Annotated in this window: 52 protein-coding genes, 1 tRNA gene and 1 riboswitch; of the genes, 25 read left to right on the top strand and 28 right to left on the bottom strand. The window is 36.4% G+C overall.

The features are described 5' to 3' along the window. Positions 1 to 186: 186 nt before the first annotated feature. The 3 genes from ACKGJN_RS13905 to ACKGJN_RS13895 form a co-directional block, all read right to left on the bottom strand. Positions 187 to 420, bottom strand: a complete 234-nt coding sequence (locus ACKGJN_RS13905) for a hypothetical protein (RefSeq protein ID WP_409540153.1) — start codon at positions 418 to 420, stop codon at positions 187 to 189. An 81-nt stretch (positions 421 to 501) separates the two neighbouring features. Further along, entirely contained in the window at positions 502 to 1,071 is a 570-nt protein-coding gene (locus ACKGJN_RS13900; RefSeq protein WP_409540152.1) for a lamin tail domain-containing protein, read from the bottom strand. A gap of 123 nt (positions 1,072 to 1,194) precedes the next feature. Continuing rightward, complete coding sequence (locus ACKGJN_RS13895) at positions 1,195 to 2,412, bottom strand: RsmB/NOP family class I SAM-dependent RNA methyltransferase (protein ID WP_409540151.1); 1,218 nt, start codon at positions 2,410 to 2,412, stop codon at positions 1,195 to 1,197. Between the two features lie 161 nt (positions 2,413 to 2,573). On the opposite strand from ACKGJN_RS13895, the gene ACKGJN_RS13890 reads away from it, so the two are divergent. Further along, entirely contained in the window at positions 2,574 to 3,617 is a 1,044-nt protein-coding gene (locus ACKGJN_RS13890) for a WD40/YVTN/BNR-like repeat-containing protein (protein ID WP_409540150.1), read from the top strand. A 97-nt stretch (positions 3,618 to 3,714) separates the two neighbouring features. Here ACKGJN_RS13890 and ACKGJN_RS13885 read toward each other — a convergent pair whose 3' ends face one another. The 3 genes from ACKGJN_RS13885 to ACKGJN_RS13875 all read right to left on the bottom strand — a co-directional run bounded on the left by ACKGJN_RS13885 (position 3,715) and on the right by ACKGJN_RS13875 (position 5,421). Continuing rightward, positions 3,715 to 4,167 carry a hypothetical protein gene (locus ACKGJN_RS13885; RefSeq protein WP_409540149.1) on the bottom strand — a complete coding sequence of 151 codons (453 nt, stop codon included), beginning with the start codon at positions 4,165 to 4,167 and terminating at the stop codon, positions 3,715 to 3,717. Between the two features lie 148 nt (positions 4,168 to 4,315). Continuing rightward, on the bottom strand, positions 4,316 to 4,843 hold the full coding sequence (locus ACKGJN_RS13880; protein ID WP_409540148.1) for a hypothetical protein: 528 nt from the start codon (positions 4,841 to 4,843) through the stop codon (positions 4,316 to 4,318). Between the two features lie 32 nt (positions 4,844 to 4,875). Continuing rightward, positions 4,876 to 5,421, bottom strand: a complete 546-nt coding sequence (locus tag ACKGJN_RS13875; RefSeq protein WP_409540147.1) for an RNA polymerase sigma factor — start codon at positions 5,419 to 5,421, stop codon at positions 4,876 to 4,878. A gap of 526 nt (positions 5,422 to 5,947) precedes the next feature. On the opposite strand from ACKGJN_RS13875, the gene ACKGJN_RS13870 reads away from it, so the two are divergent. Continuing rightward, positions 5,948 to 6,898 (top strand): DUF4382 domain-containing protein, encoded by a 951-nt coding sequence (locus tag ACKGJN_RS13870; protein WP_409540146.1) that lies wholly within the window; start codon positions 5,948 to 5,950, stop codon positions 6,896 to 6,898. A gap of 116 nt (positions 6,899 to 7,014) precedes the next feature. Here the strand turns inward: ACKGJN_RS13870 and ACKGJN_RS13865 are convergent, their stop codons facing one another. The 4 genes from ACKGJN_RS13865 to ACKGJN_RS13850 are packed head-to-tail and all read right to left on the bottom strand — an operon-like array spanning position 7,015 to position 12,122. Next, on the bottom strand, positions 7,015 to 8,838 hold the full coding sequence (locus tag ACKGJN_RS13865) for an ABC transporter ATP-binding protein (RefSeq protein ID WP_409540145.1): 1,824 nt from the start codon (positions 8,836 to 8,838) through the stop codon (positions 7,015 to 7,017). Positions 8,839 to 8,848: 10 nt separating this feature from the next. Further along, entirely contained in the window at positions 8,849 to 10,579 is a 1,731-nt protein-coding gene (locus ACKGJN_RS13860) for a phospho-sugar mutase (RefSeq protein ID WP_409540144.1), read from the bottom strand. Positions 10,580 to 10,625: 46 nt separating this feature from the next. After that, positions 10,626 to 11,585: a glycosyltransferase family 2 protein gene (locus tag ACKGJN_RS13855; protein ID WP_409540143.1), complete on the bottom strand. Its 960-nt coding sequence runs from the start codon at positions 11,583 to 11,585 to the stop codon at positions 10,626 to 10,628. A 3-nt stretch (positions 11,586 to 11,588) separates the two neighbouring features. Further along, the gene (locus ACKGJN_RS13850) at positions 11,589 to 12,122 is read right to left on the bottom strand and encodes a DUF4199 domain-containing protein (protein ID WP_409540142.1); all 534 of its coding nucleotides are present in this window, start codon (positions 12,120 to 12,122) and stop codon (positions 11,589 to 11,591) included. A gap of 177 nt (positions 12,123 to 12,299) precedes the next feature. On the opposite strand from ACKGJN_RS13850, the gene ACKGJN_RS13845 reads away from it, so the two are divergent. The 3 genes from ACKGJN_RS13845 to mtaB all read left to right on the top strand — a co-directional run bounded on the left by ACKGJN_RS13845 (position 12,300) and on the right by mtaB (position 15,371). Beyond that, on the top strand, positions 12,300 to 12,551 hold the full coding sequence (locus ACKGJN_RS13845) for a type B 50S ribosomal protein L31 (RefSeq protein ID WP_040506746.1): 252 nt from the start codon (positions 12,300 to 12,302) through the stop codon (positions 12,549 to 12,551). A 142-nt stretch (positions 12,552 to 12,693) separates the two neighbouring features. After that, entirely contained in the window at positions 12,694 to 13,866 is a 1,173-nt protein-coding gene (locus ACKGJN_RS13840) for a GlmU family protein (protein ID WP_409540141.1), read from the top strand. Between the two features lie 170 nt (positions 13,867 to 14,036). Beyond that, complete coding sequence (gene mtaB / locus ACKGJN_RS13835) at positions 14,037 to 15,371, top strand: tRNA (N(6)-L-threonylcarbamoyladenosine(37)-C(2))-methylthiotransferase MtaB (protein ID WP_409540140.1); 1,335 nt, start codon at positions 14,037 to 14,039, stop codon at positions 15,369 to 15,371. On the opposite strand, the gene ACKGJN_RS13830 is transcribed toward mtaB, so the two are convergent. Next, positions 15,368 to 15,670 carry a GNAT family N-acetyltransferase gene (locus ACKGJN_RS13830; RefSeq protein ID WP_409540139.1) on the bottom strand — a complete coding sequence of 101 codons (303 nt, stop codon included), beginning with the start codon at positions 15,668 to 15,670 and terminating at the stop codon, positions 15,368 to 15,370. The two genes, mtaB and ACKGJN_RS13830, sit on opposite strands and share 4 nt — an antisense overlap. A 630-nt stretch (positions 15,671 to 16,300) precedes the next feature. On the opposite strand from ACKGJN_RS13830, the gene ACKGJN_RS13825 reads away from it, so the two are divergent. Next, positions 16,301 to 16,981 (top strand): alpha/beta fold hydrolase, encoded by a 681-nt coding sequence (locus tag ACKGJN_RS13825; RefSeq protein WP_409540138.1) that lies wholly within the window; start codon positions 16,301 to 16,303, stop codon positions 16,979 to 16,981. A gap of 20 nt (positions 16,982 to 17,001) precedes the next feature. Next, a complete protein-coding gene (locus tag ACKGJN_RS13820; protein ID WP_409540137.1) occupies positions 17,002 to 17,946 on the top strand; it encodes a lytic transglycosylase domain-containing protein in 945 nt (314 codons plus the stop codon). Between the two features lie 123 nt (positions 17,947 to 18,069). Here the strand turns inward: ACKGJN_RS13820 and ACKGJN_RS13815 are convergent, their stop codons facing one another. Together ACKGJN_RS13815 and ACKGJN_RS13810 are read right to left on the bottom strand one after the other, a co-directional pair. Then, entirely contained in the window at positions 18,070 to 18,780 is a 711-nt protein-coding gene (locus ACKGJN_RS13815; protein ID WP_409540136.1) for a TlpA family protein disulfide reductase, read from the bottom strand. Between the two features lie 136 nt (positions 18,781 to 18,916). Next, positions 18,917 to 19,432, bottom strand: coding sequence for a tetratricopeptide repeat protein (locus ACKGJN_RS13810; RefSeq protein WP_409540135.1), 516 nt, complete (start codon positions 19,430 to 19,432; stop codon positions 18,917 to 18,919). 165 nt (positions 19,433 to 19,597) lie between these two features. On the opposite strand from ACKGJN_RS13810, the gene rpmH reads away from it, so the two are divergent. Then, on the top strand, positions 19,598 to 19,756 hold the full coding sequence (gene rpmH, locus ACKGJN_RS13805) for a 50S ribosomal protein L34 (RefSeq protein WP_006990417.1): 159 nt from the start codon (positions 19,598 to 19,600) through the stop codon (positions 19,754 to 19,756). A 104-nt stretch (positions 19,757 to 19,860) separates the two neighbouring features. Further along, entirely contained in the window at positions 19,861 to 22,713 is a 2,853-nt protein-coding gene (gene carB / locus ACKGJN_RS13800) for a carbamoyl-phosphate synthase large subunit (RefSeq protein WP_409540134.1), read from the top strand. Between the two features lie 75 nt (positions 22,714 to 22,788). Here the strand turns inward: carB and ACKGJN_RS13795 are convergent, their stop codons facing one another. Continuing rightward, positions 22,789 to 23,184, bottom strand: coding sequence for a hypothetical protein (locus tag ACKGJN_RS13795; protein ID WP_409540133.1), 396 nt, complete (start codon positions 23,182 to 23,184; stop codon positions 22,789 to 22,791). 183 nt (positions 23,185 to 23,367) lie between these two features. On the opposite strand from ACKGJN_RS13795, the gene ACKGJN_RS13790 reads away from it, so the two are divergent. Beyond that, on the top strand, positions 23,368 to 23,760 hold the full coding sequence (locus ACKGJN_RS13790; protein WP_409540132.1) for a DUF423 domain-containing protein: 393 nt from the start codon (positions 23,368 to 23,370) through the stop codon (positions 23,758 to 23,760). 4 nt (positions 23,761 to 23,764) lie between these two features. Here the strand turns inward: ACKGJN_RS13790 and ACKGJN_RS13785 are convergent, their stop codons facing one another. From ACKGJN_RS13785 to ACKGJN_RS13750, 8 genes are all read right to left on the bottom strand, one after another. Further along, on the bottom strand, positions 23,765 to 24,730 hold the full coding sequence (locus ACKGJN_RS13785) for a bile acid:sodium symporter (RefSeq protein ID WP_409540131.1): 966 nt from the start codon (positions 24,728 to 24,730) through the stop codon (positions 23,765 to 23,767). Then, positions 24,727 to 25,278 carry an acyl-CoA thioesterase gene (locus tag ACKGJN_RS13780; RefSeq protein ID WP_409540130.1) on the bottom strand — a complete coding sequence of 184 codons (552 nt, stop codon included), beginning with the start codon at positions 25,276 to 25,278 and terminating at the stop codon, positions 24,727 to 24,729. Before ACKGJN_RS13780 ends, ACKGJN_RS13785 begins: the two co-directional genes overlap by 4 nt. Then, positions 25,275 to 25,643, bottom strand: coding sequence for a 6-phosphogluconate dehydrogenase (locus ACKGJN_RS13775; RefSeq protein WP_409540129.1), 369 nt, complete (start codon positions 25,641 to 25,643; stop codon positions 25,275 to 25,277). Before ACKGJN_RS13775 ends, ACKGJN_RS13780 begins: the two co-directional genes overlap by 4 nt. Then, a complete protein-coding gene (locus ACKGJN_RS13770; protein ID WP_409540128.1) occupies positions 25,643 to 26,791 on the bottom strand; it encodes a serine hydrolase domain-containing protein in 1,149 nt (382 codons plus the stop codon). The genes ACKGJN_RS13775 and ACKGJN_RS13770 overlap by 1 nt, the downstream gene beginning before the upstream one ends. Position 26,792: 1 nt before the next feature. Further along, positions 26,793 to 28,202 carry a DNA recombination protein RmuC gene (gene rmuC, locus ACKGJN_RS13765; protein WP_409540127.1) on the bottom strand — a complete coding sequence of 470 codons (1,410 nt, stop codon included), beginning with the start codon at positions 28,200 to 28,202 and terminating at the stop codon, positions 26,793 to 26,795. A 173-nt stretch (positions 28,203 to 28,375) separates the two neighbouring features. After that, positions 28,376 to 29,170, bottom strand: a complete 795-nt coding sequence (locus ACKGJN_RS13760) for an ABC transporter ATP-binding protein (protein ID WP_409540192.1) — start codon at positions 29,168 to 29,170, stop codon at positions 28,376 to 28,378. 2 nt (positions 29,171 to 29,172) lie between these two features. Next, positions 29,173 to 30,204, bottom strand: a complete 1,032-nt coding sequence (locus ACKGJN_RS13755) for an iron chelate uptake ABC transporter family permease subunit (RefSeq protein ID WP_409540126.1) — start codon at positions 30,202 to 30,204, stop codon at positions 29,173 to 29,175. Then, the gene (locus ACKGJN_RS13750) at positions 30,205 to 31,338 is read right to left on the bottom strand and encodes an ABC transporter substrate-binding protein (protein WP_409540125.1); all 1,134 of its coding nucleotides are present in this window, start codon (positions 31,336 to 31,338) and stop codon (positions 30,205 to 30,207) included. A gap of 80 nt (positions 31,339 to 31,418) precedes the next feature. Further along, a riboswitch (cobalamin riboswitch) is annotated at positions 31,419 to 31,649 on the top strand. 64 nt (positions 31,650 to 31,713) lie between these two features. Here ACKGJN_RS13750 and ACKGJN_RS13745 point away from each other — a divergent pair. After that, complete coding sequence (locus tag ACKGJN_RS13745; protein ID WP_409540124.1) at positions 31,714 to 33,651, top strand: TonB-dependent receptor plug domain-containing protein; 1,938 nt, start codon at positions 31,714 to 31,716, stop codon at positions 33,649 to 33,651. Positions 33,652 to 33,752: 101 nt separating this feature from the next. Here the strand turns inward: ACKGJN_RS13745 and ACKGJN_RS13740 are convergent, their stop codons facing one another. After that, the gene (locus tag ACKGJN_RS13740) at positions 33,753 to 35,222 is read right to left on the bottom strand and encodes a S41 family peptidase (RefSeq protein WP_409540123.1); all 1,470 of its coding nucleotides are present in this window, start codon (positions 35,220 to 35,222) and stop codon (positions 33,753 to 33,755) included. A 119-nt stretch (positions 35,223 to 35,341) separates the two neighbouring features. Here ACKGJN_RS13740 and ACKGJN_RS13735 point away from each other — a divergent pair, with 119 nt between their 5' ends. From ACKGJN_RS13735 to ACKGJN_RS13720, 4 genes are read left to right on the top strand one after another with little or no spacing between them, the layout of a single operon-like run. Next, positions 35,342 to 35,851: an RNA polymerase sigma factor gene (locus ACKGJN_RS13735; protein WP_409540122.1), complete on the top strand. Its 510-nt coding sequence runs from the start codon at positions 35,342 to 35,344 to the stop codon at positions 35,849 to 35,851. Next, positions 35,838 to 36,284 carry a hypothetical protein gene (locus tag ACKGJN_RS13730; RefSeq protein WP_409540121.1) on the top strand — a complete coding sequence of 149 codons (447 nt, stop codon included), beginning with the start codon at positions 35,838 to 35,840 and terminating at the stop codon, positions 36,282 to 36,284. The genes ACKGJN_RS13735 and ACKGJN_RS13730 overlap by 14 nt, the downstream gene beginning before the upstream one ends. Position 36,285: 1 nt before the next feature. Next, positions 36,286 to 36,819, top strand: coding sequence for a DUF4252 domain-containing protein (locus ACKGJN_RS13725; protein ID WP_409540120.1), 534 nt, complete (start codon positions 36,286 to 36,288; stop codon positions 36,817 to 36,819). Between the two features lie 54 nt (positions 36,820 to 36,873). After that, entirely contained in the window at positions 36,874 to 37,416 is a 543-nt protein-coding gene (locus ACKGJN_RS13720; RefSeq protein WP_409540119.1) for a DUF4252 domain-containing protein, read from the top strand. 72 nt (positions 37,417 to 37,488) lie between these two features. Here the strand turns inward: ACKGJN_RS13720 and purB are convergent, their stop codons facing one another. The 3 genes from purB to ACKGJN_RS13705 form a co-directional block, all read right to left on the bottom strand. Continuing rightward, on the bottom strand, positions 37,489 to 38,826 hold the full coding sequence (gene purB / locus ACKGJN_RS13715) for an adenylosuccinate lyase (RefSeq protein WP_409540118.1): 1,338 nt from the start codon (positions 38,824 to 38,826) through the stop codon (positions 37,489 to 37,491). A gap of 317 nt (positions 38,827 to 39,143) precedes the next feature. Beyond that, positions 39,144 to 39,830: an SIR2 family NAD-dependent protein deacylase gene (locus tag ACKGJN_RS13710; protein WP_409540117.1), complete on the bottom strand. Its 687-nt coding sequence runs from the start codon at positions 39,828 to 39,830 to the stop codon at positions 39,144 to 39,146. Positions 39,831 to 40,068: 238 nt separating this feature from the next. Then, positions 40,069 to 41,880 (bottom strand): hypothetical protein, encoded by a 1,812-nt coding sequence (locus tag ACKGJN_RS13705; RefSeq protein ID WP_409540116.1) that lies wholly within the window; start codon positions 41,878 to 41,880, stop codon positions 40,069 to 40,071. Positions 41,881 to 42,760: 880 nt separating this feature from the next. Between ACKGJN_RS13705 and ACKGJN_RS13700 the strand changes: the two genes are divergently transcribed. The 7 genes from ACKGJN_RS13700 (at position 42,761) to ACKGJN_RS13670 (ending at position 53,801) form a co-directional block, all read left to right on the top strand. Continuing rightward, positions 42,761 to 44,032, top strand: coding sequence for an L-lactate MFS transporter (locus ACKGJN_RS13700; protein WP_409540115.1), 1,272 nt, complete (start codon positions 42,761 to 42,763; stop codon positions 44,030 to 44,032). 306 nt (positions 44,033 to 44,338) lie between these two features. Continuing rightward, positions 44,339 to 44,860 carry a GNAT family N-acetyltransferase gene (locus ACKGJN_RS13695; RefSeq protein WP_409540114.1) on the top strand — a complete coding sequence of 174 codons (522 nt, stop codon included), beginning with the start codon at positions 44,339 to 44,341 and terminating at the stop codon, positions 44,858 to 44,860. A gap of 659 nt (positions 44,861 to 45,519) precedes the next feature. Beyond that, complete coding sequence (locus ACKGJN_RS13690; protein ID WP_409540113.1) at positions 45,520 to 49,563, top strand: PAS domain S-box protein; 4,044 nt, start codon at positions 45,520 to 45,522, stop codon at positions 49,561 to 49,563. A 238-nt stretch (positions 49,564 to 49,801) separates the two neighbouring features. Continuing rightward, a complete protein-coding gene (locus tag ACKGJN_RS13685) occupies positions 49,802 to 50,560 on the top strand; it encodes an Hpt domain-containing protein (RefSeq protein ID WP_409540112.1) in 759 nt (252 codons plus the stop codon). Then, positions 50,557 to 50,919: a response regulator transcription factor gene (locus ACKGJN_RS13680; RefSeq protein ID WP_409540111.1), complete on the top strand. Its 363-nt coding sequence runs from the start codon at positions 50,557 to 50,559 to the stop codon at positions 50,917 to 50,919. Before ACKGJN_RS13685 ends, ACKGJN_RS13680 begins: the two co-directional genes overlap by 4 nt. 365 nt (positions 50,920 to 51,284) lie before the next feature. Then, positions 51,285 to 52,364 (top strand): HEAT repeat domain-containing protein, encoded by a 1,080-nt coding sequence (locus ACKGJN_RS13675; RefSeq protein ID WP_409540110.1) that lies wholly within the window; start codon positions 51,285 to 51,287, stop codon positions 52,362 to 52,364. Next, positions 52,365 to 53,801, top strand: coding sequence for a glycosyltransferase family 2 protein (locus ACKGJN_RS13670; RefSeq protein WP_409540109.1), 1,437 nt, complete (start codon positions 52,365 to 52,367; stop codon positions 53,799 to 53,801). It begins immediately after the preceding gene. A gap of 290 nt (positions 53,802 to 54,091) precedes the next feature. Here the strand turns inward: ACKGJN_RS13670 and ACKGJN_RS13665 are convergent, their stop codons facing one another. Continuing rightward, entirely contained in the window at positions 54,092 to 54,472 is a 381-nt protein-coding gene (locus tag ACKGJN_RS13665; RefSeq protein ID WP_409540108.1) for a GNAT family N-acetyltransferase, read from the bottom strand. 104 nt (positions 54,473 to 54,576) lie between these two features. Between ACKGJN_RS13665 and ACKGJN_RS13660 the strand changes: the two genes are divergently transcribed. From ACKGJN_RS13660 to ACKGJN_RS13650, 3 genes are all read left to right on the top strand, one after another. Next, complete coding sequence (locus ACKGJN_RS13660) at positions 54,577 to 54,738, top strand: DUF3570 domain-containing protein (protein WP_409540107.1); 162 nt, start codon at positions 54,577 to 54,579, stop codon at positions 54,736 to 54,738. 318 nt (positions 54,739 to 55,056) lie between these two features. Further along, positions 55,057 to 55,551 carry a hypothetical protein gene (locus ACKGJN_RS13655; protein ID WP_409540106.1) on the top strand — a complete coding sequence of 165 codons (495 nt, stop codon included), beginning with the start codon at positions 55,057 to 55,059 and terminating at the stop codon, positions 55,549 to 55,551. 825 nt (positions 55,552 to 56,376) lie between these two features. Continuing rightward, on the top strand, positions 56,377 to 57,183 hold the full coding sequence (locus ACKGJN_RS13650; protein WP_409540105.1) for an alpha/beta fold hydrolase: 807 nt from the start codon (positions 56,377 to 56,379) through the stop codon (positions 57,181 to 57,183). A gap of 259 nt (positions 57,184 to 57,442) precedes the next feature. Here ACKGJN_RS13650 and ACKGJN_RS13645 read toward each other — a convergent pair. Then, positions 57,443 to 57,516: transfer RNA gene (locus ACKGJN_RS13645), tRNA-Met, on the bottom strand. Positions 57,517 to 57,671: the final 155 nt, after the last annotated feature.

Here is a 57,671-nt window from a genome sequence, read left to right as displayed (position 1 = left end):
AAAATCATTAAAAGGGAGAAATCGATAATAGGTGTCATGAAATTGATAAAACGGATTAATCAGTAAAGATTTATAGACAGACCTGTAATGGTTTAAAAAATTGGAAGCTACAGCTTTGCCTGCTTTTTAAAATAGTATTCTCCAGCATCCTGTAAGTTTTTTTCAGCATTTGGGGACACAATAATTTTAAAGCCCATTATTTTTTTTAAGTTCGGTAAAAAGAACTTCAGCGTCCGTATATAAGTTTTTGTCGGAATTGACTTGTGAATCTAATATTTCTTGTTGTTCGTTAGTTAAAGGATATGGTTTACCCGGCTCTTTCATTAAGGTTTTAATTTTTTCAACAAGTGAGTGATCCTTTAACTGGGTAATCCAGTTTATGATCTTTAATTTATCTTTTTGCAATTGCGGTGTGTCCATTGTGATCTGTTTAAACAGATTTCTACATCTTTCTTTACCCTCAAAGACACTAAAATTTGACCTTTATCTCACATTTCACATCTAATACACTCCCAAATCTTCTACATGATCAATCTCTAAAACTTCCCAGTTGCTTATATCAAAAAGGGTAGAAGGTTCAAGAATTGATTTTTTTCGAAGGAGCGTTTTATCTTTGGCGAAATCTTCAGAATTATTGAAGGTACCAATGACATCGATTAAAATTTCATTTTTAAAAAGTCCAATTGGATCATTTCCGTTAAAATCCATGGGAGCTCCGGTTTTTAGCAGATCTGATTGCTGAATAATTTCAGAATTATCAGAATTTTCATTGGCTATAACATATACGTCATTATGGGCGATTGAGCCGGATAACGGTAGATCACTAATCCAATTGCCACTGCCATTGGTTTGCTTCTTGATTGAATACCCTTCGGCTTCAAGATTGATGCTTGCTCCTGTAAGATTGACAATTTCCAAAGCTTTATTAAAGGAACTTCCTTCGATATATTCTGAAAAAAAGAGTTCTTCAGAAAAGGTTTCAACCTCAGCAGGAAGAGAGTCATTATTGTCTGAAGAGCATCCAATAACCAATAAGATTAGCAAGGTCTTTAAAATTTTAGTCGGTTCCATAAATAAGAGATTAACAATTAAGTTACTCTTAATTAATGATTAATCCTATGGAGTAAAAAAAACACTGCCCGGTTTTAAATCCAGGCAGTGTTAGGTATGCTATGAAAATTTTATGTTTTGAAACTATTTTTCTGTATTCTCCAACAGTGCCATATAGAATCCATCGTATCCTGTTACTGAAGAAAGAAGTTTTTTATCTTTTACCAGTTTGAAATTTTTACCGGCTTCTCTTGACAGGAATTTCTCAACCTGCTCCTGATTTTCAGAAGGCAATACAGAACACGTGGCATACACCATTTTTCCGCCTGGTTTAAGAATTCTGGAATAGGTATCCAGAATTTCTGCCTGAGTTTTTTTGATGTTTTCAATAAATTCCGGCTGTAATTTCCATTTGGCATCGGGATTCCGGCTTAAAACTCCCAGTCCGCTGCAAGGTGCATCAATAAGAACCCTGTCTGCTGTACCATACAGTTTTTTTACAACCTTTGTGGTATCAATTGGCCGGGGATCAATATTATGAACTCCTGCACGTTTTGCCCGGCGTTTTAATTCCTTCAATTTGTTTTCGTAAATATCGGTGGCAATTATTTGTCCTTTATTTTCCATAATCGCGGCGATGTGCAGTGTTTTTCCACCGGCACCAGCGCAGGTATCAACTACTCTCATCCCAGGCTCTACCTCAAGAAATTTGGCTACCAGTTGTGAATTCGCATCCTGAACTTCAAAATATCCTTTTTTAAAAGCATCCGTTTTAAAAACATTCGCGCGTTCCTCCAGTTGCAGCGCATCCGGGTAACCCTTAATCGGTTCAGCTATAATCTGCTCCTCTTTTAAAATGCTTCTTAAATTATCCCTGGAGATATTTAGAGTATTTACCCTTAGTACGACCGGGGCCTGTTCATTTAAAGCATGAATTTCCTTTTCCCAGATTTTTTCACCCAGTTCTTTAACTCCCATTTCATCCATCCAGTCTGGAATAGACTCCCTGTACTTTCTGATTTTGCTCAATTCATCAAATTTCCCTTTTATTCTCCTGCTTGGAGTAGGTTCAATCTGTTTCCAGTCTGGTAATGTAATTCCGCGTAAAGTGGCCCATACAGCGAATAACCTGAATAGATTTTCACGGGAATACGGAGCTTTAACTTCCGCTATTTCTGAGTATAAACGTTTCCATCTAACGATATCATACGTGGTTTCAGCAATAAAACTACGATCCCTTGAACCCCAACGCTTGTCGCGTTTAAGAGCTTTCTCGATCATTTTATCGGCATATTTCCCTTCGTTGAATATTTCAGAAAGGGCATCAACCGTTGCAAATACTAAATTTCTGTGTAAGCGCATAGTTATATTTTAAAGTTGCAAAGGTACATTTTTTTGCTGCGGAAAAATTTATCTTTGAATCAATTCTTAGTATCCTAAGAACATCATAAATTGGGACTTTAAAATTGAAGCATTACGCTTTGAATTTTGTGAAAATCACTAAAAAAACAAATGAATCATCTATGAAAATTATCTATCTATTAAGTATATTATTTATAGCGGGTTGTGTTTCCAGGGAAAAACAGGAATCCCGGAAAAGCTATACGAAAGTTGAAATTCAAACTATTTTGGAAGACGATTCCTTAAGCGTTAGAGCTATTGAAATTATGGGCAGGGATCTTGCCTTTGCTGCTAATAATGGAATGTACGGCATCTATAATTCCACTCCCGGGGAATGGAATACCAATATTCAGGAGTATGATTCCATTCGTCCGGAATTTAGGGCAGTGGCCAGTACTTCTTCAGATTTTTTTATGTTAAGTATCGGAAATCCTGCGCTATTATTTAAAACCGGGGATACGGGTTCTATGGAATTGGTTTATAAAGAGGAAAATGAAAAGGTTTTTTATGATGCTATGACTTTCTGGAATGATAAGGAGGGAATCGCAATGGGAGATCCTACAGATGGCTGCTTATCCATAATCATTACCAGAGATGGTGGAAAAAACTGGAACAAGATTCCTTGTAAGGATCTTCCTCCGGTTATTGAAGGGGAAGCTGCTTTCGCAGCCAGCAATTCCAACATTGCCGTACAAGGAGATCATACCTGGATACTTTCCGGAGGAATGAAATCCCGTGTTTTTTACTCGCCGGATAAAGGAATTACCTGGGAGGTTTATGAAACCCCATTAGTGCAGGGAACACCAACTTCAGGGGGCTACAGCATTGATTTTCATGATGACTCGAACGGAATTATAATAGGAGGGGATTATACCGCACCGGAATTAAATAAAGCCAATAAGGCAGTTACCGAAGATGGTGGTAAAACCTGGCAATTGGTTGCAGATGGAAAAGATCCAGGATATAAAAGCAGTGTGCGTTTTGTTCCCGGAGGCCAGGCGAATGAAATTGTGACCGTTGGATTTACCGGGATTTCCTATTCCAGCAATAAAGGTGAAACCTGGCAACAACTATCTGAGGAAGGCTTTTTTACTATTCGGTTTTTAAATGATTCCACAGCCTATGCAGCCGGCAAAAACAGAATAGTTAAACTGAAATTTAAATAAATAAGTAGAAATGAACTGGTTGGAAATAAAGAATTCCGGATGAAGTTCATCCGGAATTCACAACAACTAACCAAAAAACTAACCATAAACTCTTCTGCTACTTGTTTCTTTCTGCGGACTTTCTGGCTCTGTATTCACGGATCAGTTTTTTATTAAAATCTGATTCAATTTTATGCAGTTTTATTATTTCCTTAGCGGAAAAGAACTTTTTTAGATCGGAAAATAATTCTTTTTTAATTTCATACTCTTCTTTTTCTACAGTTAAATATTCTTTCAGCATTTCTTCGGCTTGAGCTTCAGAAATGTTATCGATATTATCCAGGTCCATATCTACATCTTCACGGCGGTGAAGATCCATTTTCTGGCATTCGTATGCATTGTAAATAGGCCAGAATTTTTGGGCGGTTTGAGCATTCATGTTGAGTTCCTGAGTAAAATAGGCAATCTTCATAGTTTTTATTCGCTCCCTGTGATCTGCTTTGCTGGTCTTTTGAGCATTTGCACTTAAGGCAACAAAAAGAAAACTTAAAAGTAAAATTATCTTTTTCATCTGTTTCTATTATTGTTTTGTGGACCTATCAAACATCCATATAATTGTTTTCCTGTAGGAGAAAATTTTTCTGATAGATGTTTCCTTTATAGTCTTATTTTATTTCAGTTGTTCTCCCATTTAAGGAGTAATTCCAATTTCGTGCCAGTTATTCCAGGATGATGGAAGGATCTTCCATATTTTCTTTTAAATATTCAAAAACTGCATCATCACTTAAATTGGATTTAGTTATATTATCAAAAACATAATCTTCTTCATATATGATAGAAGAAATTTCATTGTAATTGAAATCCATATTCCCTGAGTCCATATATGCTTCAATCGCGGACAATTCGATAGAATTAAAAGAATTTTCCTGTACAGGGTTGAAAAGTAAGGTTGAAATCAATCCAACGAATATAGCGGCAACTGCAACATAATAAAAAAGTTTTCTTTTCCTGTACATAGGAATAACTCTTCCTTTCGATTTAGAATTTTCTATTCTAGCATAGATATTATTTTCTAAAGTTTCAAAATAATCCAACGGAACTTTAAAGCCGGAATCCTTCTCAATGGTTTTCAACATTTCTGGTTCCAGTGATAACGAATCCAGCACATTCGATTCAAAATCCTCGAAATAATTTTCGGGGACTTTAAAGCCTGATTTTGGATTAAATGTAAATTTATTCTTTTCCATTTGCTACTTTGACTTATTTTTTTTAGAATGGTTTAATCCTTCTTTAGAAATTCTTCAATTTTTTTTGCGGCTATGTGGTAAGATGCTTTTAAAGCTCCTTCACTGGTTTCCAGTATTTCTGCCATCTCACGGTATTTTAATTCCTCGAAGTATTTCATATTAAATACCTGTTGTTGTTTTTGCGGGAGTGTTGCAATTGCCTGTTGCAATTTTAACTGAATTACACTTCCTTCAAAATATACATCACTTTCTAAATTATCGATAAGATGGCTTTGCAGTTCTATGGAATCAATTTGTAATCTTTTAGCTTTGAGATTGAGAAAAGTTATGGTTTCATTGGTGGCGATACGGTACATCCAGGAGTAAAGCTGGCTTTCTCCTTTGAATTTTTCAATGTTCCGGTAGATTTTAATAAAGGTGTTCTGTAAAATATCATCGGTGTCCTCATGATCCTTGGCCATATTCCTTATATGCCAATACAGGCGCTCCTTGTAGCAGGAAAGAAGTTCCTTAAAGGCCTCGTTCCTGGTAGAGGGGTTTTTTAAATTCTCAAGCAATAAGGAGTCCTCCTTTTTCAATGGTATGTTTTAGAATTAAGCTGTTAAAGTTATTGAAAAGTTTAATGCAATTCCGAAAATTACACTTGCATTTTTGTAGGAATTTTGTAGGAATTAAAGGTTTTAATCAAGATGAAATACATAAAAATAAGATAAAAAGCATTTTTATTTTGGTAAAACCAATTTTAATATTATATTTGAGTATCAAAAATGATTTGATCTTTTTTTGCCCCAAGTAATTAAAATTGAATCGGCTGTTTTTCATTGTCCCCACGATGAAAAATGTTTTAAAAATGGATGAACCTACTTCATCCATTTTTTTGTGTGAATTTTTGAACCAGGCGAGATTCAAAATTCAAAAAGCCCACAACCCAAAACCACCAATTTGGCAAAACTGTAATATCTTCTTAAATTGATTCATATCCCGTTAAACTATCCTAAAGGATAAAACATTGGGCAATACCCATCTTTCCATATCGTTTTGATACCTATAATCTAATAGTAATATTAATCGTTCGTCTAAATTAATGGCGAGAAATTCAATTTTATGAAGTTTAAAAATTTTTTCAACACAGGATTAGCGTTAGTATGTTTAAGCCTTGTTTATTCCTGTTCAAAAGATGATCAGGGAACACCGGAAAATACGGAAGGCTACAACACAAAGGTATCTATTACCGATGCGCCAATAGATAATGCAAATGTGCAGGCGGCTTTTATCACAATTTCTGATGTGAATGTCAACGGGAAATCTATCGAAGGTTTTCAAAAAACTACTGTAAACATAAGTAGTTTGCAGAATGGCAATTCAGAATTATTAGGAAATCTTGAATTGGAAAGTGGAACTACCTCTGAGATAACCTTGGTTCTGGATAATGAATCTGATGCCTCCGGAGAAGCCCCCGGGAATTACATTCTAACAGCTGATGGTGAGAAAAAGGCTCTTGTTGCTACCTCCGGAATCATTGAAATTACTGATAATGTAGATATACAGGCAGTAGAAAACAATGAAATTGTACTGGATTTCGATTTAAGAAAAGCAATCGTTGAAGGTGAAGGTACCGGAGATTATAAATTTGTGAGTGCAACTGAACTTGGAAACAGTATAAGGTCCGTAAATTCCCTGGAAACAGGAATCATTACGGGGTCAGTTTCAAATATGAATAGCAGTGATGCCGAAACTATGGTTGCATTTGTGTATAAAAAAGGAACTTATACCGTATCTGAGTCTGGAAGTGAAAATAATGTTGGGTTTTCCAATGCGGTCAGCAGTTCATCTGTGAATAAAGCCAGTGGGGATTTTGAACTTCACTTTATTGAAGAAGGGGAGTATGAACTTCATTTCGCTTCGTTTTCTGACACAAACAGCAATGGTAGCAAGGAATTAGAGGGTATGCTGGATGCCAGTTCCGCCACAGCAATAGATTTACAGGAAATTTCTGTAGAAGCTAATGCTGAAATTACCGTGGAAGTAGTTCTTGCCGGATTATTAAGTCTGTAAGGTTTTTTTGAATTAGGTGTAAAAAACAGGTTGTCCTTTTATAAGGGCAGCCTGTTTTATTTTGTTCAAAATTCAAAAATTTAAAACCCTGTCAGGGTTAATTTTGTTTATTTAATTTAATCAAAAGATTGCATTTCAACCAGCTTTCTATAAGTCCCATTATGGTTAATTAATTTCTCATGTTTTCCCTGCTCTACAATTTCTCCCCTATGCATGACTACTATCATATCTGCATTTTGAATGGTAGAGAGCCTGTGTGCAATTACAATGGAGGTCCTGTTCTTCATCATATTTTCCAGTGCCTTTTGTACCAGCTTTTCACTTTCAGTATCCAGTGCTGATGTGGCCTCATCCAGAATCATTATCGGTGGATTTTTAAGCACTGCCCGGGCAATGGAGAGTCGCTGTTTCTGGCCGCCGCTTAGTTTATTTCCACTGTCTCCTATGTTGGTTTCCATGCCTTTGGGAAGATCTTTTACAAATTCCCACGCATTCGCAATTTTTAAAGCATCTATAACTTCCTCATTCGTGGCGGTTACTTTTCCAAGGGAAACATTGTTTTTTACAGTATCATTAAACAAAATAGAATCCTGGGTTACCAATCCCATCAAACTTCTTAAGGAATGTTTGGTGATTTGCCGAATATCTGTTCCGTCTATTTTAATTGTTCCTTCATTTACATCGTAAAACCTGGTAACCAAATTTGCAATAGTAGATTTCCCACTTCCAGATTGCCCTACAAGGGCCACTGTGCTTCCCTTTGGAACTTTAAGGCTAAAGTTTTTCAGTACCAGTTCATCTTCATATTTGAAGCTGATATTTTCAATTTCTACTTCCTTCTCAAAATCCTTAATTATAATAGCATTTTCAGCATCGGTAAGGTTGGAAGGGGTTTCCAAAACTTCTATGATCCGCTCTGCTGCTGCGTTCCCTTTTTTAACGCTGTAGGTTGCTTTTGAGATTTGCTTGGCAGGAGTAAGTATGTTATAAGCCAGTCCTAAAAATGCAATAAATGCTGCAGCATTTAAAGTTCCTTCTACCAGTACCATATTTCCTCCAAACCATAAGATTATGACAATTACAAAAATCCCAAGGAATTCACTGGCAGGGGAGGCAAGGTTTTGCCGGTTAATCAGGCTGTTTAGGATGGTATTCAGCTTATTTGTGGAATCCTGGAATTTTTCCTGAAACTTGCCCTCCGCGTTAAACCCCTTGATTATTTTTAAACTCGAAAGAGTTTCTTCCACAATGGATAAGAAATGCCCGTTTTCTTCCTGAGCTCTGCTGGATTGGGATTTAAGCTTCTTTCCGATTACAGATATTATAAATCCCGAGATTGGTAGAAATATAAATACAAAAATGGTGAGTTTCGCACTGATCAACAACATTGCAATAATGGTAAAAATAATGGTCAATGGCTCTCGTACAATAAGCTCCAGGATAGATAAAAACGAAGTTTGAACTTCGTTTACATCTGCAGTAATCCTGGAAATAGTATCTCCTTTTTTCTTTTCAGAAAAATAAGAGATCGGTAATTCAAGGATCTTTTTGTAAACCGAATCGCGCACATCCCGCAGAACACCATTCCGAAGAAAAGTGATGAAAAATGCAGCAAGATAACCAAAGAGATTTTTCAGAAAAAACAATGAAACTATAATTGCGCAAATGAAGATAAGGGCAGAGACTTCATCTTCAGCTACCCGCTGACTTACATTATAATTAAAATAATCTATCGTAAAGTCCTTAACTCCGGTAATACCTTCCCACTCGGGTTTTTTAACTACACGCTTACTTTTATCGAATAAAATGTCTATTACAGGGATAAGTGCGATAAAAGATAAGGTGCTAAACAGGGCATAAAATATATTGCAAATGATATTAAGTAAAGCAAAACGCTTGTAAGGTCTTGCGTACTCAAGGATTTTTCTGAAATATGTCATTTGATTTTAATTAATCCAGGTGTAGATCAGATTTTATTTTTACTATTTTTTCCTTCAATTGCTGGCTGGTTTCTTCAAATTCTTCAATGGAGTTTAAATCACTGTTTACACTGATGTAGAATTTGATCTTAGGTTCTGTACCACTAGGTCGTGCCGCGATTTTAGTGCCCTCTTCCGTATAATAGATCAACACATTGGATTTTGGAATATCCAGGCTGTATTTGGTATGATCCTGAAGATTTTTTGATTCAGAAGATTGATAATCCTCTATTAATACAATTTTTTCCCCGTTGATTTCAGAAAGCGGATTTTCTCTTAAATCCACCATCATTTGTTTTATCTGTGATTCCCCGTCCATTCCCTTTTTTACCAATGAAATAAGTTCTTCCCGGTACAATCCAAATTCGGTATAAAGTTCAAGAAGCTTTTCATAAAAGGAACTTCCGTTGGCTTTCATTTGGGCCGCAATTTCGCAGGCAAGTAGGGTAGCGGTGGCTGCATCTTTATCTCTCACAAAATCGCCTACCATATATCCAAAACTTTCTTCACCACCCCCAACAAAATCCAGTTCCGGGTGGTCTTTTATCAATTTTGCGATCCATTTAAAACCGGTAAGAACTTCGTGGTATTGAGCAGCATAACTTTCGGTGATATTTTTAAGCATCGGAGTGGAAACAATCGTTGAGGCCACGAAGGAATTTTTATTCAATTTTCCTTCTTTTTTCCATTGCTCCAGCAAAAACCAACTCATCACTACCATGGTCTGGTTTCCATTGAGAAGTATGAGGTTATTGTTTAGGTTTCTCACGGCAACCCCAAGGCGATCGCCATCGGGATCGGTTCCAATTACAATATCTGCATCTTTTTCAATAGCAAGTTCCATCGCCATTTTCAGGGCTTCAGGTTCTTCAGGATTGGGTGATTTTACCGTGGGAAAATTTCCATCCGGTTCATCCTGTTCCTTCACGGTAAATACGTTTCTGTAACCAGCTTTAGCAAGAACATGCGGATTAACAGTTGAGGCAGTTCCATGAAGGGAAGTGAAAACGATCTTAAGATTATCTTTTGCTGCTGAAGAAGTGTCAAAACTTCCATTTTTAACTGAAGCTTCAATAAAAGCATTATCAACTTTTTTATCTATAAATTCTATGAGTTCTTTGTTTGCTTCAAATTTGATCTCGGTATAGTCAAGCTTTTCTATTTCCCGGATGATCATTTTGTCCTGAGGTGGCACCAATTGTCCTCCATCCTGCCAGTAAACCTTATAACCATTATATTCCGGTGGATTGTGACTCGCAGTAAGCACGATTCCGCAGTGGCAATCCAAATATTTTACCGCAAAAGAAAGCTCCGGAGTAGAACGCAGCTCTGAAAACAGAAACACCTTGATTTTATTGGCAGAAAACACATCAGCGACTATTTGAGCAAGTTCCTTACTGTTTTTCCGGCAATCGTAAGCGATCACAACTTTTAGATCTTCTCCTTTAAATTCCTGTTTCAGTATGTTTGAAATTCCCTGAGTGTTTTTTCCGAGGGTGTATTTGTTGATCCTGTTTGGCCCAACTCCCATAATATCGCGCATTCCCCCGGTACCAAATGAAGTGTTCTTATAAAAACTTTCTTCCAGTTCTTTTGGGTTGTTATCTATAAGATATTGAACTCTTTCACGTGTTTCCTTGTCGAAGGTATCAGAAAGCCACGCTTTGGCTTTGGTAAGTATCTCAGGTTTTATTTTTGACATTACTAAAATTTTAGAAACAAAAATAAGAATTTTATGCCGGGAGTGATTAATTTATCCCTGTTGTTTTGCTAATCAAATACCGATCTTTTTCCCGTTTACTTCTTAAGATGAGCTCTCCAAGGAATCCCGCAAGGAAAAACTGGGTTCCTATTACCATAAGGATTAGGGCGATGTAAAACCAGGGATTATCCGTTACGAGGATATTGGGTTGGTTATGATACATTTTATAAAGTTTGGAAAGTCCTATCCAGGTGGCGGCAATAAATCCAAAAAAGAACATTAGTACACCCAGGGCACCAAAAAGGTGCATTGGTCTTTTTCCGAATTTGGACAAAAACCAGATACTAATAAGATCCAGAAAGCCATTTATAAAACGTTCCATTCCAAATTTGGTTTTGCCATATTTCCGGGCCTGATGCTTTACTTCTTTTTCTCCTATTTTTACAAAACCCGCATTTTTAGCCAATACCGGAATATAGCGATGCATTTCTCCGTACACATCAATATTTTTAATAACAGTTTTATTATAGGCTTTAAGCCCACAATTAAAATCGTGAAGTTTTACTCCGGAGGTTTTCCGGGCTGCAGCGTTAAATAGTTTTGATGGTAGATTCTTGGATAATACCGAATCATATCGCTTTTTCTTCCAGCCGGAGATCAGGTCGTAATTTTCCTTTTTTATCAGATCATACAATTCGGGGATTTCCTCGGGATTATCCTGCAAATCTGCATCCATGGTAATTACAACATCACCGTTAGAAGCAAGAAAACCCGCATGAAGTGCCTGGGATTTTCCATAATTCCTGTTGAATTTAATCCCTTTTACAGCCGGATCTTTTAATGCTAAATTTGAGATGGTGTTCCAGGAATCATCAGTACTGCCATCATCAATAAAAATTATTTCATAGGAATAGGAATTGGATTGCATCACAGATACAATCCAATTATATAATTCCGGTAAAGATTCTTCCTCGTTTAAAAGAGGAATAACTATGGATAACTGCATAAATTATGCTCTGTTTGGATCTTTTTCCTTAAAGATTGCGGCTATTATTAAAGACAAGATTGCGTAAAGAACTATGGAAAAAGCAAATCCCATAAATAAATTTTTCCATCCAAAAGGGTTATTCCCTTCCTGTTGCGCAATCGCAGCATCTATTTGTGCCTGTTGAGCTCCAAAATTTTCCATCATTTCACGACTTGCTTCCAGGGTCATTTCCTGCACATATTTAGCAGCTTCTGAATCTATGAAGTTAAAGAGGATACCTGTAAAAACTATTGAAATAAACGAGCCAAGGAGAACGGTGAAGAAAAAGGCAGAAAATGCACTTTTAAAGGAAAAGAATGGCTCAGGATCAATGGCTTTAACCTGTTTCACGGCCATGATGCCTATAACAAGAACAATCGCTAAATTAATAAGAGTGATATACCATTTGGTAAACAATTCAAGGTTTAATGCATAGATTAATACTGTGATTAAAATAGAAATTACACCTAAAGTAAGTCCGTAAGGAACAATAACAGATTGTAAAGATTTTTTCATTTTATCAATTGATTGGTTATGCCAGTTAGTTAACAAATATAGGAAAACGTTACATACCGGCGAATTTTAAGTGTAAATTGAAGTCTTTTAAAATTTAGGGCATAATTAGTTTGATATTTATTAAAATTGCTTAAATTTGCCACTCGAAAAACGAACACGATTTTAAAGAATAAAGCGATGAAGCAGGGAATCCATCCGGAAAATTATAGATTGGTAGCATTTAAAGATATGTCCAACGAGGAGGTATTTATTACTAAATCTACCGCAAATACTAAAGAAACTATAGAAGTTGAAGGTACAGAGTATCCATTGGTTAAAATGGAAATCTCAAGAACCTCTCATCCTTTCTACACTGGAAAATCCAAATTACTGGATACCGCAGGTAGGATTGATAAATTCAAAAACAAATACGCTAAATTCAAGAAATAATCTTCTTGTTTTTAAAAATATCAAAGCCTTCAGAAATGAGGGCTTTTGGTTTTTATATCCTTTTTGTTTTGAAAAATTGTGAGCCCTGGCGCTTAATACTATTTTTATTTTCCTCGTACCTTTACCTCATAACTATATTAATATGAATTATATTTTATTTGATGGATCGGTAAGAAAGCAGTTGCTTCCTTTTACTTTTACCCGCCCTGTTGCAGATATTAGAGTTGGTATTCTCACTATTCGCGAGAAGTGGGAAAGGCTTTTAATGACGACCACTTCAACGGTTACCGAAGATTATTTATCTCCAAAATGGCCTATGGTTGAAATGCCTGAGAATATAATGATCAATGCTTCATATCTTCCTACGCCTGAATTTTTGGCCCAAATTGAAGATCTTGAAGCGCATCAGGCTATATTTCATGGAGACGAAATCGTCGCTTTTTTCACTCTTGAAGATCAGGAGGTCGATTTTGACAACTTTACACAACTTGAATTACAGGGAGATGTTTTTCAACTGGAAAACACCTGGGATATTTTTTCAAAAAATGGGGAAGCGATTGCTGCCGATTTTGATTTGATCACCAAAAACCGTGATAGCGAACCTATTTCAACCTCTAACAATGTTCTTTCAGCTGAAAATATTTTCATAGAAAAAGGAGCGAAAGTTGAATTTTCTATTTTAAATGCTTCCGAAGGACCAATTTATATTGGAGCAGATGCAGAGGTGATGGAAGGTTGCATGGTACGTGGACCATTCGCACTTTGTGAGAATTCTGTTTTAAAAATGGGATCCAAAATTTACGGACCAACTACTGTGGGTCCATTCTCGAAGGTTGGGGGAGAGGTTAATAATTCGGTGATTTTCGCTTATTCCAACAAAGGACATGATGGTTTTCTTGGTAATTCGGTCATTGGGGAATGGTGTAATCTTGGTGCCGACACAAACACTTCCAACCTAAAAAACAATTATGCTGAAGTTAGGCTTTGGGATTATGAATCGGAAGGTTTTGCCAGAACAGGCTTGCAGTTTTGTGGATTGATGATGGGAGATCATAGCAAATGCGGGATCAATACCATGTTCAACACCGGAACTGTAATTGGTGTAAGTGCAAATATCTTCGGAAGCGGATTTCCCCGCAATTTTATTCCCAGTTTTAGTTGGGGAGGAAGCGGCGGAATTACGACTTACAAAACCATTAAAGCTTTTGAAGTGGCTGAAGTTGTTATGAAACGAAGGAATATCGAGTTCACCAATGATGATAAGGCAATTTTAGAACAGGTTTTTGATGAGACCAAAAAGTGGAGGAAAGACTAAATTCTATTTAAAGATCATAAATTTTAAGGCGATTATTCTCTGCAAGAGCTTTTATAAAGTTCGAAATATCTTTTTCGGGTTATCTATACTTCAGGCCATTTTAATAACCCGATAAAAGTGGGTATATTTGCAAGCCCTAATTTCAGGCATAATTTTAAATAAATAAGGTGATGAGCAATCCTAAAAAAGTGGCTTTTTATACTCTGGGCTGTAAGCTCAATTTTTCTGAAACATCCACCATCGCGCGTTCTTTTAAAGAGGAAGGTTTTCAACGGGTTGATTTTTCTGAACATGCCGATATTTATGTGATCAATACCTGTTCCGTCACCGAGAATGCCGATAAGCGTTTTAAAACTATCGTAAAACATGCCCAAAAAGCAAATGAGGATGCTTTTGTAATTGCCATTGGCTGTTATGCTCAGTTAAAACCCGAAGAATTAGCCGATGTTGATGGTGTAGATCTGGTTTTGGGTGCTTCAGAAAAATTCAAGATCACCGATTATTTAAACGATCTTACCAAATCTGAATTTGCTGAAATCCATTCCTGTGAAATCTCAGAAGCCAATTTTTATGTTAGTGCCTACTCTTTTGGAGACAGGACCCGGGCGTTTTTAAAAGTTCAGGACGGTTGTGATTATAAATGTACTTATTGTACCATTCCTTTGGCAAGAGGGATTTCCAGAAGTGATAAACTGGAGAACGTTTTAAAGAACGCTTCCGAAATTTCGGCAAAAGGTATTAAGGAAATCGTGCTCACGGGAGTGAATATTGGAGATTATGGAAAAGGGGAATTTGGGAATAAAAAACATGAACATACTTTTTTAGATCTGGTAAAAGCATTGGATAAAGTTACCGGAATCGAGCGTTTGCGAATTTCTTCAATAGAACCGAATCTTTTAAAAAATGAAACAATTGATTTTGTAGCCCAAAGCAATTCGTTTGTTCCTCACTTTCATATCCCCTTGCAAAGTGGCTCCAACGAGATCCTGAAAGCGATGAAGCGCCGGTATATGAAGGAATTGTATATTGACAGGGTGACTCAAATAAAAGCGGTGATGCCCAATGCCTGTATAGGTGTGGATGTTATTGTTGGTTTTCCGGGAGAAACGGAAGAAAACTTTTTAGAAACTTATAATTTCTTAAACGAACTCGATATTTCTTATCTACACGTATTTGCCTATTCTGAACGGGAAAATACGGCTGCAGCAGAAATGCCGGAAATAGTTCCGGTGAGGGTACGAAAGAAACGAAGCAAAATGCTCAGAGGACTTTCGGCAAAAAAGCGCAGGGCTTTTTATGAAAGTCAGTTAGGGACTTCCCATATCGTTCTTTTTGAAGGTGAAAACAAGGCTGGTTTCATCCACGGATTCACAGAGAATTATGTTAAGGTAAAAACTCCCTGGAATCCTGAACTTGTTAATACCCTGCATGATATTGAACTCGAAAAAATAGATGAAGACGGGTTGGTGCGTTTCAACTACAAAAACTCTTCTATCGCGGTTTAAATATTTATTCCTACAGGTAAGAGGTCTTTATACTTCCTTCTGTGCTTTCTAATAAATGTGGCAATTTCAGGACTTGTTGGCACAACCCTGTCGGTACCTTCTTTGATTTGGCCTAATAATTTTTCCAAAAATGGCTCTAAGTATCCTTCATCTTTTAAAGGATCTGGCATCCTTAACTTTGTAAGGAATATTTTTCGCTCCTGCTGGGAATATTCCACCGTGATCAATTCATTTTGTATGACAGCCTCAAACTGTCTTAAAAACTCATTGTTGGTAATTACAATCTCTACATCATTCATCGTCTTTAAAATTTAGTTCAACTTTTCCTTTCCAAATAAAAATGAAGGCTATTAAATTAAAATATTATTTTTTCCTGTTCCAGAAGAGTCCTGTTTATTCAGAAAAAAGCCGTAAATTAAAATCATTTCAGATTTGAATTTCATTCCCCAATGATCTGGATATTTTTTCCTTTTACGTATATTTTGAGCTTACTCCTGGTAATTGATATTGGCATTCCTGAGACTTTAGTTTTTGTTTTTTCTCTATTTTAGATTATAAAGATCATTAAACAATTCAGAAAGAATTTATCACTATCCTGTAAAGATAAGATTTTAATCCCTCATTGAGGGTCTAAATCGCCGAGGCTTGCTCCGAATTTTTAAAAATATTTGTCAATTCATATCTTTTGGGCTTGCCCCGGGTTTTTGATTTTGCAAAATTTGTACGAGTTACCGTTCAAAGATCATCTGATTTACAAAGGAATGTTAATTTTCCTGTTAGATTTTTTTACTTTCCCTATCCATCCTTAAAAACGCGCCTTTTTCGGAGTGTTTTTTAACTGTCCTGATAGCATAAGAGGGAAAAATATCAGTAATTTTGAAGTTGAATTTTAATAAAATTTGATCTTTTAGAGTAATATCCCAGTTTGAATGCCGAATAACACGCAAATTACCCACGTTTATTTTATGCCAGGATTGGCTGCGAACTCATCTATTTTTGAATATATTAAATTGCCGGAGGAGCAGTTTGAAATTCATTTGCTGGAATGGATAATTCCAACTACTGATGAGTCTCTGGTACATTATGCGCAAAGGATGAATCGATACATAAAACATGATCATATAGTTCTTATTGGTGTTTCTTTTGGCGGTATTATTGTTCAGGAGATGAGTAAATATTTGGAATTAAAGCGACTTATTATTATTTCAAGTGTAAAATGCAGGGATGAACTTCCCCGAAGAATGAAGTATGCAGGGAATACTGGTTTCTTCAAGCTTATTCCCACTAGTTTAGTAGATTACGTTGACCAGCTTGAAAAGATTGCCGTTGGAGATTATATAACCAAAAGAGCTCAGCTTTATAAAAAATATATATCTGTTAGAAACACCAAATATTTGGATTGGGCTATAAAAAATATGGTGCTTTGGGATTGTGATAAACCTATTGAAGGTATTGTTCACATTCACGGAGATATGGATGAGATTTTCCCCTATAAATATATAAAAGGCTGTATTACAGTAAAAGGTGGCACCCACATTATGATAATAAATAGATATAAATGGTTCAATAAACATTTACCTGGAATTATTATCAACGGAAAACTTAGTTAAACATAATAAAAAATAAAAACATGAAAATTTTAAAAGTTTTGTTGATGAGCGTTGGACTTATTGCTGTTTTAGCGGTAAGCATCCAGGCTGTGCAGGAAGGCCCAAATACAGATAAAGATATTACTGAAGAAAAGGTGGAAAAGGTAACGCGAGACTATAATATTTATGCATTGCCAATGCCTGAAAATCTGAATTTTGGAGGCGAACTTGTTCCCATTGAGGATCCGGATGTTTATGAGCGTATGGATAGAGAATTGCTGGTCAATACCTATTGGCAGTCCAATGCGTTGCTGTTGCTTAAAAGAGCCAATAAATACTTCCCGGTGATTGAGCCTATTTTGAAGGAATATGGAGTTCCGGATGATTTTAAATATTTGGCGGTTATAGAAAGCGGGTTGACTCAGGCTGTTTCCCCTGCGCGTGCAGTAGGGTTTTGGCAAATTATGGAGGGAACAGGAAAAGATTATAAACTGGAAATTAATGGAAATGTAGATGAGCGCTATCATATAGAGAAATCTACCAGAGTGGCTTGTGAGTATCTTTTAAAGTCTAAAGAGCGATTTGGAAGCTGGACAATGGCGGCCGCCGCTTATAATGCAGGTAATACAGGTGTTTTAAGGCAGCTGGAGCGGCAGGAAGTAAATAATTACTATGATCTTTTACTTGGTGAGGAAACAGGCAGATACGTTTTTAGAATTATTGCCTTAAAGGAAATTATGAAAAACCCGAAAAAATATGGGTTTAACTTTTCACAGGAAGACCTTTATTCCCATATTGAAACAACCACAGTGAAAGTAGATACGCCAGTTTCAAATTTTGCTGCCTTTGCACAAAAGTTAGATATTAATTATAAGATTTTAAAAATTCATAATCCCTGGCTTCGGGAAGCTCATCTTAATAATAAATCTGGTAAAATGTATGAAATTGAAATTCCAAAAAAGGGAATTTATCCGGTTGGTAACTAATATTTGAAAAGAAATCAATTTCAACTGGACAAACCCAGTGGACAAGGAATATTAAAGGAAGAAATATTCGGAATTTCAACAAATATCAGGATAATAAAAGCACTCCAAAAACAAGGGAAATACTTAGTTCAAAGCTACGGTTTCCCTTTCTGCATTATAATTATTAGATTCAAGTAAGTGATTGGCGATCCCGTCAAAAATAGAACTATAATTCATATCAAAGGATTCCTCAAAACTCTTTCCGTAGGGATGTGTAACGCCACGTCTTATATCCAATATTTTTTTGTTCCCATCTATTAAAAATGTGGTAGGAAGCCCAAGAGAATGTTTCAATTTGCTAATTACGTAAGAATCTTGATTGTTCATTTCATTCACATAAAGCACTTTTAAATGTTCATTGTATAATTTGGCCATTTTCTTTGTGGTTTTATGATCGTCCCAAAACAGGATCACAAAATCTATTTTATCGCTGTATTTGGTGGCCAGTTGATTGATTGCAGGAATTTCACCTTCCGATGTAACACACCAGGAAGCATAAGTTATCAAATACATAGGTTTTTTAAAACCGTACAGTAAACTTTCCTTTTTGTTTAGGTTATTGAATTTGAAGTTATCCATATAACTACCCTTCAACCCATGTTCAATAAGTGAATCAAAGAGTCGGTTTGCCTTCTTATAATCTCTTTTATAATAGGCAGCTTTTGCGTTTTGATCGTATTTTGGTAAGTGGGCGGCAAGTGCTTCAGAAAAGAACAAACGGGTATCATCTGTTTGACCGAAAACAGGATTAGAAAGGGAAAGTAAGATAATTAGTAGGGGTAAAAGTCTTACCATATTTTGTATTACATCATTGTAAATACAAATTTAGACAACAAGAACCCCCTAAAGAAAACTATTCGTTAAAGCGCTTGGATATTAGTTTAAGTACATTGATGAACCTAAGGCATAGGAATTTAAAAAATGAAGGAGTTTATATCTTCTTCATTTGTTGTTTCATCATCGTGATTTGCTCTTTTAGCATTCCGTGTTTGTCAAGTTTTTTTGCTTCTGTTAGAAGAATTTGAGCTTCCCTTTTACGTCTTTTGGTCATTGCAATCCCGGCCAAATTAAGTTTAGCCATTGCAAGATCCTGATCCATTGCCAAACCTAATTTGATGGCTTTTTTGAAATGTTTCTCTGCTTTTGTAATGTTGGTTTGTGAAAGCATTAGACCATGAAGGTACCAAAAATAGCCTTGTTGTTTCCTTGTAAGTGCCGCTTCCGGGTTTTTTATTTTATCAAGCCATTTTTTTGCACCGGGAAAATCCTGTTTTCTCAGCCTTAAAAATGCCAATAAAATTATTTCATTTTTAAAATACAGGAATATAAATATAAGGGAAAGAAGGATGTACATGATCCCATTCCCAATGTTACCAAGGAAAAATTGCCAAATAGCAACTGCTATTATAATTCCTGCTAAAACTAATTTGATATTTTTGTTGAACATATTGGCTTTTATTTTAAGCCCGCAAAGTTAATAAAAACAATTACAAATTATTTTTATTTAGGTTTTGCAGTACATAAAAGTCTTTGTATATTTGCCCGCAGTTTTAAGGAAAGAATTAAAACTAATTTAACTAAGGTTTCTACTGAAGAATTAAAGATAATTAAAATGAAAAGAACGTTTCAACCATCTAAGAGAAAAAGAAAAAACAAGCACGGTTTCAGAGAGCGCATGGCAAGTGTGAACGGAAGAAAAGTGTTAGCTAGAAGAAGAGCTAAAGGCAGAAAAAAATTATCGGTATCTTCTGAAACTAGACATAAACACTAGTGAAAATTAGTTTCCAAATAACGAGGTGTTACTTTTTTAAGTAACGCCTTTTTTTATACCCAACAGCTTCCTATTTTTATAAAATCATAAATAACCTTGTTAAAATGCCTAAAAACACACAACTTAAAACAATTTTAATAATCGGTTCAGGTCCGATAGTTATTGGACAGGCCTGTGAATTTGATTATGCCGGTGCACAATCCTTAAAATCCTTGCGGGAAGAGGGAATAGAAACTATTCTTATAAATTCCAACCCGGCTACTATCATGACCGATCCTACAATGGCCGATCATGTGTATCTTCTTCCACTTACTACCAAGTCGCTTATTACCATTCTTAAAAATCATCCAAATATAGATGCGGTGCTTCCAACTATGGGAGGTCAAACGGCATTAAACCTTTGTATTGAAGCTGATGAAAAGGGGATTTGGAAAGATTTTGGAGTAAAATTGATAGGGGTAGATATAGATGCTATCAATATTACTGAAGATCGTGAGAAATTTAAACAACTCATGGGAAGGATTGGGATTCCTGTTGCTCCTGCAAAAACTGTAACTTCTTATTTACAAGGAAAAGAAGTTGCTCAGGAATTTGGTTTTCCTTTAGTAATTCGTGCTTCTTTCACACTAGGTGGTAGTGGTGCGTCTTTTGTTCACCGGGCAGAAGATTTTAATGAATTGCTCACTATGGGGCTGGAAGCTTCCCCTATTCACGAGGTTCTTATTGATAAGGCATTGTTAGGCTGGAAAGAATATGAACTCGAACTGCTTCGGGATAAGAATGATAATGTTGTTATTATTTGTTCCATTGAAAATATGGATCCAATGGGAATTCATACGGGTGATTCTATTACCGTAGCTCCTGCAATGACGCTTAGCGATACCGCCTACCAGAGAATGCGCGATATGGCTATAAAAATGATGCGTAGTATTGGCGATTTTTCTGGTGGCTGTAATGTTCAGTTCGCAGTAAGTCCGGATGATAAAGAAGATATAATTGCCGTCGAAATTAATCCGCGGACTTCACGATCTTCAGCTTTGGCATCGAAAGCCACTGGATATCCAATCGCAAAAATAGCCTCTAAACTGGCTATTGGATTTACCCTTGATGAACTTGAAAATCAAATAACCAAAACTACTTCCGCTTTATTTGAGCCAACCCTGGATTACGTAATTGTGAAGATCCCGAGATGGAATTTTGACAAATTTGAAGGAAGTGACCGTACCCTTGGGCTTCAAATGAAATCTGTAGGGGAAGTGATGGGAATTGGAAGATCTTTTCAGGAAGCCCTTCATAAAGCTACCCAGTCGCTTGAAATAAAACGTAATGGACTTGGTGCCGATGGTAAAGGGGAGACGAAATATGACCAGATCATTGAAAAATTAACCTTTGCCAGCTGGGATAGAGTTTTTGTTATCTATGATGCTGTTCAGGCAGGAATTCCGCTTAGTAGAATTCACGAAATAACAAAAATCGATATGTGGTTCCTGAAACAATACGAGGAACTCTATGCCCTTGAAGTAGAAATTTCAAAATATGATATAAAAACATTGCCAAAAGACCTGATGCTTGAGGCTAAGCAAAAAGGATTTGCAGACAGGCAGATTGCTTATATGCTGAAATGTTTGGAAAGTGAGGTTTATAACCGACGGGATGAACTAAATATTAACAGGATATTCAAATTGGTAGACACCTGTGCTGCCGAGTTTAAAGCGGAAACACCTTATTATTATTCCACCTTTGAAGCAGAGATTGAAACTGCCGATGGAAAGCGCTACGTGGCTAATGAAAGCAAGGTAACCGATAAGAAAAAAATTGTGGTTTTAGGTTCCGGTCCCAATAGGATTGGTCAGGGGATCGAATTTGATTACAGCTGTGTTCATGGGGTTTTGGCTGCTTCGGAATGTGGATACGAAACCATTATGATCAATTGTAACCCCGAAACGGTTTCTACCGATTTTGATGTCGCAGATAAGCTCTATTTTGAGCCGGTTTTCTGGGAACATATTTATGATATTATTCGTCACGAAAACCCGGTTGGGGTAATCGTTCAACTTGGAGGACAAACAGCACTGAAACTGGCTGAAAAACTCGATCGTTACGGAATAAGGATTATGGGAACCAGCTTTAAATCGTTGGATTTAGCCGAAGACAGAGGAAGCTTCTCAAAATTACTGGAAGCCAACAATATTCCATTCCCTGAATTTGGCGTAGCCGAAACAGCCGACGAAGCACTGGCAGTTGCCGAAAAACTGGATTTTCCTATCCTGGTTAGGCCGTCCTATGTTTTGGGAGGCCAGGGAATGAAAATTGTAATCAATAAAAATGAACTGGAAGCTCACGTAATAGATCTCCTTAGGTCTATTCCAAACAATAAACTCCTGTTGGATCACTATCTGGATGGTGCTATCGAAGCAGAAGCCGATGCGATTTGCGATGGCGAAAATGTCTATATCATTGGAATCATGGAGCATATTGAGCCTTGTGGAATTCATTCCGGAGATTCCAATGCATTACTTCCCCCTTTTAATTTAGGAAACCTTGTAATGCAACAAATAATAGATCATACCAATAAAATTGCAATAGCACTAAATACCGTGGGGCTAATCAATATTCAGTTTGCCATTAAGGATGATAAGGTGTACATCATTGAAGCCAATCCCCGTGCTTCACGTACAGTGCCTTTTATAGCCAAAGCTTACGGAGAACCCTATGTGAATTATGCTACCAAGGTTATGTTGGGTGAAAATAAGGTTACCGACTTTAAATTTAATCCGCAGTTAAAAGGCTACGCTATCAAGCAGCCGGTATTTTCTTTTGATAAATTCCATAAGGTTAACAAGCAGTTAGGGCCTGAAATGAAAAGTACGGGAGAAAGCATTCTATTTATTGACAGCCTTAGAGACGATGCCTTTTATGATCTGTACTCAAGAAGAAAAATGTATTTGAGCAAATAGTTTTAAATTTTATTTTTAAACAACAAAGGCTGCCTGAATTGGCAGCCTTTGTTGTTTGACAGATATGTCGAAAAATTATTTTTTACTCAACTCGATAATTTGTACAGTATTACTTCCATCGGTTGATTTCCATAATTGCTTGTCCTTTTTATTGGTAATAACGAACCAGGTTTTATCGAAATCAGATTTTTCTTTTAGGTTCGTGGTTGAAAGTGTTAAAATGTCATCTTGTAGCTTCCATTTAAAATTCAGCACATCGCTAAATTCATTGCTAAACATAGAATACTTTATGTTTTTTTCACCAGTGCCATTTTTGTGCATCACAATTTCACCTGCATTTCTTGTGGTTACATTTTGACCTTTCTGATTATCTACTTCATAACGATCAACATTCCAGGTTCCAACAATTTTAGGGCTACAACTGGTGATAAAAAGAGCACATAAGACTCCTATAAACAACGATTTTTTCATAACTTTTTTATTTTGATCCAAAGATACCATAAATTGCAGCCTTTAGAAAGATAGAGGCGTTTTAGCCCTCTATTTTCACTTAAATTTATGAAATGAGCATAACGGAAATTCGATACAAACACCAATTATGATATGCGAATTGAATATAACCCTATGAAAAAACAATAAAAAAACACATATGAAATGAAGGAAATCATATTAACATTTGGTGGATTATTTGGAGGTTTGGCCGTTATATTTGGTGCTTTTGGGGCTCATGCTCTTAAGAAACGCTTTACCGAAGATCAACTTAAAAGTTTTGAAACCGGAGTAAAATACCAAATGTATCATGCTTTGATGTTAATCATTACAGGAGTTAGCTTTCCATTTATTGAAACTTCCCAAATCCTGATGGCGTGGTGTTTTATCTTTGGGATCATACTTTTTTCTTTCAGTATCTATGGACTTACCTTAAGTGATTCCCGTGGAAAAAAAATGAAGTTTCTTGGGCCTGTAACCCCTTTGGGTGGATTACTTCTGGTAATTGGCTGGATACTTTTCACAATAAATGCAGCAAAATATGCCCTATATCTTTAGCCCATTATTCCAATTCCCCTTTTTTAATCCAGTGTTTCCGATATCTTTCAGCAAAAACTGCTACCAGGAGAAGCTGTAAAATGTGATACAACATAATAGGTAAAAGCAACAACCCAAGGCTGGCGCTGCTTCCGAAGATAATTTTTGCCATAACCGAGCCATGAACCAATGATTTTTTTGTGCCGGCAAATCGCACCGTTATGGTATCTCTTAAGTTGAAGCCAAGAAGTTTACAAACATATCCGGTAACGCCATAAACCGCGAAGAAAAGGAGCACAATAATAATCGATATTTTTACCAGATCCATCACTTTAATAGATTCCAAAAGATTGGAATTAAAGGAATTGCTGAAACTGGAATAAACGATAAGAATAATCACGGATTTATCGAACAGGCTTAATATCCGACTGTTTTTGCGTGCAAGGTTTCCCAGAAAACGCTGAAGCATTAATCCAATTAATAATGGAAATACAATTTGCAGCAGGAGTTTGGTGATAATTTCCAGAATAGCGAATTCCCCGGTTTTCATAAGAAATAAACTCAGCCAAAGCGGGGTTACCAAAATCCCAATCAACCCGGAAATACTTGCATTAAAGATTGCAGTTGGCAAATTTCCTTTAGCAATTGCAACCATAACAACTGAGGATGATACGGTTGAAGGTAAAACCCCAAGAAAAAATATTGCCAGCCATAAATCCGATTGAATCCCTCCTTCAAAAACGGGGATAAATAAAAAGGTAAGCAGCGGAAACAGAACGAAAGTAGTAAGCTGAATTAAAATATGGGATGGATAGTTCAGAAAGCCTAATTTCAGGTCGGCGGGAGAAAGTTTTAATCCATAAAAGAAAAATATAAGTCCAATTCCTATGTCTATAATAATTTCTAACGGAAAATTGCTGAGTGCCGTTGGAGCTAAATAAGCGAGTAAAATTGCACCAAATAATGCTATTATGAAACCGTTGGATTTCAATGAATATCGAGTTTTACATTATGATCATCCAGCAGGTGCATGTATTCTTCTGAAGAAAAGTCGGTTTCGTGAAATTCCGTTTTTCTTTTGATTTTCATTTTTAAACGTTTTATGCTCTTTACAAACCGGCGAACATCGTGATCGTTCTCAAGGATCAATCCCGGTACCGCCACCGACTTTCCGCTTTCATCTTTGGCAACCATGGTGAAATAAGAAGAGTTGCAGTGTTTTACCAGTCCTGTTTGAATATTCTCAGATTCTACGCGTATTCCAATAACCATAGAACTTGTTCCTACATAGTTTACAGATGCTTTCATCGTAACAAGTTCACCAATTTCAATTGGCGCCAGGAAATCTACCGTATCTACACTGGCGGTGACACAATAGACCTGGGAATGTTTAGAAGCACAGGCAAATGCGATTTGATCCAGTAACGATAAAATATAACCCCCATGAATTTTTCCGTTGAAATTTGAACGGGAGGGAAGCATTAATTCTGAAATCTCTACCTGTGAATCGGTTATTTTTTTAAATTTTAAATTTTTCATCGGTCTCTAAAATGTGGGGATTGGGATTCTTCTACGTTGCTTATAAAATATTTTGTATCACCCCAGAATATAAAAGTGGCATACCTCTCAACATAGGTGAGTTTTACATAGTTGCCTTCATTCTCCTGAAGTTTTTTAATAACCTCCTTTTCACGGTCCAATACCGAAAATTGAAAAATCTGCGCCCCGCTAATTCCCTGACTTATCTCACCTTCCCAGGTTTTGAAAATCACCCCTTTTCGGCTGAATTTAATAAGCTCTCCAGATCTGGTTCCTTCACTATACGGAACAAAATAAATAAATGCGAAATATGCTATAAATAGAAAAAATATTCCGCCCAATATGTAAATCAGTGTTTTTTTCATTAGAATGCCAGGTATAATTTGTTTAAAAATGTTTCTATTTTTGAGGGTTCCAGCCATCTGGTTACAACAACAAGATTTTTTTCACGGTCTATAACTATAAAATTCCCTCCAAAACCGGCTGCATAAAAAAGGTCCTCTGAAAGGTCCTTCCAATGCCTGCTTCCTTTTTTGTTGAGCCACCACATATAACCATAATTCGGGTTTGGAGTAGAAGGTTGGATAGCTTTTTCTATTGCTTCTTTTGAAATTAACTGACTCCCGTTCCAGTTGCCATCGTTTTCGAATAACAAACCAAATCGGGCCATATCCTCTGTATTGATAAATAATCCTCCTCCGGAATGACCGCCCCCGGTAACCGATTGCATTTTTAATCCGTCGATATTTACCCAGGCATTTTCATATCCAAACCACCTCCAGGTTGTGGACCCGCCGATGGGATCCATAATTTCTTCTTTTAAAACCTGTGGCAGAGGTTTTCTCCAGAGATTTAATAATGAATATGCCAAAAGATTTACCCTAACATCATTGTATTCAAAAACCGTTCCCGGTGCATTTAGTTTTCTGTTTTTCCAGTCGTCAAGATTTCCGGTGGACGGCGGCCTGTCTGCCCAATCATATCCTCCCCATAATTCCCCACTCCAGTCGGAAGATTGGTTTAATAAATGTTCCCAGGTTACCTTGCTGTTGTGGTTACCATCAAAAGTACCGTCCCAAACATATTTTTTCACCGAATCTTTTACCTCTTCTATCAAACCCTTATCCATTGCCAGAAGTGCAGTAGTGGAAAGAAAGCTTTTGGTTACACTAAAAGTCATATCTACGCGCTTGGTATCGCCCCATTCTGCAATAATATATCCGTCTTTAAGTATTATCCCTGCAGGGCCACTCCGTTCTTTGGTCGGTCCTGAAATTTGATGAAAAGGTTCCCTTTCAAAGCCTTTTAATATTGCTAACCTAAGATCTCTTGGTTCAGAATATTCATTTTCCTGAGCAAATTTCACAGCCTGCAGCAGGAGTTGTTCATTTATATTGAAAGCTTTGGCATTCTTTTTTTCCCACTCTCCCGCGGTAGGGAAATACTGGACTTGAGCTTGTGCTATTGTACCGAAAAAAAAGAAAAATAAAATTAGCTTAGGGAATTGGTGCATATTAATCATTTTTTGAAATTACATTTTCTTCTTCTATAAAGCTTTGAGTCATCCAGGTTTTACTGATTTTTTGTTTAGGTGAGATTCCTAAAACCTCCAGTTTGGCTATATCCTTAACTAAATTTTGATTTCCGGTCAACTTTTTCATAGCGGTTTGATACGCGTTTGAGGTGGAGTCTAATCTTGTTCCAACCGTTTCCAGGTCATCCAGCAATAATTTAAATTTATGGTAGAGCGAAGCTGCATGTTTTGCGATTTCGGTGGCATTTTGCTGTTGTTTTTCATTGCTCCAAATGGTATCTATCGTTCTTAAAGTTGAAAGCAGGGTAGTGGGACTTACCAAAAGTATATTTTTTTGAAAAGCCGTGTAAAAAAAGGAACTATCACTATTTTGAGCAAGATAAAGAGCGGGTTCAATGGGAATGAACATCAGTACAAAGTCGGGGGATTTTATCTTATGGATGTCTTCATATTTCTTGGAACTCAATTCTAAAATATGGTTGCTCAAGGATTTTACGTGTGCTTTTAAATATTTTGACTTCTGGTCTTCATGTTCCTCACTGGAATATTTCTCATAGGCAGTTAAAGAGACTTTAGAGTCTATTACCATTCGTTTATCATTAGGGAGGTGAATTACAACATCGGGCAGGGTTTTATTCCCATCCTCGTCTGTATAAGCTTTTTGGACAAAATATTCCCGGTCCTTTACCAATCCAGATTTCTCTAACACCCTTTCAAGGATTAATTCTCCCCAATTTCCCTGGGTTTTATTTTCACCTTTTAAGGCCTTTGTCAAATTATTGGCCTCTTCGCTTATTTTGATGCTTTGTTCATTTAAATTTTTAAGATATTCCCCAAGCTGGGAGTGCCGTTCTATAAAATCTGTAGTGTTCTTGTCAACTTTCTCTTCAAATATTTTAATCTTTTCATTTAACGGATTCAATATATTTTGAATATTTTCCTTGTTGAGCAAGGTGAATTTTTCCGATTTTTGATCCAGTATTTTATTGGCGAGGTTTTCAAATTCTTTGGTGAACTTTTCCTGAAGCCTGGCAACTTCTTCTTTTTGTTCCAGATTTCGTTGCTGCAGGTTTTCAAATTCAGAATTCCTTCGGGTTAGTTCATCGCTTAAAAAGTCCTTCTCTTTTCTTATGGAATCACGTTCATTCTCCGTCTTTTGAAGTTGAACAGCAGCTTCAGATTTAGCTGTCTGAAATTCAGATTTAAAATTGTCTAACTGATTGTTTAAATGATTTTTATAATCTTCTACATGAAGTTTAAGTTGAATAATCTGTTCCTTTAAAACTGTCTGCTTTCCATTGTTTTTTAAATTTGAAAACAGTCTTCCCAGGTAGATCCCTAAAGCCAGAGCAAAAATAAAAATGAATATAATTAAAAGCGTTTGGTTCATAGAGAAAATCAAATCGGTTTCTTCAAAGATACTTAATTGGTTTTCTTTTAATATGTAGTTATTTATTGTTTTTTAATGGACATAATGAATTCGCATATTTTTATTGGTGTTTGAATCCAGTTTCCGTTATGCTCATTTTATCAAATAAAATCCTATTTCAAAAACAGGTAAGCTTAGGTTTTAATTTTGAAGGATTGGGAGATTTTATCAAAAAATATAAGGTCTGACGGGAACATTCTTGAAAACACATCTTCTTCTATAAGTTGTTTTGGAGTCCCAACCGAAACTTTGTCTTGCTCCATGAGAATGATGCGGTCACATAGTTGCAGCGCCAGATTGATTTCATGAGTCGCAAAGAGAATGCTCTTTTTGGTTTGAAGTGTAAGTTTTTTAAGCAATTTAAGTATATAGGCCTGATGGTAAATATCCAAATGTGTGGTGGGTTCATCCAGAATCACCAATGGCGTGTCCTGGGCAATGGCTCGTGCTATCAATACTTTTTGAAGTTGCCCGTCGCTTAGCTCATAACATTTTTTATGCTGAAGATTTTCAATATCCACCAATTTTAAGGCATTCTGAATATAGTTCAGGTCATTTGAAGTTAAGGTTCCAATCCAGTTGGTATAGGGTTGCCTTCCAAGAGCAATCAGTTCAAAAACACTTAGATTTTTTGAAATGGGTTGTTCAGTAAGGACGATGCTAATCAATTCTGATAGCTTTTCAGAATGAATAGATTTTAAAGGCTTGCCTTCTATAAGGATATCGCCCTTTAATACTTCCTGTACTCCGCTAAGACTTCTCAGTAAAGTGGATTTACCAACCCCGTTAATACCTATAAGGGCCACAAGTTCACCTTCTTCAATTTCAATATTGATATTGGCAGCGATGAGGGCTTCCACTTTTTTACTGCGATATCCTATTTGAAGGTTATCGGTGGCGAGGATGATATTTGAGTTGGACGTTTTGATGACTAAAATAAAAATTTACGTTTTCTTATTAGAAGCCAGATTACTACTGGCGCCCCTATTAATGAAGTGATTGCGTTTATGGGTAATGTGTATTGACTTCCCGGGAGTTGTGCTGCAATATCGCAAACCAACATTAAAATAGCACCGCCCATGATCACGGCGGGTAGTAAGATACGATGATCGTTCACAGGGATCACTTGTCTTATTAAATGCGGAACCGCCAACCCAACAAATGCAATTGGACCAGCAAAGGCCGTAATGCTTCCTGCAAGTAAGCTTGTGGCGATTATTATTACCAACCTGTTTCTGCTAATGCTCACTCCAAGACTTTTAGCGTATTGTTCCCCTAACAATAAAGTGTTTAAATTTTTAATACAGGTTATAGCCAGTATGATTCCCGTAAACCAGAATATTGACAGAATAAAAACTTCCTCCCAGGAAAGGTTTCCGAGACTACCAAAAGACCAGAATACATATTGCTGAAGTTGGGCTGCCGGACTAAAATATGCAAGCACACTTACTACAGCCGCGGTAAGACTTGCGAACATTAATCCAATTATAAGGATTGCCATGGTATCACGAAGTTTTGAAGAAGCCAGTAAAACAGCTAAAAGCACAAGTAAACTTCCTAAACTGGAGGCGATAACCAGACTCCATTTTGAAAGCAGCAAGCCGGCCAGTGTCCCGCTAAACAGGGTTGCTCCCATTAAAATTATAGCAACTCCCAAACTGGCTCCGCTGCTTAGTCCTAAAACATAGGGTCCCGCCAATGGATTCCGAAAAAGTGTTTGCATTAACAAGCCACTTACAGCAAGTCCCGATCCGGTAAGGATCGCAGTAAATACCTTAGGAAGCCGGTATTCCAATATGATGTACCGAAAGCTATCATTGCTTACCTGTTCCTTAAAAACCGAAGCCAAAATATCCATCAAAGGAATATTGACAGAACCTAAACTTATATTTACAAGAGCTGTGAGAATTACTACCAGGAATAGAAGTAATAAAAGTCCGGTATATTTTTTTTGATTCGGCACTTATTCCAGTCTTTTAAAAAATACAGATTCATATTCAGGAAGTAATTCCGGGTGAAAGATGGCGATAAGGTCTTTCAAAACTAGATCGGGTCGATTTGGTGCCAGTTCGTAATAGATCGCCCCGCCGGTTTCTCCTAAGGTATTGCTATAAGTGAAAACCTGTTTATTTTTCACGGCTTTAAATTGATTATAATGCACAGAGGATTCGTTTAACTGCTTAAAAGTTTTAAACTGTCCGGGTGCGATCCAGAAATTGGCATTTTGGGCTTCGCTTAATACCGTTTCGAACGCCAGGGCAATACTGCCGCTTCCGGAGGTGTTTTTGTAGATATAACTTGCATTGGCATCCTTTATAAACCGTGCCGACCAGGAATTTCCGTAGGGAACATACCACTGGTCTTTATACATAGATCCGCTTAAAACTGTAGGAATGGAAGAGGCAGATTCTGCCAGTTTCCTGGCATCAAGATACGCAGTTTCAACTTCCTGGAAGAGTAAAGTTGCTTCTTTGGTTTTGTTGAACAATGCCCCAAAAAAGTTGATCCATTCTGCTTTTCCCAACGGAGTTTCTTCGGTCCAGTCTCCATTAAAAAGCACCGGGATTCCGCTTTTTTCTATGGTGTTAAATGTTTTATTTGTTCCACTCACGGCAAAACCTACGACAGCTTCGGGTTGTAATGCGATGAGCACCTCTGTATTGATGTCTTCATTTTTCCCCAATTCCGTGATTTCACCTTCTTTGATCCTTTCTCTTGTTTTTTCGGATGAAATGTAATCAATTCCAGGAAAGCCTATTAAAGTGTTTTCCTCCTGAAGTGCTTCCAGGGAGGGAATATGTGTGGTAGAAGTCACGACCAGATTTTTGACCGGAATGTTTATTTTATGATCGTATGCTATAGTTAGAGGCACTTTAGATTCCTCCTCAACCAGCAAATAGGTGTAGGTTTTATCTGCTTCCGGCCAGGGATTTTTAACTTTCAGAATCTTAAATCCGTCGTATTGGATAATGGAAAAACCTTTAGCATACTCCATTGCAAGGGTATCTCCGGATAAAGCTATATCTGAAAATTCTTTCTTTTCGGTTTTACAGGAAAAGAAAATCAGAGGAAAAAGAAGAAAAAAGATATTTTTCAAAAGGATTTGTTTTTGGCATCAAAAGTAAGATTATTTAAAATTTTACTGCGCTAAGAAAGATAAATGTTTAATTTCGCATTGAAATTTTGGTTTGATCCGGTTCTATAAATATAGAACCTAATCGATTAAAAGGGAATCAGGTGATTCGTGCTTCGAAGAATCCTGAGCTGTTCCCGCAACTGTACGCTAAGTCCCAAGTTCATTTGGGATGCCTGTTGTTACTACTTCTTAAACCACTGTCCTGTTTAACGGGATGGGAAGGTAAACAACAGGACGCAAGCCAGGAGACCTGCCACAATTCACTAATGTCAAACTTTCGGGATAAGAGTTTGGTGTAGTTTACTACATCTTTTTTCCTGGTAATAATTTAATTTTATGTACAAAAAACTATGGTTATGCAGTGCCGTATTATGCACTGGTTTGTCGTTTTCACAACAAACCGAAAATGATACAATTGAATCTTTAGAGGAAATAGTTCTTATAGATTCAAAATTTGAGTTAAAACGTGAAAACAGTGGAAAAGTAGTGACGAAAATCACTGCGAAGGAGTTGGAAAGAGCTTCCGGACAAACTATTCCGGATGTTATCAACCGTGTGAGCGGTATCGAGATCAACGGTTCCAGGAGCAATGATGGTCAAAACCTTGGATATTATGTAAGAGGTGGAAGAAACCGCGAGGTAGTTATTATGGTAGATGGAGTTCAGTTAAGCGATCCATCCTCAATTTCAAATGATTTTGATTTTCGCCTGCTGCCATTAGATCAGGTGGCTTCCATCGAGATCATTAAAGGGGCTTCCAGCACGCTTTATGGTTCCGGGGCTGCCGCCGCGGTAATCAATATTACTACGAAAGAGCCGGTTGACAAGAAAATAGGATTGCAAGTGCAATCTACCTTCGGAACCAACCAAACACAGCAAAATCAGGATTATGATATCGCACAGTTTGATAATGCGGTTGGATTGAGCGGACGTTTATCAGATTTTAATTATCAGGTAAATTTCAGTCACCGGTATTCAGAAAATATGTCGGCCGTTAAAGCACAAAATGAGGATTTGAAATTTAAAGACGATCCTTTTTCAAAGCAAAATGTTTATGCTCGGGTTGGATACAAGATAAGCGACCAATTAAAATTCTATTTCTACGGAAATTTTGATGAGTTCAGTTCCTCTTTTGATGATGCTTTCATGTATGCCGATGCCGATAATAAATTGAATAGTGAGCAATTTCGCACCGGAAGTCATTGGGAGGCTACATACAAAAACGGAAGTTTCATCTTCAGCGACAGTTATTCAGAATTGAAAAGGGAAATTGTTTCAGGATTTCCCAATAAATATGATAGCAAAGTTTATGCTTTCGACACGTATAATAAATATATCTTCCATGATAAATTTCATACTGTAATTGGGGTAAATGGTATTTTCAGTAGTTTTAACAGCTATAATATTCCATTTGGTGAAACTGAATTTCAGCAAAGCGTAAGTGATGAGATGGCCAATTTTGATATTGTTGACCCATACGTAAATGTGGTGTATATCTCCGGATTTGGTTTTAACCTGAACACCGGAACCCGCTTGAATATTCACAGCGAATATGGTTCAAACTTCGTGTATAATATCAACCCTTCTTATAATTTTGATTTAAATGAAGGGCGAATGAAGCTTTTGGCTTCTTATAGCACTGCTTATATTACGCCTTCCTTATTTCAGTTGTTCGATTCAAACTATGGAAACGGGGATTTGAAGCCGGAGGATAGCCGCACCCTTGAAGCCGGGTTTGAATATCAGCTAGATAAAATTACATTTAGTGGAGTTTATTTCAGAAGAAATTCAGAAAATTTCATAGACTTTGTAACTGTGGATCCTGAAAATTTCATTTCAGAATATCAAAATATTTCTGAAGAATTTACCTCCAAAGGAGTAGAGGTAGAGGTAAGCATTGAGCTTTTGGAAAACCTTAATTTTTCAGGGAATTACACCTTCACGGAAGCAGCTGAAAGATTTGCGCTGCGTATCCCAAAACACAAAATCAATGCAGGTTTGCATTTTCAAATTAGTAAAAACACCTTTACATCACTGAACTATCAGTTTAATGATACAAGAACCGACCGGTTTTTTAACAATGAGACTTTTGAAAGTGAGCAAGTAGCGCTTGAGAGTTTTAATATTCTTGATTTTCACATCAATCATAGAATAAGCGACCATGTTAAGCTGTTTGGAGGAGTTACAAACATTACCAATGAGAGCTACGAAGAGATCTACAGGTTTAATTCCAGAGGCAGAAATGCGAAAATAGGGGTTGCTTTAAATTTTTAGACCCTCATTGAAGGTTTGCCACTAGTTTACTTATCTTTCAAGGAATTAAAAAAGGGGTTTCGATTTAATCGAAACCCCTTTATATTTGACATATTGACTTATTAATTGATAAGTTCCGGGATTTTGTCGATATACATTTTTTGATAATCCAGTTGATCCATTCCACTTTCTCCAACAGGCTTAAATTTTTCAATAGACTCAGGAATAGAAACTCTATTGCCAAGGATTACATCTAAAGCCAGCTTTAGAAAAGGTTCATTAGGATCTCCCAATTGTCCGAGATTTTGATAATCTTCTGAAATCGCATAATCCGGATCCAGTCCGTTGATATAATCTGAAACACCTGCAGAATTTACCGATTTTAAAACCAAAGGCTGAATTGCATAGGTGTGAGTTGTATTTGCATTTTCTCTCCCAAAGTTTTGGGAATCATATAAGGTAACCGAAGCCTGGAATTTACCGGTAGTGGTTTCCCCAATTTGTACCACATCTATATAAGGTGTAAGACCGTTAATCACCAATTCACTGGCCGAAGCAGATCTATTTGTGGTTAGAACATACACAGTTCCAAGATTTAAACTGTTGATTAATTCTCCGGTTTTTAAAGTTGTATTGAACTTATTTAAAAGTCTCTCCTGTAAAGCCGGGGTACTTTCAAAATATGCTTGATATTTTGCATTCCATACTTCTTTCATAAAAATATCTCCGGCAAACTGCCCGGTAATCATAGACGCTAAATCTGTAGCTGTTCTAACAGATCCACCTCCGTTGTAACGAAGATCCAAAACAAGATCTGTTACGCTGGCATTCTTGAATTCCCCGAAGGCATCATTCAATTCTTTGTCAAAATCGCCAGTAAAACTATCATAATAAATATAGCCTACCTTTTTTCCTTCAGTTTCAATTACTTTTGAAACAAATACCGGATTTTTAACATATTCCCGTTTGGTCAATGTAAAGGTTTCATCTAGATTGGAAATGCTAGAGTCTTCAATTTTAGCGAGGCCAATGGTAAAAGTATCGGGCGCTAAAAGTGTTTGATAATTAGCATCGGTTAATTGTTGTCCATCTACCCTGTTAAATATCATTCCTCTCTCTACACCTTCTTCATCTGCAGAAGTATTGGGGAGTACGAGACGGACATAGCCAAATATTTCGCTACAGCTGGAACAATATCTCACTAAACCATAGGAAAGTCCGGATGTTTTACTTATCCCACTGAATAAATTTTCCAGTTCTACATAATCATCCACTAAAAAACTAAATCTATCCTGACTTGCAGTAACACCATTATCAAAGAGATCTTCTGGAGAAGAATAGTTATCTAAAAAGTCGTTTCTTTCAGTCTGGGAAGAGAAATAATTATCGGCCAAAACCGGAACATCTGCTTTATAAAGATAGATTTCATTCATTCCGCGGTAAATAAAGTTTTCCACCACCAAATTGCGCTCTTCTCCCGGAACCGGGGGAGTTGGACCTATATCATCTGCATCATTCGAACAGGAGCTAGTAATGCCTATAAATAAAAAGGCAAATAAAACAAGTTTGTGAATTTTCAAAGAATTTTTCATAGAATTTTTAGTAGGGTGTTAAAAGTAATTACAATATTGTAATTTGAAAAAAATAGTTTGTAACAAATTACTTTTATAATCGTCGTAAATATAAGACGGTGAATTTAAACCAACGTTAAATGAATCAAAAAACCTTTATTGGTGTTGTAAATCCGGTTAAGGATAAAATGTACCGTTTAGCACTTCGATTGTTAATTTCTAAAGATTCTGCTGAAGATGCTACTCAGGAGGTTCTTTTGAAATTATGGGATCGGAAGAATAAACTCAAGGATTATGCCAATATAGAAGCTTTTGCAATGACTGTCACTAAGAATTACTGCCTGGATCAGTTAAAATCCAAACAGAATAATAATTTGAAGATAGTGCACACCAATTATGAAAGTCAGGACCGGTCTGCCTTCGAGCAACTTGAAACCAATGACAGGTTAAAAGAAATTTCGCGAATTCTTGAAACCTTGCCCGAGCAACAAAAATTGATTTTTCAATTAAGGGATATTGAGGAATATGAATATGAAGAGATCGCAAAAGTGATGAATATGAACGAAACCGCCATAAGAGTGTCCCTGTCCAGAGCAAGAAAAAAAATAAGGATAGAACTGTTAAAAAAAGATAGTTATGGAATTAAATAAATTAGAATCCCTGCTGAAAAGATTTGATGATGGGGAAACAAGCCTGGAGGAGGAAAAATTTTTAAAGGAATATTTCCATTTAGTAAAAGTACCCAATCATCTTAAGGAGTATCAATTGATCTTCAATTTTTCAGAAAAGGAAAAAAACATCCACCACCCCGGGAAGATTAAATTAAAGTCGGGAAGGAAATGGTATGCCATTGGTTTAGCTGCAAGCATTCTTATAGCTGTTGGAATTTTTACATTTCAGGAAAATGAGCAACAAAATTTCTCACAAAGTGAGCTTGGAACCATCGAAAACCCTGAGGAGGCTTATTATAAGGCTAAAGAAACGCTGCAAATGGTGGCACAGATAATGAATAACGGTAAACAAGAATTAGTGTACTTAGAGGAATTTAATAAAACTAAAAATCAAATCATAAAAATTAAATAACATGAAAAAATCAATCTTAATAATTGCAATTGGTCTAATTTCCTTAGTTGGAAATGCACAAAATTTTCAGAAGTATGAAACTATGAAAGATGTGGATGCCATGATAATGACCAGCAAGATGTTTAAACTTCTTGCAAAAGTGGATATTAGTACGGATGATCCAGAGGCACAACAGTATATAAACCTGATCGAAAATTTAAAGGAAATAAGGATTTTCACTACGAACCAAACCGCTATACAGGCTCAAATGGCATCCGATGTTACCGCCTATTTGGGAAAAGGATCCCTGGAGCAATTGATGCGGGTTAACGAGGGAGGAAGAAATATAAAATTTTATTCTAAACCCGGAAGAAATGAAAATTACGTAAGCGAGCTTTTTATGTTCATGGAAGGTGAAAAGGACGGAAAGCCAATTTCGGTAATCATGAGCATCACCGGTGATATTGATCTTACACAACTTTCTAAATTGGCTTCAGATTTGAAAGTTCCTGGAGCAGATGAATTGAAGAATGTTAACAAAAAGTCTAAAAAATAGTTTGCATTTGAATCTATTACCGAAACGAATTATTGAATTTTTAAATTTAATATAATGAAAAAAACAACATTTTTAGGAGTTGCTTTACTAGGCTTGCTTTTTGGTTGCAACAATGGGGAAAGCCTGCAGCAATATTATGTTGCAAATCAGGAAAACAAGCAATTTGTTGCTATAGATGTTCCTGCAAGTATGTTTACCAGTTCTGAAACGCTTAGCCCGAAACAAAAAGTAACTATGGAGACCATCAAAAAGATTAATTTGTTGGCAATTCCCAAAAAAACTGAAAATCTTCAGGCAATCGAAGATGAACAGATCAAAATTACCGAGATCCTGAAAAATGAAAAGTATCAATTATTGATGCGTTATGGTGGAGGCGATAAGCGTGTGGAAATCTATTACACAGGAGATGAAGAAGCGGTAGACGAAATAATTGTTTATGGGTTTGATGAAGATCGTGGGATGGGATTGGCCAGGGTTCTTGGCGATGATATGAATCCTGGTGATATCTTAAGCTTGTTTAGATCTCTTGAAAAAGGCGATATTGATATGGATGGTTTGAAAGGGATAACTTCTATGTTTATTGAAAAAACAGAATAGTTGGGTAGATATGAATCAAAAAAGCCGGGTATTTAAAAATACTCCGGCTTTCTTGATTATAAAATAGTTGGTTTAGATACCGGTGTAGTTCTGAGGGGTAATAGCCTTTAATTCATCTTTAATATCATCAGAGATATCCAGTGTTTCAATAAAATTAGACATACTTTCTTTATTGATCACTTCATTTGTTCGGGTTAATCCCTTAAGGGCTTCATAAGGATTTGCATAGCCTTCCCTTCTTAAAATAGTTTGAATCGCCTCGGCAACAACCGCCCAGTTATTTTCGAGATCTTGTTCGATTTTTGTTTTATTCAGCAATAATTTATTCAAGCCTTTAAGTGTAGACTGAAATGCAATAAGCGTATGAGCGATTGGAACTCCTATATTTCTTAAGACAGTACTGTCGGTTAAATCCCTTTGCAAACGGCTTACCGGTAATTTAGCTGAAAGATGTTCAAAAATAGCGTTGGCGATACCAAGATTACCTTCACTGTTTTCAAAATCTATAGGGTTTACTTTATGGGGCATCGCAGAGGACCCTACTTCCCCTTCTTTTATTCTTTGCTTGAAATAATCCATGGATACATAGGTCCAGAAATCCCTGTCAAGATCAAGTAAAATGGTATTGATTCTTTTTAAGGCATCAAAAAGAGCAGCCATATTATCATAATGCTCGATTTGAGTTGTAGGAAATGAATGGTCAAGACCTAAAGTGCCCTCCACAAATCCGGAACCGAATTCTTTCCAGTTAATCGACGGATAGGCAACTTTATGCGCATTATAATTCCCTGTTGCACCACCAAATTTGGCAGAATGTGGAATCAGGCTTAAATTCTTTTGCTGAGCTTTTAGTCTTGTTGTGTAAACCTCCATTTCTTTTCCCAGGCGGGTAGGGGATGCCGGTTGTCCATGGGTTCTTGCCAAAAGGGGGATTGCAGCCCAATCCTTGCTTAAAACCGTTAGCTTATCTATAATTTCATTTAAAGAAGGCAAATAAACATTTTCCACAGCTTCTTTCAAACTTAAAGGTACCGCGGTATTATTTATATCCTGTGAAGTAAGGCCAAAATGAATGAATTCCTTAAACTCCTGAAGTTCCAGCACATCAAATTTTTCCTTGATGAAATATTCTACAGCCTTAACATCATGATTTGTTGTTTTTTCTATTTCCTTTACAGCTGCTGCATCAATAGCCGTAAAATTTTCATAGATATTTCTAAGGCCAGAGAATGATTTTTTATCAATATTCTTAAGTTGAGGTAAAGGCAATTTGCAAAGAGCGATAAAATATTCAATTTCTACTCGAACCCTGTACTTTATAAGCGCCTCCTCACTGAAATAAATGATAAGATCCTTGGTTTTTTGATGATATCTCCCGTCTATTGGTGAAATTGCTGTTAGCGGCGTCATTTTTATTGATTTAAATTTGAAGCGCCAAAGGTAAGTCTTTAGCAAATTTTAAAAAGACTCTTTTGATGTTAATTTAAAAACCCCTCACCAAGGGTTTAGATTTTACCAACATCTTCCAGTAAAGTCCGGGTTAAATAATACCGGATTTCTGAATATTATTAATTTTTGGTTCTGTTTTAGGAAATTACAAAAAGGTCGTTAACCGCAAAGGGAACAAAGTTTCTGTAGAGGGCACAAAGTTTGATAAACCTGAAACCACACCTTCAGTGGGCATTCCAAATAACTCGTTGGGCAGTTTTGAAAGATTAATTGGAAATTTAAGTTGTAATCTCTAAAAGTTGGTCTACAAGGTTAGGTACACCTACGGAAGCTTTTTCGCTGATTACTGTAATATCAGGCCCCGGAGAAATGGTAGGTTTAGGATCTATAAAATAAATTTTGGTGCCCTGCTTCACAAAGTCGATGAGAGCGGCAGCCGGATAAACCTGCAGTGAGGTTCCAATTATTATTAGAATATCTGCCTTTTCAGTGATTTCTGCGGCTACAGGAAACATTGGGACAGCCTCACCAAACCATACAACGTGTGGCCTTAACTGAAAGTTATGCTCACAGAAATCCCCGGGATTCAAATCGGATCTCCAATCCATAACGAGGTTTTCATTAAAAGTACTTCTCACTTTCAAAAGTTCCCCATGAAGATGCGTAACATTAGTGCTTCCTGCTCTTTCGTGAAGATCATCAATATTTTGCGTTACCACGCTTACCTTATATTTTTCCTCCAGTTTAACAATGGCAAGGTGCGCGGGGTTAGGCTCAACCGTCAAAAGCTGTTTCCGGCGTTCATTATAAAATTGTAAAACTTTTTTGGTATTTCGTTCCCAACCCTGGGGTGAAGCCACCTCCATGATGTCGTGACCTTCCCATAAACCATCGGCATCCCTAAATGTTTTTATTCCGCTTTCAGCACTTATTCCTGCTCCGGTAAGTACAACTATATGTCTCATTGGAAATTCAAATTCCTCCTAAATTAATATTTTAAAGGAATAAACTCAGTAAGATTTTATTTATTTTTCAGAAGCAATTATTTTTTTCGCAAAACTGGAATGTTATTTTGGGCAGATCCTAATCCCTCATGTCAGGTAAATACTCGAAAATCAAGCGGTATACCTAAAAAACCCATTTCTGTTCGGAAATGGGTTTTTTTAAAATATTAATTGGATCAGAAAGTCTGATGCTTATTTTTTATTGCAGGATGGGTAATTTGATAGAATGTATTTGAAGAACAGTTTTTTCCAATTCACCTTTCATTTTATTTTTATAAATTTCCGTTTCCTCTTTCATTTCATTTACAAGCGTATCATAGTATTCAATTCCGCTCAATAAATTAGTTTTAAACTCTTCAAAATACTTCAATTTTCGCCCGTTTATTGTTTCTACGGATTCCTCGATTTCATTTTTTAAATAATCTACATAAATCCCCAATTCCTTGACAAACAGGTTAGGTCTGTAGGTATCGTTCAGAAGGTTTATTTTTCCATAGATATGATTCACCATTTCAGAAAGGGTAGAATTTTTGGAAAAATATGCCAAATTAGGTCCCGGGCATACTGAAACGCTATCGCCGTCTGTAGATTTCAAAAGGCCGTGGTTTATATAAGGAGTCGTTACCAAACCGGTGCATATACAGGATTTTTCCGTTATCTTATTGTATTCCCTGCTGTGTTGTTCCTTCGAAATATCTTTTTTTGCGTCAAGTTCTTTTATTTTTGCTTTCTGATATTGGCGGGAAGCAGTACAAATTGGTCTATCTGTAAATTCTTTGTTAAACAATTTCAAAAATTGACTTGGGCAGGAACTTCCCGGCCTTCCTTTTTTTATTTTAGCATCTCTTTCCAAATCCTTTGAAGAATTCCTCAACGAATTAAAGGGAATTCCCATGGGAGAGGTGTTACTTAGGTACAGGTCTTCTTTTCCTGCGTTGAGCAGTTTTTCTAAAGTATCGTCATCAACATTTACTACCTTAGGTACAAGCAAAAATGGGGTTCCCCATCCTATGCTGTCCAAATTGTAATAATCTAATAAAAAGTTGTGTTCCTTGGCGGTTCCAACCCCGCCCTGGGCCGTGATCTTTAGGTCTAAGGGTTTGCTTAAGGTTGGCCTCCCGGAAAGGGAAAGTGCTTCGTTTAAGATTTTATGAACTTCCTGAATCAACTCCGATTTATTTTGTTTGAATTCTTCCAGGATTGGCCCCATAAGGAATCCATTGGTTGCAAAGGCGTGGCCACCACAATTAAGTCCGGATTCAATTCGGTATTCTGAGATCCATATCCCTTTTTTAGCCAGGAATTTACCCTGTACCAAAGCTGAACGGTAATCACTTACCTTCAAAATTATTTTTTTTCCGAGTTTTTCATTTTTGTCAGGAAAAAAAACATCAAAATTGGACATGTAGCTATATAATCTTGGACTTAAACCAGCTGAAAGCACCAATCCTGAGGCATTCAGGTTAGAGTTTGCATAACCTCTTACTGCAGCGTGCGCATCATTGAATTCTGCAGCTAACTTTTCACCTTTTTTGGTGTAGTTATCTTTATCTATCTTGGTCATAATGTTAACATCAATAGAACCAAGAACTAAACTTTCCTTTAACTCTTTCTGAAGAGAGGCTCTAACTGTTTTCTCTTTTTCCTCAAGCATTAAAAGGTATCCCTTTTTAAGCTGGGAAGAATCGGGAAGCATTTCAAAGTACTTTGTTAAATTACTTACTGTGTTAAATGACTCTTTTTTTAAGTTTTTAAAATTGTTTGAGACAATTAAATTGATGAGGTTAAGATAAGCAGTTAATCGTTTTGCTCTGTAATCTTCCTGATTGGTATCAATTTCGGAATAAGACAATTCGTATTTATCACAATAAAATTTTCTCATTCTCTCAGCCAATCCATCATCTACCAAAGATATAACCGAGGAAATTCCAAAATGAGAAACCTTTACCGGAGTATCTATTGTAAATCCAACGCCCATTACCGGGATCTGAAAACTGTGTGCTTCTAACATATTAATAATTAGTAAGATGATTATTTATTTTTTCTATGCAAAGATAGTTATCTTTTATAGTGGATATTCCTAAAATACAATTTTTTATTTTTAATCATTATAAATAACAGTATTTTTTCCAATGATTTTAAATTATCGGTTAACTTTAATACAGCTATTTTTCTTCGAGTTGCCAAAAGGAACTAATTGAAAAATAAGTATGAGCTAATGGGCGAAACTATATTTTTTCCTCATCTAAATATTGTTGAAATTGGTTTTTATGGGTAAAATATGATATCTATCACCTTTAAAAAAAATATGTTTCAAACTTTTTTGCCCGAATGCGAAAAACAGATCGTTTTTTTCCATCCCTTCCCGGTTTTTTTAGGGAATAGGAACAAGTTAAATTTTATTACCAACAAGCTCGGGAAGCAATAAGAACGTTTCGAAATAAGTGTAATGTCACGATAACATGCAATTGTTAATTTTTAGAGCTGGCCAACTTGTTTAATCCCTCATTGAGGATTTCCCTCGAAGTTTTAAAAGTATTTTCCTCCCGATGTATCTGGATGTAGCTTCCAGGCTTGCCCCGAGGTTTTTGATTTTAAAGGCCAAAGTTGAATAAGCTTTTATAATAACCCCAGCCTTCGAACTTCTTCGATTTTGTGACTGGCTTTTGTTGTAGGATCCAAAAAGTTTATATTATCGCACTTAGATCTCGTTAACAGGAAATTACAAGTCAGCAACTGGGTCTTGCCATATTTAAAAAGGTGCTCCATATGCAGATTCTGTAAAAATCTTATAGGCCAATTTCTACAGAAAAATCATTCTTTAGAAACAGGGATTGAGTATTTTGTGCGTTCAAAAAGTATAGGAACCAATAACTGTAACGGAAAATTAAATGAAAACAACTAAAAACAGGTGGCTAATTGCATTATCTGCAGTAGGTATACATCTTTCCATAGGTGCGGCATATGCATACAGCGTTTACACAATGCCCCTGGTAAACACGATGGGCTGGTCTGTTTCATCGGTTACATTGGCTTTTACAATTATGATGGTGCTTGGGGGTGGATCTGCCGCCTTATTTGGAAGATTGGTAGAGCGCAATGGCCCAAGAAGATCGGCCATTTTTGCTGCTGTTCTTTTTGGATTGGGCCAGGCAGGATCCGGCTTTGCTGTTGCCTTCGATTCCCTAACGCTGTTCCTTTTAACCTACGGATTCCTTAGCGGATTGGGACTGGGAATTGGTTATATCTCGCCGGTTTCCACACTTGTAAAATGGTTTCCAGATCGGCGTGGCCTGGCAACGGGTATGGCTGTTTTGGGCTTTGGTTCGGGGGCACTAATCACAGCTCCGGTTGCTGCGTGGATGATTGAAAGTATAGGGATTTCTTCAACTTTTTATATACTTGGTGGCTGCTATTTTTTATTGATGACTTCTGCTGCACTTTACATCGCACCTCCTCCGCGGGATTGGGTTCCTAAAGTTAAAATGAAGAAAGAATTTAATTTTGCGACCATAAAAATTAAAGAGGACCTGGCACAGTTAACCGCTAAGGAAGCGGTGAAAACAAAACATTTCTGGATGCTGTGGGCCATTATGCTCATAAATACCAGCGCCGGGATTATGATGATTTCGGTTGCCTCGCCCATGGCACAAACGGTAGTCGGCTTGTCTGCCGCTGCCGCCGCTACTATGGTGGGGATTATGGGGATTTTTAATGGTGCCGGCAGGCTGGGATGGGCGGCGGTTTCAGATTATATTTCCCGCCCCGTTGTATATATCATTTTCTTTATAATACAATTGGTAACATTTTTAACGCTCCCTATAATAGCAAGCGCAATTGTATTCCAGGTGTTAATCTTCCTCGTAGTAAGTTGCTATGGTGGAGGATTCTCCAATCTTCCTGCCTTTATTGGCGATCTCTTTGGAACGAAAGAACTCGGTGCCATTCATGGGTACTTGTTGACCACCTGGTCCTTGGGCGGATTGATTGGCCCAACCTTAGTATCCCAAATTTATACAAGGACCGGAAGCTATGTTCCTGTCTTTTATGTGTTCGCATTTTTAACCGCAGTGGCTTTTGTCATTGCCATTCTCTTAAAAGCAGATGTCAGGAAGATACAAAAACAACAGGGCAAACCGGTTCTTAATTCAGTTTCTGGATAAGTATAACTACGGATATATAGAATATTCCAGGACAGTTATTCAGTAGGGTATCCTCTTTCAGGTGCTGGCGCGAAAATATTCTGAAAGAAATAAAGTTGTTAAAGGCCTTTTTAGATTGTTGAGGGGAATGTGTGTTAGTTATGAAAAATATAATTAAAATAAATATAAAAATTTGAACTTTACTGTTATCCCTGAATAAATTGAGTTAGAGAATGGAAAAGGTGTTATCCCTGAACAAATGGAGTTAGAGAATGGAAAAGAATAGATGGATGGATTATACAAACCCGCAAAAAAACATAAAGCAAGTTGGAATCGATTAAAATAAAAAAAGCAACAGAACAGGATATTGACCGATTACAGTTAATAGGGAAACAGACTTTTGCCGAAACTTTTTCTTCAGAAAACAGCGAAGAAAATATGAGAGAATACTTGGAGAAAGAATTTTCAATCGAAAAATTAAAGTCGGAATTAACAGACGAAAATTCAGAATTTTATTTTGCAAAACTTGACAATGAAACAATCGGTTATTTAAAAATAAATATTGGTCAGTCACAAACTGAAATAAAAGGCACAAATTCACTTGAAATAGAGCGGATTTACGTACTGAGGGAATTTTACGGAAAAAAAGTTGGACAAATACTTTACTATAAAGCAATTGAAATAGCAAAAGGCAATAATGTAGACTATGTTTGGTTGGGCGTATGGGAACAAAATTTGAGAGCAATCCGATTTTATGAAAAAAATGGTTTTGTGGAATTTAACAAACATGTTTTTGTATTAGGAGAAGATGAACAAACGGACATAATGATGAAACTAAAATTAAATTAAAAAAAGACAGTTCTTCGCAAATGGGCGTTTTAAAAGTTGCTTTCGCCGCTGTTAGGTTTGACTTTGTCTAATTTGCGATTTCAAGATCTTTTGCCCTTGTTTAAAGGCTTTATGGTTTGACTGAGCAGGAAATCGCTTTAGTAGAATGTTCATAAAAAAAATGTAAATTTTAGGTGACTCGTGCTTTCTTAATAAGAAGAAGGAATGAATAAATCGAAGCCCAAATTGAGTTAAGAATAAGTTGAACAAGATGGCAGAGAATTTTAAACATAAATTTGATTTATCAATATCAAAAAGAAGATAAAATAGCGAGGATTGTGGATTGACTTCTTTTCCAAATGAACCGTGTCCATGTGGTAGTTGAAAGAAATATAAAAAGTGTTGTGGATAATGGAGGAATATTGAGACCTCACAGTATCTGTGAGGTCTGTTTAATAGGTTTAAGGTGGTTCAAAGCTGTGAAAGTTAATGTTGAGCAGCAGGGAATGCTTTCAGGAACAACCCGGTGGAACTTTCCCTAACTGCTTGTAATAGAACCCACGCCGTGAATTATTAGTCATCTGCTTTTTATTAACAAAAAATTATCTTAAAGCGTTTTTTAGTTAATTAATGTATAAATTTGAAAGAAATCAAACCCAAACCTCAAGCCTCAAACTGTTATGTTTCACCCCTACAATTATTTACAAACCGAATTTTACGATCTCCTTAAAAACGATGTGTCAATCTCTAAATGGCTGAGTGAGAACAGTATTGATGGCATATGGTATTGTGATCTTGAACAACCCGGAAATTTATGGATAAGCGGTTCTTTCTGGAAAACCTTAGGTTATGCTGTGGAAGAGGAGGAGAGCGCATTTAAATCATCTGAAAAAGACAGGGATCTTGCAATTCATTTATTTACGGAATGTGTCGCAAATCATGAAAAATATTTTGATGTAGATTTTAAATTTGGAAACAAAGGGCGGGAACTGGTTCTATTTCAGGGAAGAGGGAAAGCTGTTAAGAACGCTGAAGGAAGAGTATCCCGACTATTAATTCTTCATACCGATCTAAGTCGCAATAAAAAAATAGACCAGGAATTGCTATGGGAAAATAAGGGGCTTCAAGAAACCAGCAAAATTTCTCAGGAAGCCAATGAACTTGCACGCATTGGTGGATGGCATATAGATTTAACCAATGAAATATTAACCTGGACAAAAATTGCCAGGGATATTCACGAAGTGGACAGGGATTATATTCCAACCCTGGATACTGCTCTTAATTTTTATAAGGAAGGAGAAAGCCGGGACCAGATCAATTATTTGTTCAGGGCTGCTGTTGAAAACGGGATCCCGTATAAAGAAGAATTACAGCTGGTTACGGCCAAAGGAAACGTGATTTGGGTAAGTGTTTTTGGAAAACCTGAACTTAAAAACGGGAAATGCGTAAAAATACATGGCGCTATTCAGGATATTGATCAGAAGAAAAAAAGCGAACTGGAATTGAAATTTAGTACAGACAAGTTTCAGCAAATCTTCAGCAAATCTTCCATTGGTATAATATTAGTGGGACAAAACAGTAAAATTTTAAAGGTGAATCCCGCTGCCCTTGCCATCTTTGGGTATAAGGAATCGGATTTAGAGGAGGTTTTAAATTTAACCTTTAGGGATGTTACTCACCCGGAAGATCTGGAAACTACAAATTCTTATAGGGAACGACTATTATCAGGCGAGATAGACAACTATAAACTTGAAACCAGGTTTATTTTAAAGACGGGAGAAATTATTTGGTGTAATGTGAGCACATCGATTTTTTCTGAACCTGATGAGGTTGGTTACTTAATTATTACCCAGGTAGAAGATATTACCTCCCGTAAAAAATTGGAAAACCAGGTTCAGGAAAACGCCAATTTCTTTAAAAATGCTTTTGAATTTTCACCTAACGCGATGGCGATGGTTTCCCTCAAAGGAAGGTTCTTAAAGGTCAACCGAAAATTAGCTCAAACTGTAGGCTATTTCCAGGAAGAATTGTTGGATCGGAATTTTCAGGAAATTACGCATCCTGATGATTCTGATACCGATTTAGAATTGCTAAATGAAATAGTTGCACGTAAGCGGGAAAACTATCAAATTGAAAAAAGATATATCCATAAAGATGGAAGTATTATTTATGGGTTGCTCAATGTTTCCCTTTTACGCGGAAAGGAAGGGGAACCTCTCTATTTTATAGCTCAAATAAATGACATTACTGAAAACAGGGAAGCAAAGGAAGCTTTAAAACAGAGCCTCTGTGAGCTTCAGGGTATCATGGATGCCACCACTCAGGTGATCATTATTGAAACCGATCTCGATGGGATCGTGCGAAAATTTAATAAGGGGGCCGAAAACTTATTGGGTTACACCTCTCATGAATTTAATCAGAATATGAACATCCGACTTCTTCACGATAAAGAAGAAGTATTTCAACGGGAGCAATTACTTTCAAAAAGGTATCCCGGGGAGATTAGTGGGTTGGATGTTTTTGTTTTGAGAGCCAAACAAGGAAAAATTGATACCAGGGAGTGGACCTATATCCGTAAAGATGGCACCAGGTTTCCTGTACAACTTGCGATTACTTCCATTAAAGATGAAAAAGGTGAAATTACAGGCTACTTAGGCGTAGCATCAGATATTTCCAATTTAAAAAATATTGAAAATGAACTTCGTGAAAGTAAGCAACGGTGGCAGTTTGCACTTGAAGGCTCGGGAGATGGAGTTTGGGACTGGGACATTCCGGAAGGAAAACAATATATGTCTGAGCAGGCTAAAAATATGTTGGGATTTGATGCCGCAGAGGCTCTAACAGATGTAAAAAAATGGGATAAAAGGATTCATCCTGAGGAAAGAGAAAAATCGCAAAGGGCGGTGATGGATTATTTTGAAGGCAAAGCTCCGGGTTACAATATCGAAAAGCGAATTAAATGTAAAGACGGTGATTACAAATGGATATTGGACAGAGGTAAAATTATTGAATGGGATAAGTCGGGAAAGCCCTTGAGAATGATCGGGACACAATCTGATATCACCGATAGAAAAGAAATGGAAAACTCCCTGGTAAATGCAAAGCTTAAAGCTGAAGCGGCCAATAAATCCAAATCGGAATTCCTGGCAAATATGAGTCACGAAATCAGAACGCCCTTAAATGGAGTTATTGGTTTTACAGATCTATTGATGAAAACCGAACTTTCTAAAAGTCAAAAGCAATATATGCAAACGGTCTATTATTCGGCCAATACTTTATTGGATCTAATCAATGATATTCTGGATTTTTCTAAAATTGAAGCTGGAAAACTGGAGCTCAGCAATGAGAAAACAGACCTTATAGAACTTTGCGGACAAACAATAGATATTATTAAGCACCAGGCACATAAAAAGGACCTGGAAGTGCTGCTCAATATTTCTTCAGATATTAATCGCTTCATCTATGCAGATGCCATCCGCATCCGGCAAATAATTACCAATCTTTTAGGGAATGCCGTAAAATTCACCGAAAAAGGGGAAGTAGAATTAAAAATTGAAGCTACTCCTTGTGAAAATACTCTGGATGAAATGCTGTACACTTTTTCCATTCGCGATACGGGGATTGGAATTGCGCCCAACAATCTTCAAAAGGTATTTAATGCTTTTGACCAGGAGGACGCATCAACAACCCGGAAATACGGAGGAACTGGCTTAGGACTAACCATAAGCAACAAACTTCTCGGATTAATGGACAGCAAACTTGAAGTGACAAGTGAATTAGGCACAGGTAGCGTGTTTTCATTTGAAATCAGGTTTAAGGCTGAAAAAGGAGAAGATTATTTAAAAGAAACTACGAAAGCGATCAACAGGGTTCTTGTTGTTGATGACAATAGAAATAACCGGATCATTCTTAAAGAAATGTTGGCCATTGGTAATATTGAGTCTGAACTGGTATCCAACGGGATCGAGGCATTACAATCCCTGGAGGGCATTAACAGATTCGATTTGGCCATTGTAGATTATAATATGCCATATATGAACGGGATCGATTTAATTGGCCATATTCGAAATAAACTTAATTATACCCAGGAAGATTTGCCAATAATATTATTGCATAGTTCTGCCGATGATGAGAAAATTTATCAGGCTTGTAAAGATTTAAATGTTCAGTTTAATATCACAAAACCCATACAAATTGATCAACTTTTTAATATGCTGAAAAATATGAAGGTTTCAGCTACTGAAAAAGTGCCCACAAATACTTCTAAGGATCTCATTAAATCTGCAACGGTATATACTGTTTTAGTGGCAGAGGACAATCCTGTAAATAAATTCCTGGCCAAAACAATTATCCTGAAAGCATTGCCAAATGCGAACATTTTGGAAGCGGAAAATGGATTGGAGGCCGTAGAAATGTATAAAAATGTACCAATAGATCTTATTTTAATGGATATCCAAATGCCAGTTATGAGCGGATTTGAAGCAACCCAAAAAATAAGATCCTTAGAGAGCAATGGCAGTCATGTTCCCATTGTTGCACTTACCGCGAGAACCTTAAAAGGAGAGCAGGAGCGATGTGCAGAGTTTGGGATGGATGATTATATTACCAAGCCGGTGATTTTCAATACAATACGGGATCTTGTTCAAACGTATTTGATCGCGTCACAACCGAATGAACGAAATTACCTACATAAAAATGAGCCAGGGAAAGAGGATTTAGGTTAAAACCATAAAAAAACGAGTCTATAAACATAAGAAGAATTCTTAAATTCTTAATTTTGTTGACTTTATTATTTGTTAATTGCATTTTAAAAGCCTTTATTCAATTAAAAAAGAAGTACTTTTAAACCTAAATCATATTCTAAAAAAATCATAAAATATGAAATAGCAGCAATTGAAAAAATATAATCGTCAAAAATTAAAAATCTGAATCAGGTAATTTAGCCCCAAATCGCCCCCTTTCATGAAAAACCCAAATGCTTCCCTACAAGCAGCGCCTACTATTTTATTGGTAGAAAGCAACATAACAGAACAGGAAAATTTTGCTCACATAGCATTGCAGCAAGGCTGGCAGCTGGTGATATGTCACTCCGGCATTGATGCAATCCATTGGTTTAATAAAACCAACAAGGCAGATATTCTTGTAATTGAGGAAAATTCCACTCCTTTAAACGGATATCAAACCGCCGATTATATTAAAACAGAATTGGGATTAATGCTGCCGGTATTGATCACTGTTGGCACTGTTCCAACTCCACAGGAATTCCGCGTAATCGCTTATGCGGAGGGGGTTATAAAAAAGCCTTTTATAAAATCTACCGCCATTCTTGAAATTAACGAAATTCTGGAAAGGCTCCCGGAAAAATCTCCAGCCCAAACCGATTGTTATTCACTAAATTATTTAAGGGATATTTTCGAAGGTCATGAGGAATCTGTTTTTGAATCCTTGAAATTGTTCAGCACTTCGGTTAACACAGAGCTCGAGCAGTTAAATATTGAACTTCAGGATAAGGATTTTAACAGGATCCGGGAGATAGCCCACAGTATAAAACCTTCGTTTGAAATGTTGGAAAATGAAACTGGGAGGAGCATTTGCCAACTACTGAATTCTGAAGTTGTAGAAACCAAAATGCCAGGACTTATACATGACCTGCATCTGGAATTTGCATCAATAAAAAAACAACTAACACGGGATTTCCCCGATTTGAAGATAGGAGGATGAAAAAGATATTAGTTATTGAAGATAACCCCATGGTGATCAAGTCTTTAGAATTTAAACTCACCAAGGACGGTCACGAAGTGCTAATTGCGAAGGATGGAAGGGAAGCCATGAAATTTTTAAAGGAAGCCAATTTCGATTTAATTTTAACCGATTTAATGCTGCCTTTTGTCACGGGAAAAGAATTGATAAGTTATATTAAGAAAAATTCGCCTAAAACCCCCATTATCGTATTGTCAACCTCTACCCAGGAAAATATAATAATGGACTCGTTTAATATGGGCGTAGACGATTTTATAACAAAACCTTTCAGTCCAAACGAACTCTCTCTTAGGGTAAAACGGTTTTTAAATAAAGCTTAAGACTGAATTTAGTTAGAAAGGTAATGTTTTAGAACATTGTGAATTATTTTATAGATTTCAATTAAGAATTGACGTTTTTTCTTCGTTCCTTTTTAACCGCAAGCACGCCAAGAAAAAAAACGCCAAGGACGCAAAGAAAAATTGATGATTCAAAATGTACCAACTGGATAATTATTGAATAGGAAATTATAAAGGAACTTCTTGACAGAAGTGCCGAATTGAATAGCAAGATTTTGCGCCCTTTGCGGTTAAAGTAAGCACCTTTCTACAATTTCCTAAAACAGGATAATAGAAATAAAATGAACTACTGAACAATTTTATTAGGTTCATTTTAAATTAATGTGGAAATTTTTTAATCATCATTTATGACGCCAAACCTGCTTATATTATTTGACGGTTTTTCCAACTTCAGGGATTGGGCATGGATCATGAAAATCAATGTTCTTTTGATTTTACTCTTTTTATTTCTCACACTATGCCTTGTGACATTCATAATAGGAACTCGTCTTTTTAAAAATTTCCGGAATTCAAAGAAGAAAAAGCAGGAAAATTTGCTCATAGATTTTTTAAATTCATATTTGTTTGATGAGGATTTTGAAAAGCAAAAGGAGATTAAAAATTTCAAAAAAAATCATTTAAACACAGGACTTGAGATAAAGGTCACTATAAAAGAGATCCTGCAATTTCATAAAAACCTGAAAGGAGAATCTGCCACAGCGCTGGAGGAACTTTTTTTAAAATTTCAACTGGATCATTTTATTCTCAAAGACCTGGATAAAAATAGTTGGTATAATACGGCAAGAGCTATCTATGCCCTTTCAGAATTGACAATAGAAGTTCCTGTAAATAAGATAGAACCCTATTTAAACGATCAAAGAGATGAGGTGAGGCAGCAAACCCAACTTTATTTTATAAAAACAGCAAAATCCAATCCTATACAATTTCTGGACAAAACAAAACGCCCGTTAACCACCTGGCAACAAATTTATATTGAAAATGCACTGAAGAATTTTTATGATGGACCAACCCCCGATTTTGCTCGGTGGTTAAATCACGAGTTAATAAGTGTAGTGGAATTTTCAATACGATTGATCTCGCGGTATAATCAATTTGAAAATATACCCAAACTGATTCCATTCCTCAATCACGGGAAAGAGAGTGTTAAAATAGAAACGATACGGTCTTTGCGAAAATTGGGATATGAAGAATTACTGGGTTTAATAATCCCCAATTTTGAAAAGGAAAATTTCCTGATAAAAAAGGAAATTTTAAAAACTATAGAACAGCTTGGGGACTATGATGATCTGCAAAAAGTTGGACCATTGATAGCTGCTGATGAATGGGAACTGAAAATAAAATATCTGAATATAGAGCGGTATTTTTTGCCGGAGGAAACAAAACGAATAAATTTAGAAACCATGCTTGAAAAGGAATTAAAAATTTAAATGGGTTCCTCTTTACATCAAATAACAGAGATAGCAAGCTGGCTATTTTTAATCTACGGCTCAATTATTTGTACCGGGTATCTTTTTTCTGCGGTTTTTTCATTGATTGAAATTAGGGATTACAAACGAAGAAATAATTTTGTGGATGAGACGGCTATGTTGCAATCCTTGAATTTACCCGCTATTTCCATCCTGGCACCTGCCTATAATGAAGGATTGAATATTGTGGAAAATGTTCGCTCCCTTCTCACCATTAATTATCCTTCATTTGAAATTGTTATAATCAATGATGGAAGCAAGGATGATTCGCTCAAGAAGCTCATTGAGGAATATGAATTGGAGAAAAGGGATGTTTTGCATCATAGTTTCATTCCAACAAAAACTATAAGGGGAATTTACAAATCCAGGAACAAAGCTTTTAAAAACCTTACGGTTGTCGACAAGGAAAACGGGGGCAAAGCCGATGCTTTGAATACGGGAATTAATATCTGCAAAAACAGTATTATTTGCTGTATAGATGTAGACTGTATTCTTGAGCACGATGCGATGTTAAAGCTCATAAAGCCATTTTTAAACAATGAGAAGAAGGTAATTGCTTCCGGTGGGGTTATTAGGGTTGCCAACTCCTGCGTGATTGAAGATGGGCGAATTATAGAAGTGAAATTACCCAAAAAATTTATAGCCAGGGTCCAGGTTTTGGAATATTTCCGCGCATTTTTAATGGGACGCATGGCCTGGTCCAGAGTGGATGGATTGTTACTTATTTCCGGAGCTTTTGGAATGTTCGATAAACCCACGGTTATTGAAGCGGGAGGTTATAATACAAAAACAGTAGGGGAGGATATGGAATTGCTGGTTCGAATGCGTAGAATGATGCGCGAAAAGAATGTTCCTTATACCGTTGGATTTGTCCCGGATCCTTTGTGCTGGACAGAAGTTCCCCAAAGCTGGAAGGTCCTTCAAAGCCAACGCAACAGGTGGACACGCGGAACTGCTGAAACTCTCTGGATCCATAAAAAAATGCTGTTCAATCCAAAATATAAGATCCTGGGAATGCTCAGCACGCCATTCTGGTTTTTCTTTGAATGGCTGGCACCTCTCTTCGAATTTTTGGGGATCTTATTCTTTTTATTTTTACTGTTGTTTAACCAGATCAACTGGATCATCTTTTTAACCTTTTTTCTGGCGATCTATAGTTTTGCCTTTTTATTTTCAGTAACGGCCTTGTTTTTTGAGGAATATTCTTTTCAGCAATACACTAAGCCCAAATATATTTTCAGACTTATAGGAACAGCCTTGCTCGAGCCTTTATTATATCATCCCGTTATAATGTGGTCTGCGGTTATGGGGAATTTTGACCTGATACGAGGAAAGAAAAAATGGGGAGTCATGACTCGGGCGGGTTTGACAAATCCGGTTAAAAAAAATAAGGATTAAGAAGATTGATGGAGTAGAGGAGTTAGATTCTATGAATGAGCAGCTTGTATAAAATTCGAAAAGAAGATTGTCGCTTTCATGGAAATTGTCCATAGCATTGAGATATTGAAAAATCATCCGAAAAATAAAAGACAAATAATGTCAGATAGTGCAGCATATATAATACTCAAAAGGCTAAAGCAACAAGGATAAAAAAGCAATGTTGGATATTTACATAGATTTTAACTCATCATTCTACGAACCCCAGTATACGAGATGCTTACTTACGGTGATGCGATAGGTGTACAAGGTCAGTTTTTGGCGGAGCTGTCGTATCGTTTGTAACCAGTTTTGGACCACTTAATTTTAATAGCACTTATTTGTTCGGAATCAAGTTTAATATTTTCTAAAATCTGAAATCCTTGTTTTCTGTAAAATTCAGTTGGAGTTTTATAAAATTCTCCGTCCGCTTTTATGTAATTATCCGAGTCTATTACCCACCCATTTAATTCTTCGTTGGCTTCTTCTGCCTTTATAATAATTTGTTTTCCCAATTTTCTTCCTTGAGTCCCAGAACTTAGAATTGTTAAAAACCACCTTTCATTACCTCTAACAAAGTCAAAATGCCAACCTTTAATTTTATCATTTCCATCGATTAAAATGCTGTAATTCTGATCTTTAAGCTTCTTCATATATTCATTTATTTCCGAAATATCTTTGAACTGAAGATTCAGTGGATATTCAGTATTCCAGAGGTCGATTATAGCATGTTTTTGATCTGGCCGTGGGCGAAAATTTGAATTATTACATCAGAGAGTACTTAGTGCTTCGTACCCATTATCGCTATTATACCGACGATTGGGGAATGGATTCACATACGGCAAAGATAGAATTGCCTGTTAAAGTTGGTCACGGATTTACCGTTTATCCTTCCTACTGCTATTACACCCAAACTTAGGTCGATTATTTCGCGGCTAATAATTAACATCTTTCCACTGAAGAATATTACACCTCAGATTATGACCTGTCTGATTTCAATGCAAATCAGTATAGAATTGGAGTTATTTATACCATTATTTTTACAAATTTTCACATCTGGAAATTTGGAATGAAAAGCATTGATATGGAATACAACAGATATGACCGGAACACCAGTTTTAATGCGAATATATTTGCTGTTTGCTTCAAGTTTGTTCAGGATTAATTTTTAACTTAGAGGGTATCAAACCTGCCTGAGTTACTTTGTTAAAATTGAAATCAATAAAAACCTTAAATAATGAATGATGCACATTTACATTTAATAGTCAACCATTTTCCAATTGTTGGTATTAACATCGGCCTGCTTGTTTTAATTGTTGGATTCCTGTTAAAAAATCCACAGGTAAAAGCCACATCCCTCGGTATTTTTATTTTTAGTGCCCTGGCAGCCATTGCCGCAAATTATACGGGAGAAGGAGCAGAAGAAATCGTGGAAAAAATTCCAGGGATAAGTGAATCGTTTATTCACGATCACGAAGAATATGCAGAACAATTTTTCACCTTATCCCTGATTTTAGGTGGTGCCGCTTTAATCACCCTATTCCTTCAAATAAAAAAATGGGGATTAGCTGCCTACGGGTATATCCTGGTAATTATCCTTACAATTTCCTCCTTAGTCTCTGCATATTACGTAGGAGTTAGTGGTGGAGAGATCAGGCATACAGAAATTCGTGAAACTTCAAATTTGGAAAATCAACCTGATTTCATTAAATCTGAAGAAAATGATGATTAATCCTGCAATGTCTAAAATAAGTTCTGGCATGAATTTTTAATTCAACAAATATTTTTATCGGGTTGGATCCTCATCTTTTGTATAATCATTGAATAAAAAGCGCTATTGATTTAGGGCTTGCTGAAAAAGTAAAATCCTATAAAAATATGGGGACTTTGAGCTTTTTATATTTGAAAAAATGCAAGGTTTTCACTATTTTTAAAGAAAAAATTTTGCATTTAAGTTCAATCACATCCCCCAAAATCAGTTAGACATTTTTAAATTTAAAACAGAATTTGAAAGCAAATTAGACCCAATAATAGGTGGGAAAAAAATGGCAAAAATCAGGGAGTGGGATGAGTTTGTGATGATTTACGGTGAGAATTTTAGCAGCACAATTGGCGCTAAAGGCAATAACCCCTGCATTGTTATTTGAAGTTTGAATTTCTTCACTGTCTTCCCTGTTCAAAGCATTTCTGAATTTTACTTCCCTCGGAGGATATCCATAATATTGGTTAAAACAAGTATTAAAATATGAAGGAATGCTAAACCCAATTTCCATAACTTGGACGAACTGATAGGACAACTTATTAAAAATGACTTGCAAGAAATTAAAGTAGAATATAAAAAAACTGGGAACGAAATAGACATTCATACGATTTTAACAGCCAAGAAAAAACAACCCCATAAAAACACCTACCCGTAAACAATGATTTCGTGCTTGGTAGGACAGGAAAGTTGTAAATTTAAAGTGCAGTTCTTCCTAGGAAGTTTAGTGGTAAAAATTTCTGCCTGCGTGTAGCAGCAAAACGTTGGCATCAATTTTACAAGGAGATAATAATTCAGATGAAAAAGATTATACCTTTCATGCTTATGGCGATAATTTCAGGACAAAGTTTTGGACAACTTCCTAAAAGTGCCGAGACCGTAAAAGTCAATGGTATTAATATGTATTATGAAGTCTATGGGGAAGGAGAGCCACTTTTACTTCTTCATGGTTGGACACAATCTACCGAGTTCTGGACTGAATATATACCTGCTTATGTCCAACATTTTGAAGTTTACGCCATCGACCTTCGCGGTCACGGTAAAACTTCCCAAATCACATCTGACTTCACAATAAAAGAATCGGCCAAAGATATTTTAGAACTCCTGGACCATCTAAAAATAAATAGAGTAAAGGCAATTGGATTGAGCTACGGTGGTCTAACGTTACTTGAATTGGCAAGGTCACACCCGGAAAAAATAGAATCAATAATTATAATTGGTACTTCTCATAGCTATAACGGAGCAGAAAATAATGAAGGTGATAATGCATTTTCTTATGAAAACCTTCCAACTACATTTATTGAAGAACTGAAAAAAATTCATTATAATAGTGAAACTCAAATCAGGGCCTTATTCGACCCAAACCTTAATTATCAAATTAACCTAAGCGATGAAGAACTAAATGCCTTCAACTTTAAGACTTTAATTATTCAAGGAGATCGCGATGAAATCCTAGGTGTTGATCCGGCATTTATATTATATAAAAATATTCCGAATTCAGCATTATGGATTGTTCCAAATACAGGACATATTGCTATTATTGGACCAAACAAGAAGAGTTTCTTAACAACCAGCCTTCAATTCCTTTCTTTAGACAACAAATAAAAACATTACCCAATAAATAATAAACGCTATTAAAAGGGTGGTTTATTCCATTGCAACGCTATTAACATATATTTTAAGTTAGATCCCTTCTTGACTTATATATCTATATTACAGATGGATTTTTTCCAGAAATATAAAATCAGCCTACAAAAAGGATTAAAGAAGGGCATTTAAAATTATAACCCTGAAAATACTAAAATTCTGTACTTGAAAGAAAAATAAAAAGGCTTACAGTTTCCTGAAAGCCTTGTTTTACTAGTAGCGAGAAGGGGGCACGATCCCCTGACCTCCGGGTTATGAATCCGACGCTCTAACCAACTGAGCTACCTCGCCATTTTATAAGGATTTCACGAACAAGAAAAGACTTAAAAGGCAAGCCTTCCTTCTTAGCGGGTGCAAATATAGAAACTATTTCAGTTGAGGCAAACATTATTTTCTGAAATATTTATTTTGTTTATTTTTTATGTTAGTAATTAATATTTATATTG

The sequence above is a fragment of the Gillisia xinjiangensis genome, assembly GCF_046298265.1.
Taxonomy (GTDB): Bacteria; Bacteroidota; Bacteroidia; order Flavobacteriales; family Flavobacteriaceae; genus Gillisia; species Gillisia xinjiangensis.
This window is presented reverse-complemented; position numbering and strand designations above follow the sequence as displayed.

What these genes read in the sequence shown, in the direction of transcription:
- ACKGJN_RS13905 (WP_409540153.1), bottom strand. Translation starts at nt 420, where the DNA reads ATGGACACACCGCAATTGCAAAAAGATAAATTAAAGATCATAAACTGG.
- ACKGJN_RS13900 (WP_409540152.1), bottom strand. Translation starts at nt 1,071, where the DNA reads ATGGAACCGACTAAAATTTTAAAGACCTTGCTAATCTTATTGGTTATT.
- ACKGJN_RS13895 (WP_409540151.1), bottom strand. Translation starts at nt 2,412, where the DNA reads ATGCGCTTACACAGAAATTTAGTATTTGCAACGGTTGATGCCCTTTCT.
- ACKGJN_RS13890 (WP_409540150.1), top strand. Translation starts at nt 2,574, where the DNA reads ATGAAAATTATCTATCTATTAAGTATATTATTTATAGCGGGTTGTGTT.
- ACKGJN_RS13885 (WP_409540149.1), bottom strand. Translation starts at nt 4,167, where the DNA reads ATGAAAAAGATAATTTTACTTTTAAGTTTTCTTTTTGTTGCCTTAAGT.
- ACKGJN_RS13880 (WP_409540148.1), bottom strand. Translation starts at nt 4,843, where the DNA reads ATGGAAAAGAATAAATTTACATTTAATCCAAAATCAGGCTTTAAAGTC.
- ACKGJN_RS13870 (WP_409540146.1), top strand. Translation starts at nt 5,948, where the DNA reads ATGAAGTTTAAAAATTTTTTCAACACAGGATTAGCGTTAGTATGTTTA.
- ACKGJN_RS13865 (WP_409540145.1), bottom strand. Translation starts at nt 8,838, where the DNA reads ATGACATATTTCAGAAAAATCCTTGAGTACGCAAGACCTTACAAGCGT.
- ACKGJN_RS13860 (WP_409540144.1), bottom strand. Translation starts at nt 10,579, where the DNA reads ATGTCAAAAATAAAACCTGAGATACTTACCAAAGCCAAAGCGTGGCTT.
- ACKGJN_RS13855 (WP_409540143.1), bottom strand. Translation starts at nt 11,585, where the DNA reads ATGCAGTTATCCATAGTTATTCCTCTTTTAAACGAGGAAGAATCTTTA.
- ACKGJN_RS13850 (WP_409540142.1), bottom strand. Translation starts at nt 12,122, where the DNA reads ATGAAAAAATCTTTACAATCTGTTATTGTTCCTTACGGACTTACTTTA.
- ACKGJN_RS13845 (WP_040506746.1), top strand. Translation starts at nt 12,300, where the DNA reads ATGAAGCAGGGAATCCATCCGGAAAATTATAGATTGGTAGCATTTAAA.
- ACKGJN_RS13840 (WP_409540141.1), top strand. Translation starts at nt 12,694, where the DNA reads ATGAATTATATTTTATTTGATGGATCGGTAAGAAAGCAGTTGCTTCCT.
- mtaB (WP_409540140.1), top strand. Translation starts at nt 14,037, where the DNA reads ATGAGCAATCCTAAAAAAGTGGCTTTTTATACTCTGGGCTGTAAGCTC.
- ACKGJN_RS13830 (WP_409540139.1), bottom strand. Translation starts at nt 15,670, where the DNA reads ATGAATGATGTAGAGATTGTAATTACCAACAATGAGTTTTTAAGACAG.
- ACKGJN_RS13825 (WP_409540138.1), top strand. Translation starts at nt 16,301, where the DNA reads ATGCCGAATAACACGCAAATTACCCACGTTTATTTTATGCCAGGATTG.
- ACKGJN_RS13820 (WP_409540137.1), top strand. Translation starts at nt 17,002, where the DNA reads ATGAAAATTTTAAAAGTTTTGTTGATGAGCGTTGGACTTATTGCTGTT.
- ACKGJN_RS13815 (WP_409540136.1), bottom strand. Translation starts at nt 18,780, where the DNA reads ATGGTAAGACTTTTACCCCTACTAATTATCTTACTTTCCCTTTCTAAT.
- ACKGJN_RS13810 (WP_409540135.1), bottom strand. Translation starts at nt 19,432, where the DNA reads ATGTTCAACAAAAATATCAAATTAGTTTTAGCAGGAATTATAATAGCA.
- rpmH (WP_006990417.1), top strand. Translation starts at nt 19,598, where the DNA reads ATGAAAAGAACGTTTCAACCATCTAAGAGAAAAAGAAAAAACAAGCAC.
- carB (WP_409540134.1), top strand. Translation starts at nt 19,861, where the DNA reads ATGCCTAAAAACACACAACTTAAAACAATTTTAATAATCGGTTCAGGT.
- ACKGJN_RS13795 (WP_409540133.1), bottom strand. Translation starts at nt 23,184, where the DNA reads ATGAAAAAATCGTTGTTTATAGGAGTCTTATGTGCTCTTTTTATCACC.
- ACKGJN_RS13790 (WP_409540132.1), top strand. Translation starts at nt 23,368, where the DNA reads ATGAAGGAAATCATATTAACATTTGGTGGATTATTTGGAGGTTTGGCC.
- ACKGJN_RS13780 (WP_409540130.1), bottom strand. Translation starts at nt 25,278, where the DNA reads ATGAAAAATTTAAAATTTAAAAAAATAACCGATTCACAGGTAGAGATT.
- ACKGJN_RS13775 (WP_409540129.1), bottom strand. Translation starts at nt 25,643, where the DNA reads ATGAAAAAAACACTGATTTACATATTGGGCGGAATATTTTTTCTATTT.
- ACKGJN_RS13770 (WP_409540128.1), bottom strand. Translation starts at nt 26,791, where the DNA reads ATGCACCAATTCCCTAAGCTAATTTTATTTTTCTTTTTTTTCGGTACA.
- rmuC (WP_409540127.1), bottom strand. Translation starts at nt 28,202, where the DNA reads ATGAACCAAACGCTTTTAATTATATTCATTTTTATTTTTGCTCTGGCT.
- ACKGJN_RS13745 (WP_409540124.1), top strand. Translation starts at nt 31,714, where the DNA reads ATGTACAAAAAACTATGGTTATGCAGTGCCGTATTATGCACTGGTTTG.
- ACKGJN_RS13740 (WP_409540123.1), bottom strand. Translation starts at nt 35,222, where the DNA reads ATGAAAAATTCTTTGAAAATTCACAAACTTGTTTTATTTGCCTTTTTA.
- ACKGJN_RS13735 (WP_409540122.1), top strand. Translation starts at nt 35,342, where the DNA reads ATGAATCAAAAAACCTTTATTGGTGTTGTAAATCCGGTTAAGGATAAA.
- ACKGJN_RS13730 (WP_409540121.1), top strand. Translation starts at nt 35,838, where the DNA reads ATGGAATTAAATAAATTAGAATCCCTGCTGAAAAGATTTGATGATGGG.
- ACKGJN_RS13725 (WP_409540120.1), top strand. Translation starts at nt 36,286, where the DNA reads ATGAAAAAATCAATCTTAATAATTGCAATTGGTCTAATTTCCTTAGTT.
- ACKGJN_RS13720 (WP_409540119.1), top strand. Translation starts at nt 36,874, where the DNA reads ATGAAAAAAACAACATTTTTAGGAGTTGCTTTACTAGGCTTGCTTTTT.
- purB (WP_409540118.1), bottom strand. Translation starts at nt 38,826, where the DNA reads ATGACGCCGCTAACAGCAATTTCACCAATAGACGGGAGATATCATCAA.
- ACKGJN_RS13710 (WP_409540117.1), bottom strand. Translation starts at nt 39,830, where the DNA reads ATGAGACATATAGTTGTACTTACCGGAGCAGGAATAAGTGCTGAAAGC.
- ACKGJN_RS13705 (WP_409540116.1), bottom strand. Translation starts at nt 41,880, where the DNA reads ATGTTAGAAGCACACAGTTTTCAGATCCCGGTAATGGGCGTTGGATTT.
- ACKGJN_RS13700 (WP_409540115.1), top strand. Translation starts at nt 42,761, where the DNA reads ATGAAAACAACTAAAAACAGGTGGCTAATTGCATTATCTGCAGTAGGT.
- ACKGJN_RS13690 (WP_409540113.1), top strand. Translation starts at nt 45,520, where the DNA reads ATGTTTCACCCCTACAATTATTTACAAACCGAATTTTACGATCTCCTT.
- ACKGJN_RS13685 (WP_409540112.1), top strand. Translation starts at nt 49,802, where the DNA reads ATGAAAAACCCAAATGCTTCCCTACAAGCAGCGCCTACTATTTTATTG.
- ACKGJN_RS13680 (WP_409540111.1), top strand. Translation starts at nt 50,557, where the DNA reads ATGAAAAAGATATTAGTTATTGAAGATAACCCCATGGTGATCAAGTCT.
- ACKGJN_RS13675 (WP_409540110.1), top strand. Translation starts at nt 51,285, where the DNA reads ATGACGCCAAACCTGCTTATATTATTTGACGGTTTTTCCAACTTCAGG.
- ACKGJN_RS13670 (WP_409540109.1), top strand. Translation starts at nt 52,365, where the DNA reads ATGGGTTCCTCTTTACATCAAATAACAGAGATAGCAAGCTGGCTATTT.
- ACKGJN_RS13665 (WP_409540108.1), bottom strand. Translation starts at nt 54,472, where the DNA reads ATGAAGAAGCTTAAAGATCAGAATTACAGCATTTTAATCGATGGAAAT.
- ACKGJN_RS13655 (WP_409540106.1), top strand. Translation starts at nt 55,057, where the DNA reads ATGAATGATGCACATTTACATTTAATAGTCAACCATTTTCCAATTGTT.
- ACKGJN_RS13650 (WP_409540105.1), top strand. Translation starts at nt 56,377, where the DNA reads ATGAAAAAGATTATACCTTTCATGCTTATGGCGATAATTTCAGGACAA.